This is a genomic window from Methylosinus sp. sav-2, assembly GCF_004366495.1.
Taxonomy (GTDB): domain Bacteria; phylum Pseudomonadota; class Alphaproteobacteria; order Rhizobiales; family Beijerinckiaceae; genus Methylosinus.
Genome location: NZ_SOEJ01000012.1, coordinates 1 through 53,533 on the forward strand (window position 1 = coordinate 1; position 53,533 = coordinate 53,533).

Below are 53,533 nucleotides of genomic sequence, written 5' to 3' on the forward strand. Positions count from 1 at the left end.
CTTGTAATAGAAGCGGACACGATCATCGCGCCACCTGTCAGGCAGCTATCTCAAAAACCGCAATCAACGCCAGGCGGCCGCCGCCGGAGGGATACGAAAATCCGTGGAATTCGTTCGCTTCGTGTGCTGGCGCGCGCCGGCGTGCTGCTTAACTACGCCAACGCTCTGCGATCAATCGCTGCAGACTAGCGTTGTCCATCCGGCCGAACTCACCGCCAATCCAATGGCCCGCTCCCCGCAGAGCTTCCAAACAGTCGCTTTCAGCGGCAAATGCTGCGGCAGATGTCTCAAATCGGCGTTGGCGTACCACAGCCCAGCCAATTGCAGCGCCGGGCGGGAAACCAGCGTTCAACTCCACGAGTCGCCGTATTGGGTCATTAGAAATGCCGACCTTAATTAAGTTCTCGTCCTCGGCGAGTTCCGGAAAGAACACTCGAGCATCACCATCGATCCGCATGAGATAGAGCGTCGTCTCGCCCTCGTGCGTCTCGAAAGACCGCGCACCGGGCACGGGCGGCGGACCTCTCCGGAATACCGGCGGCGGAGCGGGCGGTTCCTTGAGTGCATGCGCAAGCATTCTGTCGGCGTCAAAGGCCCAGACTATTAGGACCGGCGTTTCGGCATAGATCACGACGGGTCTTGCCTGACCGGCGTAGGTGAAGGGTGTGGAGTTTTTGCCTCGCCAAAAGATATGCACAGGAACCGCGGCCGAGGTGAGTTCCCGAATCACGGGCTGGTCGGCCCGGCTCGGGCCTTTCCCGAACCAGACGAGTTCCTTGCCTTCCCATCTGTTCGCATAGTTATGGCCTGATCGCCCGGCTACACCGACATTGCAAAAGATGAAGTACTCATCATTCCATTTGTCGTAGCCGGTCATCCAGCTTCCGCCCTGTCGATCGGCTGGCATAGCTATAAGCTCGGCGACCTTCTCGCGCGTGTATGCGCCCCCAACATTGAAGTGCGTCGGCATTTTTGTTTCACTTTTTAAGTATCTATGTAATTATAGGTCAAATCCAGGTAGTTTCGTAACGTCTGTAAGAGGACTAGGAACTCGCGTGCATCATCCACCGTAGCATTTTCAATAAAAAATTGCTTCAGTTTCCGCTTTGCTTTTTTTTCGAACTCTCGATGAACTCGTCCATTCTTTGTCTCCCGAGCTAGGACAGCCCCCGGAGTTGCTTGCTCGAATGCTATCAATATTCGCTCGGAGCATAGATCTTCGATCTCCCAGTCCATCCGTGCGAAGGGCCGGTTGATCCGAGCCATCTCCATGCGGCGATCCGCAATATTCGCGCCAAAGTGTGGCATGATGGGGTGGAGTAGGAAAATATCGACATATGGTTCGATGCGCCGATCAAAACTGCAAGCGACGTTGAACGCGCTTCGTCCTGCTTGATCATTGTCGAGCAGTCCAACAAAGCGATGACGCAGCGCGCCTGAGAGGTCACGATCAGCGTCCGCGAGCTGTCGCATCGTGTTCAAACGTCGGTTCACTCCGTCCACGCCACCGTCATCTTCTTTGCCTGCTGCCACGATAGAGAAATCCGCGTCAAGGATACTTCGACCGTGAGCTTGTGCATGAAGGTCAGCAGCATGGGTAAGGAATGCTACGTCCGATGTGCCCTCGACCACAACATTGTTGCGTGCGAGATGCCACTCTATCTGCGCGGCGAATAATTCGACGAGGCCGATCATCGTCTAGCTGCTGTAAGTGGTCGCAGCAGTGGCCCGTTGTGTCCGAAAGAGACGTAACCGGTGAGCCTGGAACTTGGACGCGCCCGTTCTTGCCCAAATTCGGCTTCTCGGAATGGAACCTCAACGTTTTGAAACTCGGAAATTCGCGCAAAAGCGCGGCCATCAGTATTAGTTGCGACTCTTGCATGCACTTGGCGGCGGTCAGTACGCTTTGCATCAAGAAGCCAATGCAGTCTCCGCGGGACTTCGACGAAGTGCTCACCGCGCCGCCATTTGCCTCTAAGACCTTTAAATAGGCGCTCTCCTTCATGCGAGCGGTCCTTCTGGAACAGCAGCACGGCGAGTTCCAATTCCATTTGCGGCGTGAACGCGGGTCCGCTACCTTGAAGTGATTGAAGAAGTTCGAGCTGAAGGTCGAAGTTTAGGGGCTGATCGAGTACGGCGAGCATGTAGCGTAGTTTTACCGCCTGCACGTTTCCAGCAATAGGAGGTGCCGCCAGCAGAGTAGCAGCGGCATCACGATTCTCTCGCGGTAGCTCGCTAAGCTGCATAGTTCGAAAGCGATTAATGTTATTTCCTAGGCTAGCCAGGGCAATGGCTATCGCGCCAGCTTCTGAATCAGGATCTACATTTGAGGCACCGCCCCCTTCCAGAAGCAGCTCAAAAGCACTTTCTGCCAGACGGCATAGCGCGTTGCGTCGAGATTCGGAACCGTGCCGCTCCAATAGGCCATAGACCAGGGTAAGAACCTCAAGTGCCTTCCCCGCCGCGATCCGTTCATCAGCATTGCCTTCGCTCAGCAGATTGCGTGCGTAGGTTTCAATGACGAATGAATTATCGGGGCTGAGCGAGTAGGCTCGCCGCGTCGCGTTGCGGGCTGCCGCTCTTGATTCCGCAACGACCGACGGAGCGAGCCCCGCTTTGTCCTCGGCTTCTGCGAGGTCATGAAATGCTAGTGCGAGTGAATTATACAGGTTGAGGTCCGTCTCTCCCCCGGGAGGAGCCTCTAGTCGCAACGCTGCCTGCAGATCATCGACCGCACGGCGCAGGAGTTTTACACGGTCAGTCTTCGACATCGGGAACATGTCTACATCGGATGCTATTCGCCTACGGGAGATTGCTCCGTGATGGAGGAAGGTCCGACTAGTAGCGCGGATCGCGCGCGGCATCTCGTCGAGAGCATCGAGGACCTCACGCCAGAACGGGACAAGAGTCGCGTAGCCATGTTCCGGGTCGATCTTGAATATCGAGACCGCGAACGCGTCTGCAACGTCGCGCAAGTCCGCCCGCTGGAGACACGGTAGTGCAGATATCTGTCTGAGGATCAGGAAACGAAGATGTTCCGGGTTAGCCGCCTGTTCGAAGCCGAGCGATCGCCGAACTTCGTGGTCATAGAACAGAGCGGTGAGAAGATAACGGCCTAACAAGTCGTGGGCCATTGCCCAGTAGCGTTTGAGCTCCGTGCGGCCTCGCAGCAAGCCTAGCATGCCCAATTCTTTACGTGCATCTTCGATTCGGTCCGAGACCGGCCAACCCGTTGTCTCTGGAAGAAGTGCGTCGGGGAGAGGCGCACGAACGGTGCTGAATGCAGCAATTCTGAGGACCGCAACTTTCATGTCTTTGTCTGCGATCGTCTCTTTGAATTGCCGATAAACCCTCGACTGTACGGTTTCGCCCAGATCAATTTGATGCTGCAGCCAATAGGAGAGGACAATCCAGAAAGCCGCGATCCCTTGGCGCGCATCGACGGATGATGAATGAAAGAAAGCGCGCCATTCTTCATTACTCCGTTCCGTCCCATGGGGAGCGAGAAAGCGATTGATGTGTTTGCCAAGCGCGAGCGCCTGATCAGCAGACACTCGGTGTGTCAGTGCTGCTAAATTTATGAATCTCCGATCGGTTAACGCTGCTGGGCTACTGAAGGGGCTGATCACCAGCACAATGCACACTCGCCGTCCGCTGCGTTCAATTTCCCTTGCGAAGCTTAATAGCTCACTATCCTGACCAGCCCAATGGTTCTGGTCGAAAACAAGTATACAAGGGGTTTCGTAGAGGCGCTCAGCCTCGAAAGTCTCACGGCCCGCGTTAACCAGCCTCGTCAAAAAGCCAGACATCTCCAACCCACTTATCGTAGCCAAGCCGCGTCGCGCTACCAAGGTCGGATAGCCCGCGGCTGCCGCTCGCCAGGACAGGTCGCGGAGAAATGTCGTCGCGCCGGCCCCGGATTCGGCCGTAACGTAAAGTATTCGGTTTTCGTCAGTACCTTTCCGGTCGAGGAGATTAAGACGTGACCTAAGTGTGTCCCACGCCGCTGCCTCGCGCTCCCAAGGCATGCTGGCGGCGTACGGACGCCACGAGCTACCTGGATCGGCGAAGAATTCGTTCACCTCAGACGCGCTCAGGTCCTGCGGGAGGAGTGGAGTCAGTGTCTCGATGCCTAACAATTCGTAACTTCCGAAAACAGGATGTTCTGGATCATCAAGGTTAGTAGCATCCACTGTCCGGAGGAGGCCGCGTTCGTCTCGCATCCGGACGATTAACCTGCCATCCCTACCGAGCAGATATTCTTGTACAAGATTCTGGCCGAACTCAGAGGGCGAGAGACTTACGAGATCAACGTATGGTGCCGGGAATTGCTGGCGCCACCGCCCAATAAATTCGCCGGCCTGCGGATCAGCTGAGACAAAGGTCACCGACGTTCGATAACCATCGGCCCACATCTCTCCAAGGTCGTCGGGGACAACAAACGCCCCTGCAACGACAACGACCAATTGCCGGACCGATTGTCTTCGCAGGTACTGCAGCATGGAAAGCCGACGCGTCATTGCCGACAAGCCTGTGCGGCGTTGTTCTGCTCTGCCATGCATGAGCAGAACTGCTAGATGGCGAGGGGGGAGGATTGTTTCAGTGGGTTCGCTGTCCACAACGTGAATGAGACCGCGGCGTCGCACTAATGGGTCGTCCAAGGTTTCAGGCGTTTCGAGCTGCGCGAGCAGCTGTTGATCTGAGCACTCGGAGAGGACGACGCTCCAGGGCAAGCGATAGAGATTCGCCACCTGCGCCAAATCTTGGTCGCCAACTTCCGAGCTGCTAAACCAAAGTGCCACGTCGCGATTGTCGAGCAACCCGATGAGATGGCGAAGGGAGGCGTTGGCGTCGTTGGACTTCTTCATATTTTTACCGTTAACCAACTTGGTCATTCTGTCCAGCGGGGGAATTGTAGGGGCAATGTCGGGCCGCGTTCCCGACCTGCATTGCGGTTGCCCCAGATTATGGGGCGCTTGTCCACTGGATAAATCTCACGAGACGAATAGAACTTCTCATAACACGAATGTCCGAGCTCCTGAACAGGGAATCCATCTCAAGCCAAATTCCATTTCGGGCGGACAGTGTTGAGAAACTCGGCTGTTGCCGGGTAACACTCGGTTTCGAGCAACGACTGGGACCCCGCCCGGATCAAAGATGGCACGTGCCGCGCGGCGCGCGAACATCCTGCAACGCTCGATGATGCCGCGTTCGGCGTGGCTTCGAAGGTGAAGCCGAAGTTCATGCGTCCCGGCGACGACAGCGCAGCGCAAATCTCGAAAAATGCTTCCGGAGGACGCTGTCGACGCTAAATCGAGGATATTTCAAGGAAATCTGTACGAAGTAGACGTCCGAACTGCGTGATTTCATTCGGTACAGGGGGGGTAATATTTGACCCGGCCATTACCAGAGCGAAAGATCGCTTATCGGAGCGCCGCATCGATCAATCTCGCCAGCCTCGCCCCCGCGAGCGCCACCTGCTGTTGAGCTATGCGCTTGGCGTCTGCCTGATAGGCGTCGGTCAGCGCGAACGGCCCGGCACCGTCGCCGATTGGCCCGATATAGACTGCCTGCTCCGCCAACTGCTCGCTCTCTTTCACCCAGGTCGCCGGATCCTCGACCGCCGCCGCAGTAGCATCGGGCGAGGGCAGGGTGGCCGCGAGCGCCTCAGCGTCCGACGGGCCGCCGCGGTCGCCGAGCAGGCCATCCCAGTAGGCATGCAGTTTCGCCCCGCAGGTGAACGCGAGGCACACGGTCTCCTTGTTGCCGCCCTGATCGCCCTTCGGCATGCCGCGCGAGAACCGCGATGTCGCATGCAGCGGCTGGTGAACATCGCCGACCAAATGAAGCAGCCACACCAGATCGTAGGACTTCACGTCGTCACTCGCCGAATTAGAGGCGAGGGCGCGCCGAAACGCCTCGATCTGCGTCAGCGCGTTCGGCGCCCGAGGCGATTCGCCGGGCGTGCCGTCGGATGAGAACGGCAGGTCGACATAGTGCCAGTAGTCGTGGACAAGGTGGTCGGAATAGCCGGCGTTCGCCGTTGCGTCGGCGCCGTCCTGCGCGATGGAGCCCCGCTGGTAGTTGTTGCTCCGCTTGATGTCGTCAGCCCACGTCGCCGCATGGACGAAGGCGGCGCGGTCCTGCTCCGCCGCCGGCACACCGCGCACCCATTTGTCGAAATTCGGATTGAGCCGCAGGAGCGCCGCAGCGCGCGCTCGCGCGGCGGGCGTGAGGCGCTCATAGGCGACTGCCGCGACGGCCATATGGCCCATGTCCCACCAGGCGCGGACAGTGGTCGTCGAAAGAGCGAGGAGCGCGACGGCTGAGGCGGTGCGAAGCAATGTCTTCATCATGATCATTTCCTACTGAAACGTAAGCTCCGCCACCGATGCCGGCATTCCGCGACAGGCGGATGACCGCGGAGCGTGCCTGCCCTTCGGAGCGCCATGGGCTTCCTTCCGGCTGTCTCCTAGCGTAAGAACAAAAAAAGAACAACGGAGATGCCGCATGGTCCGCCGGACTTCCCGATCTGACGCCTTCGTCGACAAGTCGCGCCTCCTCGAGGAGCTACGAGCATGCCGCGAGGCGGTCGTTCGGGAACAGACCCGGATGCGGGTCAGCGGCCCGCTCTATTATGCGGGGGCGACGGTCATTGCGGCGATAGACGCCCTAGCGCTGATGCTCACGGGGAATGGCCAATATTTTTGGGAGCCGACGCGAACGGGTCAATCCGACAAGCCGTCAGAAAGCGGCAACTGATCCACGATCAATTGCGGCCTTCAACGTCGGCGCGGGCCTGTTCCTCTTCCAGCAGCGACAGTCGGGCCATTCGCAGAAAATATTCGACCATTGGATCTGATTGCTGGGCCTCGGCAATCAGATAGTCGATCAGGCTCAACATGGCCGATACGCGATTGAATTCGGCGACCGGCGACTGCGTCGACGATTCCGTGGGATTTTTTCGAATCATGTGTCTCCGCCTGGCACTGATCCCGTATTTTCACGGAGCGGACCAGGGTTCGCAGGAGGCTGCAACGAAAAATTCAATGATTGCGAAAAATTCCCCATCAATGACCATGCTTGCGCCGCCACTCTGCAAATTGCTTCTCGATCCAGTCGCTGTGCTGTGGGTAGCGAATGGCGAGGTCGGCAACAACCTTCTCGACGCCCTTCCTGGCGACGTCCCAGGGGGTTTTTTCGTCCTCGAGAAGCCGATCGGTGTTCTCAATTGTTCGCGCGACGAGGCGCGCGAGGTCTGGATCGACCGACATGTCGATACCTCGTTAAACGCCAATCATTGGCGCGCCGGTCACGTAGCAACGAACGGTTGCCGGCCGCCTAAATCGATCGCTCAAATTTCGTTAATGCAGAAAAAGCCCCGCCTGCGATTACGTGCTGGGCTCTTGGTTCATTGGACATGGTCCAGGTCGCGAGCGAGGATCGCCGTCCGCCGTCCGCCGTCCGCCGGCGGCGGCCGCGGCAAGGCGATAGCTCGGTCTCAGGCCGGCGGCAGTCTCTCGCATGGCCCGACCATTTGCAGCAAGGCAGACGACAGCGGCGGCTCGCGCTGGAGGAGGGCGTAGCGCCGCCCGTTCCCAGCGCCAGCTATGCAGCGATCGAAGGTCGGGACGTCGCTCATTTGCCGATATGCTTCGAGATGTCGGGCCAGAACACGGCCAAGGCCGACGTCCCGAGAATGCCGACCGCCCACCAGAATATTTTCTCGCCGCCCTTGCGCGCGCCGGCGCGGAGCGCCCGCACGAATTTTCGATCCTCGGCGATCTCATCGCCCTCTCGCAGATCCTCGAGCCGAGCGTTGCGCAGAAACTCCATATCCTTGCGCGTCTCCACCCTTTCTTCCGGCGAGCGGCAATCAATGCCGAGCGTCATCTCGAATTTTTCCGCGATCACCTCGCGCACGGCCGCCTTCACATCCTCTTTCGTAAGCTCGCTCATTTGCGTTCCCCGGCCAGCCCCAAATCCAGACGCTCACGCCACCGAACATTCGCCGCGTGCCGATCGCCGCAGCTCACCAGAGCCACGCGGTCGCGCCCCCAGAGGCGTTCGACCTCGCCGGCGGCGAGCGCGCGCGGCGGCAGCCTGGTCGGGCGCTCGCACGGCTTATCGAGATCGCCGGGCGCGTCGGCTTCCTTCGCAGCCAGCTCGCGCACGGGCTCGGTCCGGCTGCTATCGGGCGAGACGGTCGAGGCGCATGACGCCAGCAGCATCGAGGCAAGGGCGGCGGTCATGAGCGGCGGACGCATCGGCGGATTCCTTCAGTCGGATTTCGAGATCGAGATTTTTGCGGGCGAGGGCCTCCGATTCGACGCGGCCGGCGGCGCGGGCCTCGGCGATCACCGATTCGCGCCTCGCATGTTCGGCGTCCGCTGCGCGCTGGAGCTCCACGCGGAACGTCTCGAGGCGCGCTTCGCAGGCGGCGTGCTCACGACGGCCGGCGATGAGCCATGCGAGGCCAAAGGCGAGCGCTGCGGCGCCGATCGGCGTGCGGACCGCCGAGACGACGAGGCCGAGGGCGGCGCGCGCGGCGGGGAGGAGAAGAGCGAGAAAGGGCATAGTGGGTCCTCAGCGTGGGCGCCGAGCGGCGCACGCCCTCTCGACGATGCAGAATCCGGCGGCGATGATGACGACCAGAACAACGAAAGGGAGCGCCGCGATGCTGCCGAACATGTCGCGCATGTCAGCATGACTCCCAAACGCCAGCGCGAAGCCAGCCGTGGAAATGCGTTTGATCGCCGATGATGTGATGGACAGAGGGATTGAGCGTCGCGCGTTCTTTGTCGCCGTTCCATTCCCAGGGTGGCGATGCATTTCGGGCGAAACTCGAGAGCGCCGAATAGGTCGAGTAGTCTTGGTTAGCGAGGAAGGTGACGGCCGTCGCCGTCAGCGTCACCGGCGTCGCCACCATCCAAAGGCACGCCGTGCTGAGATCGATCGCGCCGCTCACCGTCTGGCCGTTGGTGATGGCCGCCGTGGTGGTGATCTTCTGCGCGTTGCCGACTTGCGTGACGATTGAATTCGCGACGACTGGCGTCTTACCCGGCTGCGCGGCTCGCGACCAGAGATGGGTGGAGCTGGGGATCTCCACCCATCCTTGCGTATTGAGAAATCCGCCGACGATAGAGTCCGCCGAAGGGTGCGAGGCGGCGTCCTGCACATAGCGGCCAACCGGCTATTGTTGATCGCCATAGCCGGGCAGGCGCCGATGTCGGTCTACGCATCGACCGACAGCACATAGATTTACTCGGCGCGCCGGAACAGCGGCGCAGAGCCGCATTCCAGCAAGCGCCGCGGTCAGCATGAGCCGCCGGTTAGCACGCCTTTCGTGAAAATCATCGTGCAGTCGGACGCGCCGCCACTCGCGCGAACCGTCTTCGTCCCAGTGAAGCCAGCGACAGTCGCCACATTACCGGAAGCGTCATTCGTAAGCGTTCCCGCCGTCGTATACGCTGGGAAAGTAACAGTCCCGTCTGCCGCGACGCAGAACCGGCTCACGGGCGACGCTGCCGCGCCGGCTCCGCCGGCGTTGTTTGGCGCAGCATAGAGGCAAGCCCCTCCGACCGAATTATTGAACGCGAACTGACTCCCGAAGCCGTTCGCGGCATATTTCCAGCCGCCGGAATAGTAGAGGTTGCCTTGGATGCTGCCGCTAGCGCCCATGAGCAGCACGCCGGAAAGCGTCATATCGGCGGCAAAAGTCTGCGTCGCCGACCATGTGTGCGGTTGCCCGAACTGAGCGACGAAAAACGCCGTCGTCGCAACCCGCGTCGAGTTGTCGCTTGCGGCCGGGGTCGGGGCGGTCGTCGGGGCGTTGAGCGCAATTCCGGTCGGCGCATATCCGCTGCGCGTGATGGTAATCGCGTCCGTCCCGGCCGAGCCCGCATCATTGAGCGCGGCCAAATGCCATGTGCCGGTCGCGTCGTTGACGGTGTTCCACTGTTTGAGGTCGGAGCCGGCTGCCGAGTTGACCGCCAGCCAAGCCGGATTGGTGCTCAGAGTCGTGAAATTATACGCAGTTACGTTGCCTTGGAAATCCTGTCCGCTACGCTTCCAGACAAGAGAACCACTGCCACCGAGAATGGTCGCCGTGTCAGTCACATTATCGACGGTGATATCCCACGCCTGCACAGTCGCTTGAGGCGATGGCGTCGAGATTGCTGGCGAACTCGGGGACCAACTTCCCGTGTTCGGCTGCATGATACGGAAGCCATTCAGCTTGATAAGCTGCGGGAAGAGCGGCGTGCCGGGCGGATCAAATGCGAAGAGGATCGCGGGCGAGCCCGGCTTCAGACATTCACCACCATTGATGATGAGCTGGAGATTTCCGTAGTTGGCGCCAGGATTGTAAATCCCTTCACTTCGAATGCATTCACTCGGTGACACAGCCGAATTAGGCATGGCCCGGAAATTCGAGATCATAATTTCCGGGTTGTCCTCCAACGCCAGTCCTATGCCGACGTTATCGAGGTCGATATTCGCGATCTTCACGCCAGTGGCAATGCCATTGTAACCCGGCTCAGCGTGACTGTTATCATAGAACGTTCTAAACCCTCGGTGTGCGCCCCAGACGAATATATTCGACATCATAGGGGTATCGACACGGCCGAGCGTGATGCCGTCCATGTGGTTTAATTGATAGGCTAAGACATTGGCGTCACCAGACCAAAACGTCCAGCCGAGCTGCAAATTTCGCCATGTTGACGTGTCGCCGTCGCCAGTTACTTTGATGCCGGCTTTGAAAGGCTGGCCGTAGATATCGGTAAATTCGCCACCGCGTGCGCGGTCGGTGAGAATTCCATAGGTCACATTCCGCAACATCACGTTGCGCACGGTGAGGCGATGGCCGCCCGCCTCCGAATATGCAGCGGGGTTGCTGTAGATCGCCCACGGGTTTTCGTTCGGCGTCCACCCAACTCCCGGCGTGGGCTGCGGCTGGCGAATTTCGAGATTTTCGACCGTGCAATGCGGGCCGGTCGCCTCGATGCCTTTCGGATCGGCGGCGGCGAGATAATCTTGGACAAAGACAGTTCCGACGTTCGGCTCGCTCGGTGTTGTTCCCGCAAGCTCGGCCCAACCGACGCCTTCGATCGTCGTTCCGGCCGGGCAGGAAAGATGCGAAGCGAAGCGCCACTTGCCAGCCGGTAGAATGACAGTTTTCCCCGCGTTGTTGGCGAGTATCTGGTTTACAGTCGCCGTGAGATCGAGCGAGCCGGTGTAGGACTCCACATTCGTCACCTGCGCCGCACTCATGTAATTCGTCGCGATGACGATATTTTCGAGAACGCTGGCAAGCGAATTCGGCTGCGCGCCGCTCGACTGCGATTGATAAGTGATGAGCGGTGCCGACATTTGCCCGTTCACGTCAAGGATCGGGAAGCTGCCCGCGCCGTTCGCCGGTAGCCCGAGCGCCGCCGCTATGCCCGAGCCGAGGCCACTTCCGGGCTGGCTCATCACGTTCATGAGGGGCGTATCTGTCGGCGAGCTAGGAGTGCTCGTGCCGTTGCCGAGGACATGACCAGAGCCGATCGTCTGGGCGCGTCCAGCGGACAGCGCAAGCGACATCGCGAACGCCAGCGCAAGCGCCGACGCCAAGAGGCATTTGAGCATCTCTATTCTCCTAATTGTCAGAGAGTGTAGTAAGGGCTAGTCAGCAGCGGATAGAATGTGCAGCTCCTATAATCGATATCGATAACTGCCATTCGCAGCGGCGGTGAGGTCGCGCCTCGGAGCGTGGTGTCGTTGGATCGAGGCGGACCCCAGGATTTTCGGCTTGGGCCGGAATGGTCAGGCAGTCACGGCGGACAGCCTGACGATGGGATCATCGCTCAAAGGCGCGATGCTTTCCAGCGTCATTGAGTGGCGGCGAGCGCCGCCGCGCCGATCAGCGTGCGGATCGCCGCCGAGAGGGCGTCGAGCGCGCCTTTGAGCAGCATGGGGAGGAGGGCGAGAAATGGCATGGACGCGCCCTCAGCCGATCCGCTTGCGGGTCAGGGCGAGCCAGCCGACATAGAGCAGCGGACCTCCTATGCCGACGACGACGCCGATCGCAACCGATTCTCCGATGATTTCGGCCGTGGTTTTGACGATTTCGACCATGGCGCTCACCTCCCGACGTTGACGCCGGCGACGGCATCGTCGACGCGCGCGGCGATGATCTTGTCCGCAGCACGCATCGCTCGCCACGCGACATAGGCGACGATGACAGTCACCACGAGTCCGACGATCAGAGGCCAATAGCTCTTCAGCAGGTCGACGATGTCGGCGCCATGCGCGAAGCCGACATAGGCCTCCTGAGCTTTCTGCAAAGCGTCTCCGGCCTGCGCAGCCATGCTCACCATGTCGCCGCCGAGCACCGTTCCCGCAGCCTTCTTGATTAGATCGCCGCCCGCGATCGTCCGCGAGCCGGCGGCGCGCAGATAATCAGCGGAGATCGACTCGTCTTCCTGCAGATCGACCGGTGCGGCGAGCACGCGCGGGGCAACCTCTGTGGACTGGACGATCTTCGCCGCGTCGGGGCCGACGCCGCCCGTCGCAGCGAGGAACTGCCGACGCTCGCTATCGCGCCGCCCCTTGATCTCGGGCGGCTTGGTCCACATCATCAGCGCCGCCGCCGCGCCCTCATAGTCTCCGGCATTGAGGCGCTTGACGACGGTCGACCGCTCGAATTTGCGATCTTTGTTGCCGATATTGAAGACGAACGAAACGAGCGCGTCGAACTGCCCCTGTGTGAGCGGGACCTTCACGGCGCTGCGCACGATCGCTTCATATTCTACGAGATCGCGCGAGAGGATTTCGTCGACCTCCGCCTTGCTGATCGTCATTCCGGCGTGCGGGACGGGCGCGCCGGCAGCCGCTGTATGGCCGACGCCAATCGTCCAGACGCCGACGCTGTCGCGGTAGGCCCGTGTCTTGGCGCCCTCGCGACGGATCAATTGCGCGCGGCCGGCCGCGCTCATTCTCATAGTCATGTTTCACCTCTGGGAGCGCGCGCGTAGGCGCGCGAAAGCGCCGCGAGAATCGCGGTCGCGATGCTGGAATGTCAGGAAAGCGCTGGCTTTTACGCCGCTTAGCCGAGCGAGATCGCCAACGACGTGGTCAGCCGCTACGCCGCGGCAGTGACGCCGGCCTTCGCGCGGGGGCGCCACCGCTGGGCGAGACGTCGGCCTTTGGCGATCATCGGTCGTTCGATGGCGTGATAGGTGACGGAGGCGAGCGCCGCCGCGGCTGCTACGACCACGCAGAACATGAGCGCGAACGATATATTATCGTCCATAAGCTTATCGCCGCAGGCCGCGCCCCTGATCTTGCAAATCGCGTTGTTGATTTTGATCATCGCCTCGACCGCGGCGAAGTGCCAAAGATAGACGCCATAGGAAATCTTGCCGAGCCATGCGGCAGGCCGATTGGAGACCACGCCAAATGCGCCACTGGCGAGGCTGATCGCCAGCGCTCCAAAAGAGCCCGCGAAGAGCATATCGCGGCCCGGGAAATCCGCCGTCATCGCCATGGCGAGAAGGAAGCCGACGGCGCCGAGCGCGCATGCGGCACCTGTGATTTTCGAGACGGCGACGTCTCGGCCGATACGATAGGCCAGCATGCCGACGAAAAACGCCGGCAATTGGCTCGGAAGGGCGAAATAGCTAAATGCCTCCAAGAGATAGATCGGAGCGCCCTCGAAGATGCCGACGCTCCTATCCGTAACGGAGGCGCGAAACGCGATTGCGATCGCAATCGCCGCCACGAGGCCCAGTCCCGCGGATGCGAGCGATTTCACGCGCGATGCGAGGAGCGGAAAGATCGCATAGAAGGTCATCTCCGCGGCGATCGACCATCCGCCTGGCACGACGCTATTGATCGTCCAGGGGCTCGCCCCGTGCGCGAAGGCGGTCGTTGCCAAAACGTCGGCCCACGACACCCCGTCGGGCGCCCAGTATCTCGGGCGCAAGCCATAGATCGCCAGATAGGCGACTATGGCGAGCCAAAACATTGGCGCAACGCGAGAAATTCTACGGATATAGAACGCGAGAGCCCCGTCGCGCCGCGCCTCCCAAGAGGCCATCAAAGTGAGCCCGGAAACGACGAAGAAGAGCTGGACGCCATATCTGCCACTGCTCGCGAGCGCTTGCAGAGGGCCGTCGAAGCCGATGACGGCTTGGCTCGTATGGACGGCGATAACGCCCAAAACAGCATATCCGCGCAGTGCGTCGATATATTCCAGGCGCTCCGCCGCGCCGCTCGGCCCGCTCATGAACTTCCTTCGAAGAAATGTGAAGTCGAGTCGAAGCTACGCGATTTTTGCGCTGCGCGGCAAGGCGCATTCAGCCTGGGGCGACGCAGTTGAGGTTGCCGTCGAGGTGCCACACCATGCCGAGACCGAGCTCCGTGCCGACGAGAGGCACCGTGCGCGGTGTGAAGGTGGTGGTGTAATGGTCATCGAACCAGATCGCGACCTCATCGATGACGCCAGGGAAGATATTGCCAGATGATCCGTTTAAGCTGCCGACGCAGAAGGGCGTGTCCCCCGCGATTCCGCTCGCCTCGCTCGTTTCAGCGCCGATCAGCGCGCCATCGAGATAGAGCTTGGTCTGATTCTGCGTCACGACGAGCGCGACGTGATGCATCGCTCCATCCGTGATCGTAGGATTCGAGCCGCCGCCAGTCGGGCCGGTGCCGTTGACATAGGCGTCCCCTCCGCCGGACACCGTGTAATTGGCGATGAGCCTTCCGTCCGGCGCGAGCCCGATCCATCCTTTCTGCCCTTGACCGCAAATGACCTTTACCGACGCCGGCGTGGTGGAAGTCGAGAATCGCGCCTCCATCGTCCATGTCGCGCCTGGAGGGAGATTGTCATTCGCCGAGGCCGTGAGCCCGTAGCCATCCATGCGCGCCTGTCCGAAGGCCGTTGGCGAGGCCGTCGCATAGGCGAGACCCGTTCCGGTGAGCGCCGGAAGTGAGTAGGTCGTCCCGTGAAGCGCGGCGGAAAAGCGCTGCCCGAGCGTGACAGAGCCTGCCTGAGATTGATGCACACCATCAATGAGGTCGATATTCATCGGTTGCGAATAGATCGCGCCATGCGTTTTGGCGTATTCGAGCTGCGCCTGCCGAATGACGTCACGCTGCAACTCGTTACCCCACCAGGGGCTATCGATATTCGGTATCGCGCAGAGCAGGATCTGGAACTGCGAGCCGCGCACGACATTATGCGCCTGCAGATCCGCGATGACCTCGGCTAGGTATCCCTGATAGAACGAGAACAGCATGCCGTTGCCGGCGTCGGTGTGGCCTTGAAACCAGATAAACGCCTCGAAGCCGCCCACTGCGTCCAGCACGGCGCGTAGAGGCGCGACATTGTTGGCTACCGCGCTCGGCACCCATGTCTCGATCCAAGAGCCCCCGACCGCGTGGCCGACCAGCGCGCAATTGACGCCTGACGCCGCGACCTCGCGTCGCAGAAACTCCGCCGCGAACGTGCTGTCGTAATTGGAGGCGTCATCAGGCTGCGCCCACGCCGGCGTGGTTACGGTTCGCGAGAGATCCTCATAGGTGGCATAAACCGAAGAGTTGGAGCTGATCGAAACGCCGAGCGAGGCGTTGGTCGCGGTGTCGGCGACACGCCCGAGCATTCGCACGGCGAGGGACTGGCCTGCGACCCCGACGACCCGACCCATCCCGATCTTCTTCGTTCCCAGCTGCCAAGTGGTCCCGTCGCCGGAGAGGTCGAGATAGAACCATCCGAGCCGTGCATCGACGCCCTGAATATTCAGCGTCTGCGCGCCAGTGACGCGCGTCAGAGCTGCGCGCCAAGGCGCCTGAAGGATCGTCGAACCATCGGCCGCCGAACGGCAACGCGCCCAAATTTGGCCCGGCACCGAGACGCTCGCGCCGACCGCCATCTGGCCGAAGCCGAGGCCGCCGCCGCCGCCGGAAGCCGTTTGACGTTGATAGACCCTATTCTCGGCGGCGAGCTGATCCATCGCGAATGTCGCCGGACTGAGAAAGGCGAGATCGACATTGGTTGCGATCCCCATATCCGCGCCGATGATCTCCGCCATTTTGCGGAAAAGATATTTGTTGGGATGCAGGCCATCCATAAACCAGACGCCGCGATTGTTCAGCGTGTCCGTCGGGGCCGTCCAATAGGGCTCGACGCTCATGTCGAGCGATGTCGCGCGCATCAGATCGACGCAGTGCACTTCGTAGCGGTCGCAGCACTCGATGACCGCGCGTCGCTTCCGCTCCCAATTCTCGGCCTGCGAATAAGCGCTCGCGGAATCGACCCGCTTTTGCGGGAGCGCGGTCGCAAAGATCAGCACCGGCTTCAGCAACGGCGCGATCTTCGCGTCACGTTCCGCCTCCGTCTCCGAGCCGGTGAGATTGGCGCGCACGCGGATGTTATCGTAGCGAGCCTTGAACTTGCGGATGATGTGGCTGATTGCTTGGATGAGCGTCGAGCCGGCGTAATCAGCGCCGATGTCTGTCTCCGGGACGATCGACTCGCCACTGATGGCGCCGAAGGTGCCAACCGTCCCGGCGGCGCCGGTGTCGTTGCCGCCGATTAGAACCACGACAAGCCTGGCGCCGTAATCCCAGATGCGTTGCAGCTGAGCGTTTGCGGCGAGCTGCGCTGTCGTGTAGCCCGAGAAACCGCCAGCATAGACGCTGACGCCCGTGAGATCGGCCATCGCGCTCGCATATCCCGCATAGTCGGTCGACGAAATGCTGTCGCCATAGAGCAGGATTCTATCGGTCGCCTGGAGCTGCAATTGCCGCGGTGCCTTGAACGGCGCGAGCGCGAATTTGGCGTTGGCCGTGGCGTTGACTTCGCCCCAGACTCTTCCGACAGTTACGGGCAAGCGCGCCGATTGTGTCGGCGTCGGATGAAAGGTGGCCGATGCGGTCGAGATGCGCACGTAGGCCGTATCGACCGGCGCAACCGCCACGCCCTCGAACAGATAGGCCAACAGACTGCCAACGACGCCGCCCACGACCGAGGAAAGAAACGTCCCAGTCGCATCGAAGAAGCAAATGCTTCCGACGAGCGCATGGCCCCAAAGCTTAAAGGTGATGGCGTCTCCGGCCTCCGCAGGAAGGAGGCTCGTGCAGACCCAATTGCCGTCGGACGTGAATACGCCAGTCGGACCGAAATAGCCGACGTTGGTAGCGTAATCGATCAGCTCGACGGATTGCCCGCTATCGACGCGATCGGCGAGCGCTCGCAACGCCTCCCAAATCGCCGCCGCCGTCGTGAGCAGCTTGACGGTCTGCGCGAGCGTCGGCTGGAAGGCCGCGGACGCCGTGGCGATTCGCAGATAGGCGGAGCCCGCAGGCGCACGAATGGAGCCGTCGACTACATCGGCGAGTGGCGCCACCGAGGAGCCGATCTTGGCGGAAATGAACTGCTTGTCTGCGTCGTAAAAACAGATGTTGCCGACGGCAGAGTTGCCGTAGAGCGTGAAAATGATGGTGTCGTCCGGCGCTACCGGCAGGAAACCGCTATTGATCCAGTTGGTGTCCGAGCTCGCGAGTACGCCGGTCGTTCCCAGATAGCCGGAGCCGGTGGCATGGCCGATCAGCTCGACAGCTTGGCCGCGTGTCGCGAGATAGAGCGGGGCTCCGCTGATCGAGCCTCTGAACGACGAGGGAACTGCGCCGAGCGTGCCGTAGCAGAACCGGACGAAAGCCGTGGAGGCCGGCGCGGTGAAGGAGCCGCTATAGACCGCCGAATTCGAGGCGCTCACATGCGTTTCGAGCGCCACCGACGACGCATCATAGAAGGTGACGGAGGAGACGCCCGTGTTACCGAGGCCGGAGAAGACATAGACCTCTCCGGGTGCCGCTTGCAGCATCGGCGAGGAGCGCCAGTTCGCATCAGTGGCGGAAAGAGCGCCCGTCGTTGTGACGTATTGGGTAAGCGTCGCCAGCGAGGAGATATCGGCGACGATCGTTTCGGCCTTTCCGAGCTGCGCGGCGATTGCTGGGTCGAGGAGCGGATCACCGTTCCACGTCCAGCCGCCGGCGCCGTTCGAGACATAGGTTCCGTTGCGGTCCACTTGACCGGCGGTATCGGCCGTCGCCGATTCATTGCCGCCCGAATTCGCATAGGTGAACGTCGCGTAGTCCACCACAGTGACTGCGACCTGGTCCGCGTTGTAGCTGGAGGCGCCGAGGTTGCGGATGTTGACTTTGGCGCCAGGCGTAAGCCCGTGCGGAGTCTCAGTGACGATGGTCGCGATGTTCGATGAGCGCCCGCGATACGCCGTTCTCGCGACGATATCGCTCTCGACGATCGCGCGAATATTCGCTGCCGCGGTCGTTACGAGCGCCATGGCCGCGACGGTCGGGAAGCCAAGCGATGCGCCAGTTAGGATTTTCCAGGCCGTGCCGTCATAGCCATAGAGCTGCGCTTCGTCGAGCACATAGGCGGAGAAAACCGCATTGGGGGCGGTAAAAGCCCAAGCCGATCCCAACCATTCGGCGACCTTCCCGGCCTGCCCAGACCAGGAGCCTGTCGCGCCGGCCGGCACAATCCATCGCTGGCCAGCAGACGGGCTGCCCGGAGGCGTCGCGTCCGTGCGCGACTGGACACCCGTCACCGGCGCTTGGTAGCGCGAAAGGATCTCCGATGCGATGGCGGAGCCGAGAGCGCGAAGCTCGGGTTTCGCCGGTCGATTGATGGGCGAATCTGCGACTCCGGGAGTCACACGGTCGCGAAACGCCGATGCGAACAGCGCCGCTAGATCAGCCATTTTAGCCTCTGATTTTTCGGGATTTCGTCAGGAGACGACGATCGTCGCCATATCCGAGAAGGGGCTGACCTCGCCGTAGGGCGACGTGAGCCATGCTTCGACCTGATAGGTTCCGAGCACGAGAGCGTCCGTCTCGCGCGCCCAGCGGCCGAGAACCGTGTCGGCGATCGACCAATCGCTCTCCGGTGCGGTCATGGGGCGGTAGCGGAAATGCGGGATCAGAACATCGTTGCCGGGATCGGCGATCGACATCTGGATGAACTTCTGGCCGGCCACTGTGACCACCGAAAGGGTCGGCGTCGCCGGCTTATCGATCGCCGGCCCGGCAGGCACGGGAACGGCGACGGTCGGATTGACGGGATCGTTCGGCGGCGTGACGTCATCGAATGCGTCATTCGCCAGCTTGATGACCTTGATCGTTACGCGATTGAGCTGCGGCGTCACCTCGATAGGGCCGTCGATCCAAAACTTGCCGGAAAGGCCGATCTCAGGACAGTCGAAGCGTACGGCACGCTTGCGCCTGGCGCGGAGCAGAGACCATCCGCCTATGATCGTTCGCCGCTCCTTGCAGTTCACGCGGCGCATCGAGCGATGTGCGAGGCGATAGCTCTGCGAGAAGCTCTGTATGGCCTCGTGCTGGAGCTGCGCGACCTGCTCTCCGATCGCGTCATAGGCGGCGTCGTCGATCACTGCCGGGCCGTCGTTGTTCTGAAAATTCATCCGCGGCTCGACATAAATGCCGACGAACTTCGACGAGGCGGAATAAGCGCCGCCGACCGGGTCACGCGTGACGGCCGAGACGTCGCGCAGGGTGAAAGTCACATCGGGCTCGAGATCGTCATAGATCCAGTAGGCCCATTTCCCGAACTCGTTTTGATAGAAGAATCCGTCGCATGAGATATCGATGCGGTCCTCGACCGCGCGACGCTCCTCCGCCGTGTTGAACTGCATATCGCAGCGCGCCCAAGGCTCATTATCGCCGTAGAAATTCGGCGTCGGCTCATCGCAGCGATCAGCGGCTGCCGCGAAGCTGTCCCAATCGATTTCGTCTTCGGTGTTACGAAACCCGGCCTCATGGGTGCGGTGCCAAGCGCGGCAGATCGCTGCGTTGCGCGAATATTTCCAGGTGGATTTATCCCCGAAGCTCTGCGTCGGGTCTCGCGGATCGTAAGCGAGCGCCGCGCGCCGAACGAAGCGCCATTTCGGAAAGCCCTCGGGATAGACCTTGAAGCGATCAATCGTCTGATATTTCGTTGCCACCATATAGGCCATGGAGAGGCCGCAGCACTTGTGGTCGGCGCCCCAATTGATGACGGTCGAGGCGTAATCGGGACGCACGCCGAGCGGATGATCGCCAAAAAACTCGCGCAAGAGCGTGGACGGCCGCCCGGCGTCGGTCGCGTTGCGGAACTCGACAAACACGCTCGGAGCCGTTCCGATCGGCAATTGCTGAATTTGGCCTTGCCAATAGATATAAGAAAAGCGCTGCGTATATTTGATCCCGGCGTTCGGCCATTGGACGCCGTCGCCGAAATCTACGCTGCCGATCGAGGTTATCGGCGCGCCATAGGCATAGGCCGCCGGGCCAGAAGAAAGCGGCAACAACTCGTTATCGCAATACCAGGCCTCTACCCCGTCGATCGGCCCACAATCTACGACGGCGGCCATGCCGAGCCATCCGTTTTCGAGCTCATAGAAAGTAAAGTCGCCACCGTCCGAGACGAGCCCGAAGCCATAGAAGCGATTGGCCACCGGCGATGCGCGCGTCATCATCGTTTGCGACGGCGGCAATTGCGGCAGCTGCCCTTGCTGGCGATGGCGCGGCGCGAGCGCCAATGCGGCGCCGGCGAGCGCGCCAGTGACGATGACCGTGGCGGCGATCGTCGAGAATGTGACCGCGCCGAAGGCGGTGGCCGCGGCGGCGGGTACAGCGACCTCGACGGCCGCAGCGATCAGCGGAACGAGCAGCTGCGGCATGTCAGCCGATTCGCCACGCTGCGAGCACGACGGGGTCGCAGATGATGAGCAGCCGGCCGAACGACGCGGCGACGCAGGCGTGACGGGCGCGCATGGCGAGGGCGGGAGGCGCCTCTTCCTGAGCAATCAAGACGACGTCTCCCTCGCGGGCGTCCCATGGCGCGATTTCGTGCGCGCCGATCGCTTCGGCGGCTGCATGCACGCCGAGCAGCATTCCGCGGCGCCAGAGCGAGAGCTGTCGCCGCCGCGAGAAGGGCACAGCGACGCCTCGCGCACGCAAGCAATCAGCTACCGGCTCGCTGCATAGAGAGTCCGCCTGTAGGGGGTAGGACTCGAAAAAGGCGAGCACGTCGCCGGCGGCGTCAGGAGAAATCGAGTGGTCGCGAATATTGCACCAACCCCACGCGCTCGAGGCCGCGGTCTCCCGTATGGCGCGCGCGCTGATCGATATCGGTGATGAGGCCATGCACGGGCCGCCAGCGCATAGAGCCCAGCGGTTGCATGGTGAGTGTTATCGTCGAGGTTCCATCGTCGTGGTCGAGCGACGAGGTGAGCTTGTCCATCTCGCGCGTCGCCTCGAGGCTGACCGCCGCGAGCTTCCATTCCTCGCCGATCACGCCCGTACCGAAGGCGAGGATGAATATCTCGGCTTTGCGTCCTCTCACCTCTTCGTCCTGGTTGTCGGCGAGCGCGAAGTAGCGCGCATCGAGCCCCGAGAGAACGATCGTCGTGGTCTCTTTCGGGCGCCCATAGCCGAATTCGAGATTGCTGATCGTCCCGACGCCATTCGCGCCGAGAAAGATGCGGTCTCCGACGTCGAGCGAATAGCGACCGGGCCAAACATGCATTGTCTGGCTCTTGAAATAGAAGGTGAAGCCGAGCGTCATATGCGGCGTCGCATGCTTATCCTGCATGGCGAGCCAGTCATCGAAATCCATCATCACCACGTATCCTCGATAAAATCGAGCGAGACCACGCCGTGAATTCCGAGATGGAGCGATCCGAGAGTCGTGCGCGCCTGCGTGATGTCGACGCGCATGCGAATTACCGGGTCATAGAGCTCGACCTCGTCCCCGGCGACGAGCGCCTCGCGCAGCGGCGGCCAAACGGAAATCATCTTGTCGCCGCTATCATCGATTTCCTCGAGGTCGAAAATGCCGTAGCCGCGCTCCCCGAGGCCGATGAATTGACCGGCCGAGAGCAAAGCGCCGTCTGGCGGCGTCATGCGAAAGCGTGTGGTCATTTGCTCGGCCGTAGCGGCGACGACTCCGGGTGTCGATACGCCAGCGAAGAGGGACGAATCCGAGAACGTCGTTCCGTCAGAGAACGGCGTCGGATCAGATGGTGAGAGCGGAGCCCGCCGCCAGTCCCACATCGGCATATAGAGCGCGCCGCTCGTCGCGATGACGCGCAACAGGATCGCGCGATATGCGAATATTTTCCAATCATGGATCGGGATATCGACGAGGCGCATCACCCATAGGCCGGCGTCGTTCCGCACGCGCTGCGGAGCGCCGATGGCCGGGCGGGGGCCTTGAACGAAGGGCGCCTCGACCATCGGCTCGATCTCCACCGGCGCCAATTGTCGCGGCCACCGCGGTAGAGCTGGATCGACGAAGTTCATGCTCGGTTTTGCCGATCCTGAACGATGTCGAGAATGTTGCGGCTATAGTTTTGCAGTGCGCCGGAAACCTTGTGGTCGATGAGGATGCTTATTTCCCCATCGCTCAGGCGCTTCGCGGAGACATCGGTATCCCGCCCGCGCATATTCGTGATCTTGATGGAGGTGCCGCGATCGGACGCGCGGGCCGCGGCCGCCCCGCTGCTCGCCATATCGCTGGCCATCTCGACGCCGCGCTCGCCGGCAATCCCCCATTTTCCTTCAGGGATCATGCCGCCGTCGGCGAACATCCCCGCGAACTTGTGCATCGGCGTGATGCGCGCGGGGCCGGAAATGATCTCAGGCCCGCGCTCGCCGACGATCCCCCACTTGCCAGAGGGAAGGCTTCCTCCTTCCGCGAACATGCCGCCGAACAGGCTGCCGATGCCGGAGAGGAGGCCGCCACCGCTGCCGCCGGCGCCGCCGGAAAACAGCCCTCCGATCGAATTCACGAGCCCAGAGAGGAGATCGCCGATCTTCGAGAACAGTTGATCGAACACGCTCGTCAGTTTCGAGAACAGGCCGCTGAGGCGCGCGCTGAGGCCATCGAAGAGGCCGCCGCCCTGCGGGGCGCTGGCGTCCGCCGTCGCGCCATTCTCTGACGTCCCCGATTTCGAGAGGAGAGAGCCGATCCCACCGCCGGCGGCGCCAGAGACCGTGACGCTGGCGGCGGTGACGTTCATTGCGCCGACCGATTGACCTGCGCCGCCAAGTCCCAGGATAGAGCCAACGGCGCCGACGACGCCATTCTGCGCCGGGGTCGTCGCGAGAGGCGCGCTGGTTTGCGCCGGCTGCGCCGCCCAGTTTCCTCCGAGGCCGAAGAGCCCGGAAAGCCCGCTGAACGCCTGCCCGAACAAGCCGCCCGGCGCGCCGTTCTTGCCGGCAAGCCCGAACGCCTGTCCGAACATCCCCTCGCCGGTGAGCAGCCCGCGCAGCGCCGAGCTTTCGAGGCTCTTCAGGAGGCTGGAGAGCGTGTCCTTGAGGTTCTTGCCCTGGACGACGACCTGATCGAGCGAGCTGGCGAGCATATCGCCGAACTCGCGCGCGACGGCGTTCACTTCCTGCTGTTTCTGCTTCAGCTCGTCGAGGCGGTCCTTGTAGCGCTGCGTCGCGCCGGCGGCAGCTTCGATCTGCGCGCGCTGCGCATCGGATAGCGTCAGGCCCTCGCGGTCGGCTGTTTCTTTCGCGCGCGCGAGCGCCACGGCCTGCGCGCGCTCGACATTGCCCTTGCCCCAATTCTCGACCTCGGCGCGCGCGAGCGCCTCGGATTGTCGGAGGCTGTCCAAATAGCGCTCGATGGCGCTTTGCCGCTCGCTCGCCGCTGCGCGGTGGCTGCCGCCGCCGCCTTTCGCCTCTTCGTCGAGGGCGGACCGAAGCTCGCTCTCCTTGCCGATATATTCGGCCGAGTTCGGCGAGACGCCTTGTGTCTCCAGCTCGAATTTCTGGCGCGCGAGCTGCTTTTTGCGTTCCGAACCCTGCGCCTCTTTCGCGATCTCTGCGTCGATGCGCGCGATCTGGACTTTCAGCCGCTCCTCGGCGAGCTTCGCCTCTTCGTCGCGCAGTCCCTGATTGATCTCGCGGATTTTGGCGACGCCGTCCTCGGTCGAGGCGACATTCGCGCGCTCGAGGTCAGCACGCTGGGCTTCGAGGGCGGCGATCGTCTCGCGGTGGCGCGCGACCTCGTCCTTATCGGCGTCATGCGTCGTGTCGATGTTCTTCTTCGCGCGATCGTAGCTTGCGCCGCCTTCGATGGCCTCGCTGGCCTTCTGTGCGGCCATGCCGTAGGCCGCGGCGTTGGCGCGCGCCTTGACGAGCTGGTCATTGAGCTGGGCGATATCGGCAGCGCCTGTCGCGAATTCCTTCGTTCCTGCTTCACCAGCCTGCTTCAGGCGGTTGAGGTTCGCGGTCGCATTGCCGAGGCGCGATTCCAGGTCTTTGACCTGCCCGGTCGCGTCCGCGAATTGCGCCGACGCCGCGCGAGCGGCCGTGTGCAGGGGATAGAGCTTGTCGTTCGCGTTCTGAAGCGCGTTGGAGAGGGCTTCTCCGCTCAACCCCTTCGCCATCTCGGCGCGGATGGAGCGAATAGCCGAGACGGCGCCGAGGAGCTTCTGCGCGGCAGAGCTGCCGGCGAGCGCCAGCTGTTGTAGCGCGCCTTCGAAATCGCCGCTTGCGCGCGCTGCGGCAAGCGCCTCGTCGGCGAGCGTTCGGGTCGTGCTGCTCAACGAATTGTGCGCGGCGTCGAGCAGGACTGCCTCTGACTTTTGCCGCACGAAATCATCCGTGACGAGCTGGAAATAGGTCGAGGCCTGCCGCTGCGCGTTGCCGCTGTCGAGCGCGCCCTGCGCCGCCTGGCGCTGGGCTGTCGTGAGGCTGAGGTTCGTCGAGATGAGCGTTTGCAGCGCTTGGTCTGGCTGCTTCAGCGCGCCGACGAGCCCCTGCACCATATCGACGCCCTCGGCGCCGAAGGCGTAGCGCTCGGAGCGCGCGAGATCGGCGAATCCGGCCGCTATGTCCGTCGTGACGGCGGGAAGCTTCGCGAGCTCGGAACCGAATTTGCGAGCCTCATCGGCGGAGAGCGCGGCGCCCTCGCCGACCACATCCCAGACGCTGGACATGCGCGTGAGCTGCTCGGCCAAATGCCCGACGGCCTCGGTAGCGCCGCCGAACGCATTGACCTGGCCGCCGAGCGATAGATCGTCGGCGAGCTGTTGCGCGGCAATATGGACTTCGCGGGCGCGCAGCTCGAGCATCGCGAATGCCGCAGCGGCCGCGCCGACGGCAGCGACCGCGATCGTCGGGAGCACGCCGATTGCCGCGGTGAGCCCCTGGAGCGGATTGATGACTCGATCGATCTCGTCGCCGGAAAATCCGGTGTTGTTCCATGCGAAATCGCGAACGCGGTCGAGCCCGGCGTTGAACTTCTCGACGCTGCCGCTGGCGCGCTGAAAGCCGGCCGATGCGCTATCCGCGCCCGTCGCGATTTCCTTGAGCGGGTTCCCGCGCGCGACGCCGGCGATGTCTTTTTGGAGCTTCGCGACGGATTCGCTCGCGCGGGCGAAGCGCTGGCCGGCCTGCTCGAACGCCGCCCCGGCTTGCTGCCCGGCGGCGGCAGCCTGCTTGCCAGCCTCGGCCGCGCCGGCGCCCATGCTGCGGAGCTGCGTCTGCGCCTCGGCGAAGCCGGCCTTGAGGCCGGACGTGTCCGCCTGGAAGCGATAGACGATCGCGCCGACTTCGGCTTCAGCCATTGCTCTTCAGCCTCCCCTGATCGTCGAGCTGCGCGAACAGCGCGTCGACCTCCGCGCGCGTCGGCGCGGCGACGCGTCCGGCTTTCCGAACGCCGCGGCTTTCGAGATAGCCGTCGCAGGCTGCGAAGAATTCCGGCAGCGTCATGCGCCAGAAGTCATCCGGGCGCATGTGAAGATGGCCGAGGCCAATTCTCATCCAGGCTCGCCATCGTTCGGCGCCGGCAAAGGGGCCTCACCGCCAGTCTCCTTCGGGGGCTCTTTCGTGGCATTCAGCCCAGAGGCCTCGAAGAGCGATTGAACCAGGTCGAGAACGTCGGTCGGGGCGAGCGCCAAGAGCGCGGCGCGGCGCGCCGGCGTCGGCTCGAATCCGTTGCCCTTGAGAAGCGCCTCCAGCCATTTGATCGCGAGCCGCGCGCTCACGCCGCGGCCGGAGAATAGCGGAGCCTGCTCGAAGCTCTCGACCTCGAACGCATCCTCGATCTCTGCGAGAGCGCCGAGGCCGAGGGTGACGTCGAGCCTCTCTTCGCCGAGCTGCAGCGAGACGGCGCCACGGACCTTATTCGCCATGGTTCACCTTTCAGAGCGAGGCGGCGGGCAGCGCGATCGCCGCGAGCGTGAGATTGGTGATTGTGCCGCCGTTCGAGATCGTCACGGTTCCGGTGGCGTCGATGTAGGCCGGCGGGATGGGGCCGATCATCTTGTCACCGGTAGTTGCCGGGATGGTAACCTGGATCGTGGGGACGTTTACTTGGCCGACGCCCGGAATCTTGGCGCTCGTCGGCGAAACCGGATTGATCGTGACGGTCGCCGTGGACGCGTTGGTGTTCTTGGCGTGCAGGAATAGACGCTCGTTTCCGTTCGCGCCGGGGATCGTGTCGCTCGCGGTCGCGGCCTGATAGCTCGGCGTGATACCGGCGGCGACGATGTTCTGGATCGTGAGGACGGACATGGTTCGCGGTCCTTTCTTTGGTCAGGATCAGGAATAAGTGAAGGTCGGCTGGCCGCTCGACATGAGTTTGACCGTGAAGTCGGTCGCGTCGTCGAAGGGGCCGGACGATTCGTAGCTGTCGACGAGAAATGTCGCGTCGATTTGAATGCCCGGCGAGGCGAGACGCATCGTCTGAAGGGTCGAGGTCGCTGCGGCCTGAAACAGCAATTTGGCGGTCGCGTCCTGCTGATATCGCCCAGACGCATCGATCTCGAGGGATTGTACACCCGCGCCGCCGAGCAGTTCCTGCCAGCGGCCTTGAGAGTCGGCGGTCGTCACGTCGACGTTGGTGTTGTTCACTTTGAAGCTTCGCGTCTTCAGTCCGGCGACGGGCACATAGCTGCCGCCGGACAGGATCGAGAGCGCCCAAAGGCGTCCTGCCTGAGCCGTCATTTCGTGATGCTCCTACATTGAAGCCGCGCGTGACCCGGCCGGCGCGGGAATTCTCAAGTGTGGTCGACGAGCGCGCGAATGGTCACAACGCCGTGGAGCGTTACGCCATCAGGATCGCGATAGGGGCCGATCTCATTGGTCACGCGGATCAACGTGCATTTGAACGGCGAGGCGAGCGAGAGGCTTGCAGTGTGGAGCGTCTGCCGACAGAGCCCCATGATCGTGCGCGCTGTGCCGGCTTCTGGGGTCTGCGAATCCGGCTGGTGATAGATGTTGAGATCGAGAACGACCTCCTGTCCGTCCTCCGTCGCCGTCGACCAGTCATTGGAACGATGCGCGATTTGGACGTAGGGCGTCGGGCAGCTCGACGGCGCCCAGGTCATAACCCTGTTGCCGACGAGCATGCCAGCGAGCGTGCTATTCGCGAGCAGGGCCGATCGGACCGCTGCGATGAGTGAACGTCCCGCGTCGAGCGGCTGTGACGCTGCCATCGGCGTGAACTATGCGCCAATGGCCCGAGCGACGGAATCGCTCGAAGGTGAACTCGGAAGAGACCTGCCTGGTCTCGCCCCATGTGCCGACGACGACAGACTCGCGGGTCGCCTCGACGAGATAGCAGTCGAGGACTTCCACGCCGAAGATCGGCTCGCGATCATTTGAGGGCGGCCTTGACATACGCGTCGATGACCTCCGGTCCCTGGCGCCGCGCCTTGTCGCCGGCTGGTCCGAGATAGGGGCGGGCGGCCATGTCGTAGGTGCCGAATTCGAGAGCCATGGCGTAGGGCGCATCCGCCTTGAGATCAACCGTATTCGCGTCTGTTTCTTCCGCCTTGATGCTGGCGACGAGAAAGCTGAGATCATTCGCGGGCGCCTCTCCATCCGCCGAGGCTCGGTGCATCGTGTCGCCGCGCTTATAGAGCTTGCCGGTCTTTGGACCCTTGAGGATGCTGCGCTGCGCGTCGGCCTGCGCGTTGAGCGCGAGAGCCATGAGCCCGTCGCTCGTGCCCTTCTGGATGGCCGCCATGATGTCGTTTTCGACGCCTTTGGCGATATCGTCGAGAATATCGACCTCGATCATGCGTTGATCTCCGCCAGATAGACCGTCAGGAATTGGCGCTGCTCGGTTTCGTCCGTCACGCCCTGCACATCGAATCGTCGCCCGCTCCACATGACGCGGCTGTTGGTCGCGATGTCGGTGCGATAGCGGATCGTCATCTCGTAACGGCGAATCGCATCGTCGCGGCCGGCGCGCTCCACCTGGGCGGCGCTCAGCGGCCGCATCCGCGCCCAGCAGGTCGCGACCTGTGTCCATGTCGTCGTGATATCGCCGACGCCATCGACGGTTTGCGTCTGGGCGTGGATCGTGACGCGCTCGCGCATCGCGCCGACATTCGACGCTTTCACTATAGCCTTACCGCCCGATACGAGCCGAGGATCGCATCGACATGGGCCGGGAGCTTGCCGACCTTGCCTTCTGCGACGGGCTCGCGGTTGTCGTACCAGTGCTTGACGAGCATCTTGATCGCCAGGAGCAAATCGTCTGGCGCGTTGGAGTAGGGGGCGGCGTCGAACCCGGCCGTGAAACTGATCTCGATCGCGCTCCTCGGCGCCATGACGATCACAGGCCAGATTTTGCCGAGCACGCGGAGGATGCGCCCGCGCATGTCGGAGACCTCGGTGTAATAGATCGAGGGGTCGACCGCGACGAAGGAGCCGTAGGCGTCGCGCAGCATGATTTGCGTGACCGCCTGGAACGGCCGCTTCGAGATTTCGATGACGCCCGATGGCGAGACCATAGAGAGCGGCGCCTCGCGGACACCATCCCACCACGGAGACGAGAGACCGCCGCCGCTCGTCGAATCCGGCCAGCGATCGAAGACCGAGACCCAGCTCTGCGTGAGAAGGGCGAGCCCGGTCTCCTTTTCGACGCGCCGGCGCGCGGCGGCGATCAGCGCCGTGATCAGCGTATCGTCGTCGCCGAGGTCGACGCGGGCGTAGGCCTTCGCTTCAGCCAGCGTCACAGGCTCGCTCGCCGCATCGGTGACGAGGCGAAGGCGCGCCGTTTGCGAGATCATTACGACTGCGGCGCGGCGGGGTTGATGGTCGAGACCGCAGCGGGAGCCGCAGTCGGGTCGCTGGTCGCGGGAATGGCCGCCGGAATCTGCGCAGCGCCTTCGAGCGCGGTCGTGGAGGCGTCGAGATATTCGGCCGTCCTTTCGAGCAACACATTGTAGTCGGCCTGCGCCTTGGCGAGATCGGCCGTCAACTGTGCCTTATCTGCTTCCAGGGCGACGAAGCTCGTGGCGCGGGTGATGGCGCGCTGGAGGGCGTCGCTATGCCGCTGCGCGGCGGCGTCGTATCGGTCCTGAGCTTGGGTCATGATCGTGTCCTTTCGTCTATTCCGAGATCAAGCCTTCGGCGGCTTCGGGGCGCCGCCGGATTGCGCCGCCTTCACGGCGTCGAGCGCGGCTTTCTCCGCAGCCTCCTGGAGGGCTTGCGCCGCCGCGGCTTCCTTGGCGCGGCGCTCGGCCTCGGCGAGAGCGTCTTCCTCGGCCTCGGCGTCGGTCTTCTTGTTCCCCGTCACCTCGATGGCGGCGAGCGTTTGAGAGTGGGTCAAATCGTCGGCGAGCGCGTCGGGGACGTTGCGCTTCACCTCGTTTTGACGCCACATTTCCGTGTCGTAGCCGTTGGGACTGACGAGCTTGTCGATCAGCATTTTGATCGTCTTGGGCATGAGAGCCTCGAAGCTTGGAAAGCGAGGCGCGCCAGACAGCCGGCGCGCGATGATGAGCCGCCGTCAGATGACCGGCATGATGTTCGGGTAGCCCAGCACAGCCCAGAGCCCGACGAGCGTGCCGGCGCCGTGGGTTCCGCCGAAGGTGATGGTCGCCTCGAGGTAACGTTTCGAGCCGACGTAATCGACGCGGAACGGATCGGTGTCGGCGGCCGCTTTGGCGGCGTTGATGAGGCGCACGAAGCCGTTCGTGTCCGGCACCTGGGCGAACGCCGTGCCAGCGGGGTTCTCGGCGCCGAAGAGGATCGTGTTGGCGCCGACGACGTTGAAGGTCGAATTATCGTCGGATTCGCGCAGCTTCAGCGCCAGATAGTTCGTGCCGCTGAAGGTGATGCCGCCGGCGCCGACATGGAAGGCGAGCTGAATCGCCTCCCAAATGCGCGAGTTCGTATTGCCGCGATCGATGACGACGGCGCTTGCCGACGAGGTGAGCGTTGCCTCCGCGACCAAGCGCTTCGGCTTGATGATGGAGGAGAGGTTGCGCATCATGGCGATGAGCCTTTCGAAAGAGCGTTGCGAGGGGCCGCCGGCTCGGCCGGCGACTGTTCCGGCGATCTCAGGAAACGGCGAACTTCAGCAGCTTGCCGGCCTCGAAATTGTTGATGCCGCCGCCGACACGCTTTGTCATGTAGAACATCACGAAGGGCTTGTTCGTGAAGGGATCACGCAGCGTGCGGATGCCGACGCGATCGACGATCCGATAGAACTGCTTGAAATCCGCGAAGGCGACCGAATAGGACGAGGCCGCGATATCCGGCATGTCCTCGAACTCGACGAGCGGATAGCCATAGAAGCTCGCAGGTTGCCCATTCTGAAGGCCCGGCACCCATAGATAATCGGCGTAGAGCGTCTTCAGCTTGCGCATCGCAGCGACGGAGCGGCGGTTCGCGGCGAAGCGGGCGTTCGGGCGATAGATATATTTGAGCGCCGCCACGAGATCCGCGAACACGTCGGCACCCTGAACGATCGGCGGGCCGGCGGCGGGCGAGGTGAAACCACCCGAGGTGCCGGTCGCGACATAGCCGACATTGCCCCATGACCAGGAGCCGTCGGCGACGATCGGATAGGCCAGGAAGCCGGTCGGCTTCTTGCTGCCGTCGCCCTTGATGAACGCCGCTCCCTCACCTTGCGCGAAAGCGAGAGAGGCCTCTGAGGCGATCCAATTTTCGGCGTCGATATAGGTGTCGTCGAGGAAGGACTGCGAAGCGCCCGGCATCGCGAACATTTCATGGACCGGGATTTCCGACTCGGCGAGCTGTGAATTCGCGGTCGCGGTGCGGGGATCGGTCTCGCCGCTCCAGCCGAATGTCGTGCCGCGCTTATTGACCGGAAAGCGCACGCGGTCGGTGCTGATCTGCGTGACGTTCGCGACGGACCGCACTGGGGAGACCAGGACCGCGATCTCCGTCATGGTCTGTTCGATCGTCGGCAGGACGGTGAAGCCGCCATCCGCGTCCGAGCCGACGGAAAGCGCCTTGGCCTCATAGGCGGCCCTGTTCGCCTCCATCAGGTCGCGCGGCTTGTCGTCGCTGCCGTAGCGGCCACGAAGGTAATCGTCGAACTTCTTGGTGTAGGCTTCGAGCTCGGGCGGCGCCGGCTTCTTCGTGTCCTTCTGGCCCTCGAAGATCGCCTTGCGCTTGATGTCGAGCAGCTCGTCCGTGAGCTTCTTCTCGACCTTGTCGATCGCGTCATTGATGCGGTCGACATGCTCCTTCAGAACGACGTCGTCGATTTTCTTCTTGCGAAGCTCATCGAGCGATTCGTCGTTCTTCTGCCGAAATACCGCCACCGTGTTCATCAGCTCATCGGCGAGCTTCTTGAACTCGGGATTCGTCGGCGCCTCTTCCTTGCGCTCCAGCGGGTTGTAGGGCCCGCGGAGTCGGACGTGTGCCGTCATGTCATCGATCCTGTGAGATCAGCGGAAGGCGGATTGCAGCTTCCGCATGGCGTCGACCACATCGGTCGACAAGGCCGCCGCCTCCGCCTCACGCGGATCGATCGCGACATTCTCGCCTGCATCGCGCAGGCGCTCTCGGAAAAATGCGACAGCCTTCACGGCGTCGCCGCGCGAGAGGCCGGCGTCACGCAGGCCCCTTTCCCATTCGCGCGGGTTGAACTCTTTCACGGTCGTCACCATTGCCTGATCGTTCATCGGGAAGGTGACCATCGAGATTTCGAATAGGCCGACTTCCTTGAGCTGGCGCACGCCGCTCTGCGTGAAATCGGCCTCCATCGTCTTGTAGCCGATCGACATGGAGTCGATGACGTCGGCTTTCATGAGCGCGTGGCATTCCACGGCCTGCTTGATGGCCTGGATGAGCAGTGCGCCTTTGACGAAGAGGCCCTTGCTGTCTTCCGATGCGTCTGTCCAAACGCCGATCGGCTGGGTCCGGTCATGCTGCCAGAGCATCTTGATGCGCGCGGCCGGGCGTTCGAGCAGGCTCCTGGTGAACGCGCCCGGCATGACGCAATCATAGCCGCTGTCGACGTTGCCGAAGGTGGAGGCGTAGCCTTCGAAGGTGCCGTCGTCCTTCACAGCCTTGGCGTCGAACTCGATCGGCAAATGCTTGAGGCCGAGCGCGTGCTTACGTTCGTTCATCACGCTTTCCTTTCGACGATCACCTTGACGCCACGCGAGACGATGCGCTCGACGATCGCCCCATAGTCGAGGTGAATTCCGATCCGCGCCATGAACGCGAGAGCGAGAACCGCGGGGCGCACCCAGGCCGATACCTCGCATATGAGTTTGACTTCGGTAGTCATTTCGGAATCCTCGGAACCCAGAGCGCCACACATCGGCAGTTGATGATGTTCCCGGCGCTCCCACGCGGATCGCCGGGGAAGCGCAAACGCTCACCGCCGACGGTGAAATCGGCGTTCTTGTCGACTGTCTGCCCGTCTGCCTCGGCGTGTGCCGGTCTCGTGCGGGCGTCCTCGGTCGCACCCCACTCTTTGTCGAGCGCGAGCCCAGTCGCCTGGGCCGCAGCCTCAGAGCCAACCTGCGTCGCGGTGTGCGTTTCCGTCCTGGCGATGACGATTGCGCGCTTCTGCCCGATTTCGCCGCCGGTCTCGTCGCGCATTCGGCGCGCCAGCACGCGTGGCGGCTCGTTCGCTTCCTTGCCCCGTTTCAGGGATCCGCGGATCAGGCGCTTCAGCGATTGCGACACCCGCTGCACCATTTCGGCCGCATGATGCGACAGCCAGTCGAGGACGGTGCGCTCGGCCACATCGAAGAGCGAGAGCAGCTTCTGTTCGAACACCGGTGCGGTGGCTTCGAACAATTCGCCGAGCGCCTTGCCTCCCGTCAGCTCCTCGAGGACGAGTTCCGCGCTCGCCATGGCCGCGACATGCAACCGCGCGCGAAGCGCTTTGGCGATGGCAGGTTCGAAGCCAGCCACAACCGCGACGGCGAGATGATCTTGTCCGGCCGCGACATGCGCGGCGGCGACGCGCCCGGCGCGGGCGAAAATCTTGCGAAGATCGTGCGCAAGAGCGCGTTCATGAGACGCCGCCAGACGGACATGGCGCGCGATACGGCGCTCACGCCGCAGGTTCCTCGTCGCCATCGTCGCCGGTGGTGTCCTCTGTCGCACTATCCTCGGGTGCAGCGCCGCCCTGCGGTGTCTCGCCAGCCGCCTCGAGCGGGATCAGCGCCGACGAGACGAGGATTACATCGCCGCCGGCGACGGGTGCGCGGCCTTGGAGTTCGCGCTTCTCGTTGATCGTCAGCGACGTCGATTTCTCGATCCGGTCCCACTCGGCCGCGCGCTCGTCGGCGAACACCTCGAGATCATCGGTGTCCGGCTCGATCCGGATGTCCTTTCCGAACGCAGGGGCGATCCACCAGGACATCGCCCGGCACCACTGCCAGAGCAGCGGCAAAATCGTCTCGCGATACCAAGCCTTGTTCGCCTCGGCGTAGTTGGCAAAGGTGTTGTCGCCAGGGATTCCGAGGATCAGCGGCGGCACGCCGAACGCCAGCGCGATCAGGCGCGCCGAGCTGTTCAAGCCTTCCGCGAAATTCATATCCTTGGGCGAGAAGCCCATCTCCTTCCAGTCGAGACCGCCGTCGAGCAGGAGCGGCCTACCGGCGTTCTTCGCGCCCGAGAATGATTCTTCGAGCTCCGCTTTCAGACGCCCCCACTGCTCGTCCGAGAGCTTGTCGCTGCCCTCCTTCGGATCATAGACGAGCGCGCCCGAGGGCTGCGCGCCGTTGCGCAGGAGCGCCACATTCCAACGCAGCGCGCCGGTGTGCGCGTCGATCGAGAATGCCGCCGGATCGATCGACGGGAGTCCGCGCCAATCGTCGGTCGGGTTGTAGTCGCGGACATGCAGGACCGGGACGTTTCCTTTGGAGAGGTCGACCTCGACCGTGCGTTCCTTGTCGCCGACCTTGAAGGTGTAGGCGGCCGCGAACCCATCGGCGCCGGGCCTCACGGCCGTCTTCGCGGGCGACCAGCGATAGAGTTCCTTCGGCTGCTTGCCGAAATCGACCCGCTCGGCGAAGAACTCCCCCGCGAGCATGAGGTCCGAGAGCGTCGCCTGGACGAAGGCCGGGCCGTCCTGCGCGGGGTTCGGGCGGCGGAGCAGGGTGCGCAGCTCCGGGATGTCGACCTCCTCGTCGCCGCGCATGATCGCGAGCGGCACCGCGGCGGCGGCGCGCGTCGTCTTCCAGATGCAGGCGTTGACGACGGGGTTTTGCTGATAGCCCTCTGTGGCGGACTTCTCGAACGATCGGCGCGGCCACTGCGGCAGGTTGAGCACGCGGGCAGATATCAGCGCGCCGACGGCGGAGGCCTTCTGTTCGACGTAGGGCGTGGCGCGCGCGACGAACGGAGGCGGTTCGATCTTTTCCGTCAGCGGAGCGTCCGCCCGGCGGCGCGTGAACGGCCACATCAGAGGCGGCGAATCCGCGGTTCCGACCGATGCCCGGTCATGAGGTCGGTCAGCGCCCACACGAGAGCGTCGAGCCGATCGGGGCTATAGCCGGCTTTGTCCGCGTCGAAGTCGGGCGTCATGGCGCACATTTGGTCCTCGAGCTTCGGGAATGAGCCGACGTGGTGCACGCGGCCCTGCGCGTAGAGCATCGAGATCGGCTCGGCGCGGACATATTTGCCGCGCGTCGCGTGGACGGCGCGGAATGGAATTGTCGGGTCGACCTGACGCATGATCTCCTCGACCATCTCGCCACCCTGGTTGACTTCGGCCACGATGCAGTCCGCGTTGAACATCTGATAGGCCAGCACCGCGCGCCGAGCCCATTCCGCCGGCCGGTCGCCGTGCGACGAGTGGTCGGCCAGCACATAGCCATGTCCGTCGGCGCAACGGCCCGCGACGACGATTCCGCATTCGTCCGCCTTCTCTCCCGATGTCGTCGGCGGATCGATCGCGACGACGACGCGCGCGAGGTCCGGATAGGAGCGGACCCGCGTGTCGTCGATGAGCTTGCGCATCCACAGTGCTCCAGGGATGTCCTCGAGGATTTCGGCGTTCAGTTCCTGTCGGCCGAGACGCGTTCCCTCGTAACGGCTGATGATCTGCCGAAAGAAGCCTTCCGCGAGATTGGCGCGGTTGTCATAGGTCGAGCCCCGCGTGACGACGGTCGCGGGGTTGGCGAGCAGGTCTTTCAAGACCTGGATCGGCTTTGGCGTCGTGGTGACGACGCATTGCGGATTGCGGCCAAGGCGCAGGCCGAACTGCAGCATGTCCCAGGTGTCTTGCGCATACTGCCAGGCGCACAGCTCGTCGGCCCAGCCGGCGCCGAATTGCGGGCCGCGCAGCGCCTCGGGGTCCTCGCCCGAATAGAGCGTCGCGATGGCGCCGTTCTTCCAGGTCAGGCGGCGTTTCGACGGCTCGTAATGCGGCCTGTCCCACGACGGCGAGCAGGCGAGAATCCCCGACTCGCCCTCGACCATGACGTCGCGCGCGTCGCCGGCGGTGGGCGCGACAAGCGCGAGTCGCCCGCATGTCTCCTTCTTTGCTCGGACCCACTCGGCGCCGGTTTTCGTCTTGCCGAAGCCCCGCCCGGCGAGCACGAGCCAATAGGACCAATCGCCGGGAGGGGCGAGCTGCTCGGGCCGCGCCCAGGCGCGCCAGTCGAAGAGGAGCGCCCGCGCCTCACTCGGGCTGAGGCTCGCCAGAACCTTCGCGCGCTGCGCTTGCGGCAGCGAGACGAGCGAGGCGATCAGCGAGCTTGGATCGTGCGTCGTCGACTTCGATCGGGCCGCCGTTCTCCCCCGTGAACTCATGCACGTCGCGTTCTTTCCAGCCCATGCGCGCCTTGGCCCAGAAGATGCCGGCGGAGACGACGGGCGTCTGCTCGGCGCGGATCAGCTTGCCGTTGGCGTCGTATTGCGCGGCCGCGCCGACAGCCTGGCGGAACAGGGACTCGGCCACCTTCGCGTTTGCCCGAACCATGCCGGTGTCGAGCTCTACGCGGAAATGCTTGTGCAGCGTCTTGAGGTCGATCGGCTTTCCGGTGCGCGGATTGAGGAGCAGCTTGCACATGTCCTCTTGCGGAATGCCGTAGGCGGCGAATGCCTCGACCTGCCGGCGCTGGTCCTCTGACGGCTCGAACGGCTTTCTTCCGGCCATGGCCCTTGACGTTCTCGGGATTTATTCTAGGATTACGAAGAAATCGGAAACGGAGGTGATTCCTTGGCGAAATCCACCGATTTGACCCTGGTCGAGCAGCAGATGTTGCTCGCCATCATGCGACTGCACCCAAACGCCTATGGCGTGTCGATCCGCGACGAGATCAAGGCGCGGACGGGGAAGGAATATTCGTTCGGGTCCGTCTATGCGGTGCTCGAGCGGCTCGAGGATGGTGGGTTGATCACGTCCCGAGAAGGTGAGGCGACTGCCGCGCGTGGCGGGCGGAAGAAGCTGTATTTCACGATTACAGGAGTTGGGCAGACGGCGCTGCAGAGATCGCTAACAGCTGTCGACGCGATGCGGGCTGGTCTCTTGATCGAGGGAGCATTGTCGTGATCACACTGAGGACACATGTTGACGCGGTGAGGAATTTTATGTGTGCGCTCTCTTCGGAGTCATGGCGGTATCATCAGCGTGTAATTGTCGCAAACCGTATACGAGGGTTGACTACGCGACCGACTCTATATCGGGCGTCGTCGTCAGGAGCGGACTTAGAGCCGCCACGCGTTCCCGAGTTCCTGGTTGGGGTATTGACGTTGCCACGGTACCGTCAATCAATACTCGACGATCTTGATGAATCGTTTCGCCGTGATCTTGCGACTGGAAAGAGTCTTGCTCGCGCTCGATCGAGATATTGGGCGTCTGCAATCAGCTCATGTCGCGCGTTAATATGGGCGACGCTGCGGCGAGCTGAATTTATCGGGTTTCTCGTGGATACCGCTCGTCGCCTCCTTCACTGACCTGGAGCGTGCGGGTCCGCGCTGCCCGGCCGCTGCGCCGAATGGTGTTCGGCCATCGCCTGCTTCGCACGCATGTTCGGGAGGAAATCAGCGTCGCTGAGGACTAGGAGCCGTGCCCGGGCTCCCCTCGGGTCTCCGCCCGAATCTGGTTTCGTTTCGGATAGGTCGTCGCGAGCGGCGCGACCGCCGCCCGCATTTTTTCATCGAGCGGCATGAGATACTTGTGCCGCACGAGCCCACGCACGGCCTTGGCTTCAGGGTCGACGTTCTCCCGTAACCACGCGAGATCGTGCCGGCCGTATTTCGCGCCGATGCTGCGACCGTGGCGATGTTCGCCGCGCACCTCCATCGTGTAGGTGTCCTTCGGCCCTTCGTAAATCCAGCCGCCGGCCTGATAGACGCCGCCGTGATGTCCCTGCTCGCCGGCCGCATATGAGATCACGAGCCGCATGCCTGGGCAGCGCTTGCGCAACATGCGCAGCGCAATCGCAACGATCCTGCTCACTGGCGCCTCGTGCTCGCGAAGCGCGATTCGTGTCAGCTCGCAGACCTCCAACTGCGTTAGCCCGTAGGGTGAGCCGATCCTCGGCGTCGCGCCGCGGCTGAAGATCACGACGCCTTTGAAGGCGTCGCGCTCCCACACGCCGATGACGATCAGCCGGCCGGCAGGGACCGCGCGCGAATAGTGCCAATGCCGACAGGCATAGGTCGCCGCGTCATAGCCGGCCCAGTCGAGACGCAGCGTCATGACGGCTGGAAGCGGTGCCCGCAGTTCGGACAGGCGACCGCCTTCTTCTCGTCGAGCGGCTTCACCGCGTCGAAGCTGACCGTCTCGAACTGCGGCGGCTCGCCGGGCAGCTCGACAGGATCGAAGCCGGCGAGCTTGAGGTCGAATCCGACGGCGCCGAGTTCGCGGAGCTCGAAGTCGAGCGCGTCCGGGTTCCACCGGCTCTCTTCGCCCGTCCGATTGTCGGCGAGGCGATAGGCGCGCGCCTGCTCGGGCGTCAGGTCCGCCGCGACATGGACCGGCACATGCGTGAGGCCCAGCCTCTTTGCCGCGAGCAGGCGCGCATGGCCGACGACGAGCACGCCCTCCTTGTCGACGACGAGCGGCTGACGCCAGCCGTAGGTTTCGATCGACGCCGCAACCTTCTTGATCGCGGCCTCGGGGATGATGCGCGGATTGCCCTCATAGGGGCGTACGCGCTCGATCGGCCAAGCCTCCACGGCCAGGTCGGTAACGGAATTTTGCATGACGATGAGCCAAGTTGCCCCGCCGTCGCGCGCGGTGGCGGGGTGACCGGATGTCCGGCCGGCTTTCGGTCATGCGAGGTCAAGACTCGCGGCTTGGGGCGTTGGCGCGCCCCGGCTCCCGCCCCTTTTCAGGGCTGGAGAATTGGGAATTTCGGGGGCTTTAGAGGTTAGAAACGACAACGCCCGGCCGCTGTCTCCAGCTCCGGGCGCGCGTCTTCTCAATAATCATAGATAGCCGTTTTGCCCCCCTGTGTCAAAAAGCTTTATCGAGGTGCCGATACCTGGAACTTTCCATGGCACTGAGTTTCATATGGACTGAAGCTAATGAAGACCGGGACGGTCTCTCCATCATCCCCAATGATAGGCGCTTTTCCGCCGTCTCGAATAGGCGTCTGAATACTACCAGATTTGACAACAGCTGGACAATTTAGCCCAATAGCCTCTACTATCGCACCGGCAGGAGCTTCGAAACGCCAATCTGGATCATTTTTATAAAGATATTTTCCACCTATTACCGTAATAATACCACGTAAATCACCAGTAATTGGCTTTCTAAATTCTTTCAGAGCCCTTATTTTTTCGATTGCGCCAATAGATTTATCGTGAACGACAATTATGCAAAACAAATAGTATAAATATCTATCTTTTTGTTCGGCAATCGCAAGGTCGGATGTTTGATAAATATTCTTCCTGGCCGTTTTAACAGTTCCACCAAGTTCTACTTTTCCGACTAATTTTGATAGTAGATCGGCCTGGCCCTCTAGGTTTTTAATCGTTGTTTCTGTCTTTTCTGCCAATCCAGACAGCTCTGGCGGGGCGCCACAATCTATTTCCGCTGCGATAGCGGCTTCCATGCCACCCAAAATTATTATCGTGCTAAAGATTGACCACATACGCATCTGCCCCTCCCCTTCCGAGCGACCAAAAGAGCGTGGTTGATCATCGAGGGCTAAAATCAAAGTGTCAAACCGCCGCATTGCCCCTCGAGGTGTTTAGCAAGTGCGATTAGCGCTTCTCGAAACTCGCACGCGATTTTGCTTGGTCCTCGCTTGACACCAAGGGCCTCAGCCGCCGCGATCTGTGCAAAACTCTGCCCGTCGCCTAGAATTGCGCGCAGGATCAGCGCGCCATGTTGGCCGCATGCCGATCGCACATGAGCCTCGAATTCGACGGCGGCCTCGGCCCGATCCATCGCCTTTGCCACCATGGCCTCGTGATCGCCGGCGCCCCCCGACCGTTCGAGCGACGCCGAACCTGCGCCGATCTGCGCCGCCTCGAGGATGCGCTCGAAGGTCCGCCCAGCCTGATAGGCAGCGGTCGAGATGCGGTGGTAGGCGTATTCCCGCTCAAGCGTATCGCGCGCAACGTTCACCGCGACACGCTGGCGCCGCAGCTTCTCGCCACCAAGCGGGTTCGGATCATCGACGGCAGCAACGACGATCTCGACCTTCTCCTTCATCCGCTTCGGCGCACGCGGCAGCGCCGGCCCCGGATGCACAGCCTCCTCGACGCGATCGTATCGCCCGTAATTTTTTCGTTGCGCCACCATCACGCCGCCTCCCGAACCATCTCTGTCCATTCCGCGCTCGAAATCGAGACCGCAGACCGATCGCCGCCTCGTCGCCACACGACGACGTCACGCCAGAACTTCGGACCAGGCAGCACGCGGCCGTCGGGGCCGGGGATTGCTCGCCGCATCTCGAGCCGGACGCGTTCGATGGACCAGCGCCGAACCGGGATTTCACGTTGCGGGGCGCTCATGCCGCATCCCCAATTTTCGTCAGCTCGATTCCTCGCTCCGCAGCGAATTTCCGAATGGTCCTGTTCTCATCGGGGGGAGGACCCCAGACATTCCGCATCCACGACGCCGGGGCGCGCCGCCAGCGTTCGATCGCAGCGGCGAGATTCGCCTCGGGCATTTCGACGCCGCCGAAGCCGAGCGAGATCAGGCGCTCTGCCGGTCCTGCTGGAGACGCGCTGGAGCCGATCGATTCGACGACGATCCGCGCCCAGATTTTCCAGGTCCGAATCGGTTTCTCGCGGGGTCTCCGGGCTTCCGAGGCAAGGCACAGCGAGACGCGCTCTTGCCCGAATTTCCGAACGATTTCGACCATCGGACCGATGACGAGGTCCTGCGGTTGCGCTGAGCCGAGCGCAGCGCGACAGGCGTCCTCGACGCGATCGAGTTCGGATTTTGCTGGCGCAGCGCCGGGGTCGGGCGGCCGTTCAGATTCAGGACGATCAGATTCCGCGGGTGCGCGGGGGACAGGGCGCTGTGCTGGGAGATTATCTATTTCTCCCTGTCCCTTGTACTGTCCCTGTCCCTTGGAGCTTGTAACAATCTCTGTCACATCGTCAGCGTGGGTCTGTGACAGTCGCTCGTTGCGCGCTTTCCTCTCTGTTACAGAGTTTGTCACTGGCTCGTTCGGTGGCTGTGACGATCGCGCCGCGCGTGGCACTTGTTCAGTCACATCGATTGTCACTGGCGAGGATGGCCTCTGCGACAATCTCGCAGCGCGCGCTGCCTCTGTTCTGTCACGTTGGCGCTTTTTCGCCTGCCACGACTCGACCGCCTTCTCTGCGACAACGGGGTGATAGAGCCGCCCATCGCTGCATTTGATCCATTTCCAGAGCGCGCCGTCGCGGTGCTTCTTCCATTCGCCGACCGCGCGCCCGAAGCCGGCGAGATTGGACAAGATCGCGTCGTCGTCCGGCAGGCTCCCCGCGGGCACCTGATGCCAGGAGGCGCACCAGAGCAGCACCGCGCAGCGGAACTCTTCGGCTGTCGCCTTGGCCGAGATATCGCTGTCGCGCAGGCGCACAACGTCGAGCGGCATGAAGGCGAAGTCGCGGAGATCGACGTCCGGCGGCACGAGAGGGGCAGGGGGGACGTTCACCATTTCCGCTCTCCATTGTCGACGAAATTCCGTCCGACATCGCAATAGAGAGTGTCGGTCCCGGTCGGACCCAGGCGGTTCTTGTCCCAGACGATCTCGAGATCGTTGGCGCGAGCCAGGGCCTGCGCGATGAATTCGGAGTCGCCGCGTGCCATTCGAGGATCCTTGGCGTCGTAATAGGCTGGTCGGTAGAGGAGCCCGACAGCGTCGGCGTGCTCCTCGATGTTTCCCGAGTCGCGAAGGTCGGACATGATCGGACGCTTATTGTCGCGACTCTCGACCGCTCGGCTCAGCTGGGCGAACAGCACGACGTTGACATCGAGCCGCTTCGCCATGTTCTTTGCGCCGAGCGCCACATCGCCGAGTTCGGCGACCTTGTTGCCGCGATAACGGTCCTCGACCTGGATCAGGCCGAGATAGTCGATCAGCACGAGATCGAGACGACGGCCTTCGCGCTCGAACTGCATTGCCGTTCGCTTTGTGCGCGCCTCAACCTGCGCGATTTTCAAGCCTGGCGTCGCGTCGATCGCGAGCGGCATGGCGGCGAATCGCTGGCGCAACTCTCGTAGGCGGGGAACGTCGCCGGGCTCGATCTTGCCGCTCAGAATGTCTCGGTAGTCGAGTGGGACGGTCGAGCTGCCGAGCGCATTGGCGAGCATGCGGGCGGTGATCTCGTCGCGATCGATCTCGAGCGAGAAAAGCATCGCGCCAAAGCCCTTGCGCGCGGTCCGGCGCGCCATGGCGACGTTCAGGATCGTCTTTCCCATGCCGGGGCGACCGGCGATCACGATCAGCCGTCCGCGGCGCAGGCCTCCGCCGAGCCGTCGATCGATGTCGAGGAAGCCCGACGTCGGCACGGGCAAAGCGTCGCCGCGCTGGATCGCCTCTATATTGTCGAGGATGGCGTCGACGCCGCCGACAAGGTCGCCGTTGCGCGCGATCGGCGGAGCGGCGTCGTTTCGCAGGGTCACGAGCCGTGCGTCCATTTCGTCGAGCGTCGCCTGCAGTCGTCCGACGCCCGGCAAGCGCGCTGCGTCCGCCGCGGCGCCGGCGAGCGCGATCAGCTCGCGCCGCGCCCATGCGTCGACGGTCATCTCGGCGTAGCTTGGCGCGTCCGCGATCGTGGTCGCTTCTCGGGCGAGGGTCGCGAGATAGGCGCGGATCGGCGGCGCCCCCTCGGGCAGTTGGAGGTCGGCCAGCTGCGCCCCGACGGTGATGAGCGAGACCTTCCGCCCGGCGCCCGCCAGCTCGAGCATGCTCGAGTAGACGCGCGCGTGAAGGTCCTCGCCGAAGTGACGGGCTTCGAGGAAGCCGACATTGGCGAGCGCGTGCTCGTTCAGGAGTAGGGCGCCGAGGAGGGCTTGCTCGGCTTCGATGCAGATCGGGAGTGCGGCGTCTTGAGAGGGCGCGTGGGCGTTCATAGGCCGCCCCCCGCTTCGCAGATATCGAGTTCAATCTGCCGATCAGGCGGCGTCCATAACGGCCGGCATTGCGACGGATCCCAGCGGTCCATCATCCGGCGCGCCGAATTATGGGGGCAGTTATGATTTCGCGCGACGTCAGTGCTGTCGACCGAGGCGAACGGCCAGCGTCGCCCGCTGCATTGCATCCCGCGCAGCATGTGGATCACAGGCGTACGACGGTGCCGCGCGCTCATAGCCTCCCAGGCGCTGTCCATGCGTCGTGTCCATCGATCCGATAGAACGACGGCATAGACGCCCGATGATCCGATGCAGACGCGAGGCCATGTGTCTGTCAATTTCACGAGCCGATCGATGGGTTCGTCCATGTGCCAGACGGGCGCGCCTTTCTCTCCAAAGGGCCATTCGCGTAGCAACGCGTCCTGTTCCTCGGCTCCGGTTCCAATGACGTCCGGAATCACAGCCCAGGTTGTCGGATAGTCGAGCCAACTGTCAGCCCATGCGTAATACTCAGGCCACTTCGTCGCGCGTCCAGATCGCCACAAGGAATAAGCACCGTTGTCCAACATGACGCTTTGACCGATGCGATGGACACGCTCAACGTCGCGCGGATTGGCAAACGACACGCAAAAGTGTCGTCCACCCAATTCGGCATAAACGCGAGACGGCGTGATCGGTGTGCCGTGGTAGTGAATAGTCATGCGGTCTTCCTCCGCATCGTCAGCATGACGGTGTTGACCATCGTGCCGGACTCCTTGAAGGACCCCGCCGGCAAGTCGACGAACCGACCGCCGTTCGTCTCGACCAACTCCCGGAAGGCGACGGCCCGCCTAGTCGTCGAAAGCTCGACGCCAGCCGACATGATCGCGACGAGGACTCCGCCGGGCTTCACGAAGCTCCAGGCGTGGATGACGTGGTCGATGTCGCGCTGGCCGTCGAAGGGCGGGTTCATGAGCACGGCGTCGAAAAGGCCGAGCGTCGCTGGCGTCTCGTCGAAGAAGTCTCGGCAATAGACCCGGCACTTCCTGCCTGCCGCCAGTTCGCGCGCTCTCTGAGCATTGAGTTCGATCGCCGTCACGTCTGCCCCGAGCGCCGCCGCGGCATAGGCGATGCGCCCCAGCCCGGCCTCTGGTTCGAGCACGCGCAGCTCCGAGCAATCACGACCGGCCCACATTCCGGCTTCCTCGAGCACGCGCTCGACCAGCGGAGTTGGCGTCTCGAAAAACCCGCCGTCGTTCTTCGCTGGAGTCCGGTTCGGTTCGTGTGTCTCACGCTGGCGTGCGTCGCCGAGCGCGGCGCCGTAATATTCGGAGAGCAGACGATTCACCTCTTCGACGAGGTCGTCTCTCAGGAAATAAAGGTGCGCGTTCCCATTCTTGAAGATGCGAATTCTGAAATATTCGTCTTCGAAGACTGCCGGCTTCGGAACGTTGCGCGTCGCATCGCTTGCGCGACGAATGAACGAGTCGGCCCATTCTGGATTGCGCTTCCCGCCCAATACGCAGAACGTCCTCTCGACATCCCGGAGCGTCTCGCTATGGCGCCCGGAGGTCAGAGACGACCATTCCGGAGACGCACCTGTGAGCACGATCCGCGATCCCACCTTGAAGCCGTCATGCGATCGGAACCGCCGATCGAGCGCCGAGAAGACGTTCGCGATTCCGCGCTTGAAGATATCGTCGGCCTGTCCGAGGAAGGACTGAATTGTCGCGAAGCAGTTCTCGGGCGTCGCCTCCGGGGGATCGGCGTCGAGTTGCTTACGGAACTCGTCGTGCGCCTGGCGATCCATGAGCTTTTCCAGCTCGGTCAGCTTCGCAAGATGCGTCCAGACAGACCGGTCGACGGCTTTCCGCATGAGGACAGCCCACTCGTCGCGGCCGGCGCGGATATCGAACAGCGCATGGCCGCGATAGCCGGTCTCTGGGATCTGAAAAAGCCCGGTCGGCGAGGCGCGATCGACTGCCCGGCCAGCTTCGACCAGAACGTCATAAGCCTGCGCGTAGAGCTCGAGCGCGCGCGCCCGGTGGCCGCAAAGCTCTTCGATCGACTCCTTGCGAACGAGAGATGTTGCGCTCATGTTGCGCTCTCCCGCCCTTTGCTGGCTGCGGCCGACTTCCGCAGCCATCCCGTCTGCGCAAAGGAGACACACGGGGCCGTCAAATCCCAGACGAGCCAGACCCAATCATCCGTCCCGCCGCCGGCCTTGTTCCCTTCTGCGAGCCATTCACCTGGAGGACAAGAAACGCGCGGCGTCACATGCCAGATCCGATGCGGCGTGTGCTCGGTATAGAGGCCGCTTGCCCGAGCATCCCCGGCGAGAAAGCCAATACTAGCGAAGACGGCGACCTTGCCGCGCGCGAGCGCCAACGCCTTGCGGATGAACGCCTCTGTTCCTTTTCCCCGGAAAAATGGCGGATTTACCACGATGTTCGGGGCGAGCGGCGCGCTGGCGTCCGTCAAAAAGTCCCGCGTACCGGTACGCGACCACCAGACCTTGTTCTCGACGCGCCGGGCGATGTCGGAACCGACGACGATATAGCCGCGCCGAGCGGCCTCGTCGCAAATGTTGCCGCCGCCGCATGCAGGATCCCAGATCGCCCCGACGAAGCGCTCGACCTCGAACAGCGCGGCGCTCGCCCGGGTCTCTTCTACGTACCAGTCGAGCGCGTCGCGTTTCCAGACGTGGCTCTTGCGCGTGCGGGCGGACGCTTCGGTCATGGCCGCGCCGCCTTCCGAGGCTCTTCGGCCTCTCGTAAACGGGTCAACGTGTTGAGAATGGCCTCCTGGACGACGAGCCGCTGGGCGCGGCGCTCAATCGCCTCGGGCGAGCGTTTAAAGTTCCTGCTCTGCGCACGCTCGAGCCAGTCTTCACCGCCGATGATGATGAGCTGGATTTCCTCGATTTGCTGGGTGAGAGTCGCACTCATGCCGCCCTCGCGCGCTTCGCTTGGCGGGTGCCAGAATTGCGCGCATCTTCGATCCGCGCCTTCAGGCAGACGCTTGGCCGCGTGCCCCAAGGGAAATTAGCCATTGGCGGCCTCCCCGAAGAAAACAAGATCGCGCGGCGGCACGCGCGCGTAGGTGGCTGCTGCGTAGTCGAAGAGGGCGCAGGCATCCGCCCTGTTATCGTCGCCGCAATCGCGCGGGACGTAGCCGAGCGCCTTGGCCCGATTGAGCACGGCCGCCTTGGTCTCCTTGCGCTCGCCCATGTTCGCGCGCCCGAGAAAATGCTTTCGAACAGTCGATGGATAGGGCGCCTCGATCCGAATTCCGCGCGCCATGCCCTCGGCGACGGCAACGCCGAAGCACATGATCTGCAGGATCACCGCGTCGGCGGATTTTTGTGCGGCCGGATTGAGGAAGTGCTCGATCGCGAGGATGTCGAAGCGCTCGAGCGTGAAGCGGTCGCGCAGAAATGCGCGCATGTTGAATGCGGCGATCTCGGGAGGCTCGCCAGGGCGCTTCAGGCGAACGCTGCCGGATTGCGGGATCGCACCGGCGTCGCCAAAGGCGAATCCGCAAACCGTCGCGATGTCGAGCGCTGCGATCCGCACTTGAAGACCTCACTGATATCGGTAGCTGCCGGGAATTTCCTCGGCGGCTGGCTCGGGAGCCGGCTCCGACTTCTGCCGCCGCCGAGACGGCTTCGTGGCGGTCGAATCGTCGAACGCCTTGTCCGCCTCGGACAGCGGCTTGATCCCTTCCATGATCGCTTTGCCGTTCGCTTCCAGCTGCGCCGTCTCGGCGTCGCGCTCGTCCTGCTCGGCCTTGCGCGCGAGCTCCTCGATGTCGCCGACGTGCTGCTCGCCGAAGAGGCCGTTCTTTTCGAACTCTTCGTGATAGAGGATCAGGCTGCGCCAAAATTCACGCGCTTTGAGGTCGTCCTTTTCGAACATCCGCGCGAGGGCGCAGTTGAATTTGAACGCCTTGGCGTGCAGATTTCCGTTCTCGACCGCTTTGGCGATGCGTTCGCCGATTTCACCGTTGATCGACGCCACCTTGGTTTTCGATTGGTTGAATGCCTTCGCGAGAGCGATCATCTGTTTCGTGTTCGCGACCTTCGTCGCCGCCTCTTCGGTCATTTTTTCAGCCCTTCGTTAGAGAAACGAGCTTCGCCCGCAGCGCCATGAGCGCGCGCAACTCGCTGTCCACCTGCTTCAAAAGTTCTCGCGCTTCGTCCGGGGTGACCTTGCCGTCGCCCAGGGCCACGAAAAGCTGTGTCGTGACGCGACCGTGTTCGTGGGCTTTGTCGGCGGCGATGCGCGAGAGGTCGCCGTCGTCGATCGTGATCGGCATAAAGGCGCCGCCGGCGAGGGCCGCCAGGTCTTCGGCCGCGGCGGTCGAGCCGCAGAACTCCGAGAGCTTGCGCACGAAGTCGTAGGACATCTGGTCGGGGCAAGCCGGGTCGCACAACTCGTAGACACGCGACACCGCGCGCTCGAGCAGGAAGGCCGCGCGCTTCACGCCGCCAGCCTCGTCGACCAGGCGCGTCACGATGTCCTTCGTCGTTCCGTAGTCGCGCTGTTTTGTCATGCCCCGTATTTCCCGCGCTGCATTCTGGGTTGCCCTCCGTCCGTGCGCGTGACCTGAATCGGACGGAACGCGGGCGCTACACGCTTGCGAAAAGAGCCCCGGCGCCGGAGCGCCGGGGAAGTTTGGGAGGAAACGCCCAAGGAGGGCTACGGAACGAGAGGTCATCTCGCTGCGTCTGCCGCACTAAGCGCTGCGGCGCGCGCCATCCGGGAGCACCCGGAACTCAGGTCCGCTCGATGAGCGGCTCGTATTCTGTCGCGGCGGCGTCGCGGATCGCCTCGCCGAGGAAGGAAATGATTGCCGTGAGCATTTCAGGCCGCCTCTTGCTCGGCGCCGAACCGGCGTTCGTGCTCGGCGCGCAACGCTGTCTCGAGGTCTTCTCCAGTGAATGCGCGAACGGCCTCTTGTTCCGACCCTACGTCGAGCTTCATGCAGATGATGCCGATCGCTGCGAGCACATCGTTGATGGTGAGCCCCTCGGCGCTGGCGATATCGCCGTAGGTCGCGCCGCTGGCGCGCAGTTCGAGCACGCGGCGTTCGTTGGGCGCGAGAGGAATGACACGGATCATCGGAGCGCTCCCGCAATCAGTGATGCGAGGTAGGTGACGACTGCAGCGTCGAACGCGAGAACGATTGTGAGGACTATGGAGCGGTTCGTCATGCAGCCTCCATTGGCTGAGGAGGCGGGTAGATGTCCGGGCGTAGCTCATGGCGCGGGACGCCAGTCTCGCGCTCGATTGGCAAAACATATTCGGCCGCGATGCCGGCCTTCGTTTTCTTGAGCCAATTCGAAATCGTCTGCTGCGACACGCCGATGCTCTCCGCGAGGGCGGCCTGGGATCCTTTGATCTCGATGGCTTTGAGGAGTCCGCTTGTGTCCATGGTGCGGATATAACAAGAATGATTGTTACTTGTCAACAAGCAGAATTGTCGAGCGACGCTACAAGCACCCTTGTATCGTCACGAGCTATGGACACGCTCGCGAACCGGTTGAAACATCGTCGGAAACAGCTTCGCCTCAGCCAGGCTGCCGTGGCGCGCGCAGTAGCCAAACTGCGCGGGCGTGCTTTTTCGCAGCAGGCATACGGAGCCCTTGAATCAGGCGACTCGCACAGCTCGGCGGAAATCGCCGCTATCGCGGAGGTGCTGAAGGCGCCACTTGCATGGCTACGCGATGGGAAAGGGCCTGCCCCCGAGGCGGTCGAACCGCCGCGTTTCGAGTCGGCGGTGGACGCCGATCTCGGCTTTAACAAGGACGAAGGGGCTATTCTGGAGGCGGAGGTACGAGCCGGTGCCGGCGGCGGCGGGGTGTCGACGGGCGCCTATTATGTCAGCGACGGCGATGGGAATTCATATCAAGCCGAAGGCGTCCGAGATCGATGGGTCATTCCGCAAGCAGTCGTCCGCGAAATGCTTCACGCTTCGCCTTCGCATATTCGGATTTTCGAGGTCATCGGCGATTCGATGCTCAACCCCGACAGCCGGGCCTTTTCGCTCTTTCCGGGGGATAGAGTTTTCGCTGATCTCCGCGACACGACGCCGAGCCCAGAGGGTATTTTCGTTTTGTGGGACGGTCTGAGCGTTGTCGTGAAGCGGGTCGAAGTGGTGCGCGGAAGTGATCCAATGCGCATTCGTCTCATTTCGGCGAATCCTCAATATTCTCCGTATGAGGCGACGATCGACGAGGTTCGGATTATCGGCAGATACGTGGGGCGTTTCACGGTGTTTTGATGCACAGGGCAGATATGTGGCCACTTCTTTGTTTAGTCGGCGCGACCACTGTTTTGGTGGCGTTTTTGAATATGACTTCGGTCGCAAACGCTTGTAGCGGTTGCGGCTGCCGAGGTGGGCCGGGTTATCGAGGCCCCAATGGTCGCTGCGTAGGATGGGCAGACATTGGCCGGACCTGCGGAAGCCCGCCGACAGCGCGATGTACGGCGGAAGGGCCGAATGACGGCGCGGAGCAGGCCGCTGAACTTGAGGTCAGAGCGCTCGGTGCACGCAGACCTCGTACCAAGTCCCCGTAGTCGGCGATCTCGAGGAACATTTTAATGTTCGGATGGTGGAGGCGCAGGCGCGAGTATCGCACGCTCGTTCTTCGAGACGCTGATGACCTGATCGCCCGATTCGGCATTCGAGCTTATTCCGCCGCAAGCATGCGGTGGCGGATCCACGGCGACATCCTCGATGGGAATCGGCCTGACGGACATTGGGAGCTGGTGCAGGAGGAAATCGCGAAAAGAAGCGGAAAAGTCATCGGCTTAACCGGGCATGAGCAGCGCCGCGACGGAAAATAACAATTATAATTGTTGACTAGTAACAAGTATGCTTGTAACTATGGCTCACCAACCGAGGTGAGCCATGCGTGAGATCGAGTTTCCCTTCGAAGAGCTGCCACTCGGCAGCGTCAAGACCGTCGACGGTCTCCTCTGCCAGTTCGAGGCCTGCGCCTGGGGGCGCGCCACCATTTCCTACGGCTCTGACGATTGGGCCGTCCTCCGCATCGAAATCGACGCCTCTGCGAAGGTCGATGGCCGCTGGGTCACGCGCTCGGCGCTGCTCGACCGCCGCAATCCGCTATGGCGGCTGATCGCCGACGCGCTGCGCCAGCGCGAGAACGATCGCATCCACGAGCGCATCATCGATGACATGCGCGAGGCCGGCGTCGTGCCGTGGAACCCGGCGGTCGAGCACAGCACTCTCAATCACGCTCAGACGGGAGTCGCGCGATGACATTCCCCGTCAGCACTTCGCCGTCTACGCGGGCCTCGGATCGCGAGTTGTTCGAGAGCCTTATCCCTGGCTTCAATGCGACGATCGACGGCTTCGCGAGCAAGCTTGAGGAGATCGGGTGCAATCTCTTTTCGGACGCGATCCGTTTCCGTCGCGAGATAGCCGGAAGTCCCTATGAGCGTCTCGTGCTCGCCGGCCGACTGCTCGACATGTGCGAGGCTGACGCCGCCGAACTGCTCAATCGCGAAATCGATCCGCTGACGTTCGATGATGTGCTCGCCACACTCGACGGGCTCACCGAAAAAGTGCGCTTGCTCAAGGCGCGCGCTGAGTTGCCGAAGGCGGCGGAGTGACGGCCGTGCCGATGTGCGCCGATTGCAAGCACTGGGACAATAGCGAGACGGCGCGCGGATACGATTTCGCCGCCACCGGCCTATGCCGGCGCGCCGCGCCTCTCGTCGACTTCCGCACTCGACTGGCGGCGTGGCCGTTCTCCTTCGCGGACGATTGCTGCGGCGAGCATTCGCCGATCGTGCGTTGGCCGTTCGATCTTACCGGCCTGCGCGATCGATTCGACGAACTTCCATTTTGAGGACGCGGACAATGCAAGAACCGAAATTCACGAGGGAGACGCTGCACGTTGTCGACCAAGGCGAGGGGAAATTCCCGATCGTCTGCGGCGAAGGCGGAACAGACGCCTGGGTCGCATTGGTCAATTGCGGCCCGAACGCGATGGCAAATGCGCAGCTCTTCGCACGGGCGGCAGCCGTCTATGACGCGCTCGCGGATATGGTCGCTGCGTTCAAACCGTTCACGGCCAAGAACATCGGCTTCCCTGGAAGCGAGGCGCGTCTCGAGCAGGACGCGCAGATTGCGGCGCACGGGAAAGCAATCGCTGCCCTCGCCGAAGCCCGAGGGGAGGTGTGACGATGTCCGGCCTCTCTCAACCCCAACGCGCCGCTGTCGAAGCGGCCGAAGCGGAGATCGCGCGCATCATCACCGCGCTCTGCGCCGAGCACGATCTCCTCGTCGAGAGCGTCGAGGCGCGTGCGGATACGATCGAAATCGTGGCGTTCAACGTGCGGGAGATCGGCGAATGACGATCGCGACCTTCCCCCAAACCTCGCTCGGCGCCGCGGCGACCATTGTGGTCGATCAGGTGGCACCAAGCGGCGTTCAGCGTATCTCGTGCCCAGACGACGAGACGTGGCACGCGTTGCGCCGCCAAGACATCACGGCCAGCGTTGCGGCGGCGCTGCTCGGCGCGGGCGACCCGGAAGACCAGCACGCCTACGTGACGCCTTACCAGCTCTACATGCTCGCGATCGGAGCGATCGAGCCGGAGCCGATCGACGATGAGGGGCCGATCCTTCGCGGCTGGCTCATGGAAGAGCCGGCCGTGCGACTGCTCCGCCGGCGGAATCCGAACTGGATGCTTCGGCACAACGCTGGTGATGCGCGTGTCTATTACCGCGATCCTGCGGCGCGAATCGGCTGTACGCCTGACGCAATCGTAAATGATCCGCAGCGCGGGCTCGGGATCGTTCAGATCAAGAGCGTCGAGGCGTCCATCTTTCGCAAGAAATGGAAAAACGACGACGGCGACATAGAGCCGCCGCTGTGGATCGCAGTGCAGGCGATCGTCGAAGCGACACTCGTCGGCGCGCGGTGGGCGGCTGTGGCGCCGATCGTCGTCGGGCACGGCGTCGAAATGCCGCTGATCGATATCCCGATCAAAGCGGGGATCATGGCGCGGCTCCGCGCCGCTGTCGCCGAGTTCTGGCGACGGGTCGAGGCAGGCGAGCCCTACGATCCGGATTTCGGCCGAGACGGGAAGCTGATCGCGAACCTCTACCGTGACGACGATGGGTCGGAAACCGATATCGCTGCGACCGACGACCTATTCCAGAAGCTTGAATTGCGCGAGCACTTTCTTGCCGTTGAGAAGGCGGCTCGCGCGGCCGAAGAGGCTCGAGCGACGATCGACGCCGAGCTGCGATTCCTCCTCAAGAATGCAGTGCGCGGCCGTCTGCCAGACGGGCGGATCATCGAGGCGAAAACGACGCGCGTGAAGGCGAAGACGATCGAGCCCTATTCATTCAGAGCTGTGAAAATCAAAGAGGCGAAAGCATCATGAGCACACAAGTCGCGCGCCGAGATCAGGTCGCGGATTTCAAGTCGCAGGTCATGAACCGCGAAAGCGAGTTCCGCATGGCGCTCCCGGCGCACATTCCGGTCGAGAGGTTCATGCGAGTGATCAATACGGCCGTCACCGGAAACCCGGACTTGCTCGGCGCCGATCGCGTTTCGCTGTTCCAATCGGCAATGAAGGCGGCGCAGGACGGGCTTTTGCCGGACGGGCGCGACGGCGCGCTGGTGATCTTCAAGAACAAGGTCCAGTGGATGCCGATGATTGGCGGCATTCTGAAGAAGGTCCGCAACAGCGGCGAGCTGCTATCGATCAGCGCCTACGTCGCCTACTCGAACGACGAGTTCGAATATTCGCTCGGCGACGAGGAGAAGATCACCCACCGCCCGGCGCTCGACGATCGCGGCAGGCCGAGGCTCGTCTACGCCATCGCGAAGACGAAGGATGGCGGGATCTATCGCGAGGTGATGACCGTCACCGAAGTCGAGAGGGTGCGCTCAGTGTCGCGCGCCGGGGGCTCTGGGCCGTGGAAAGACTGGTGGGACGAAATGGCCCGGAAGACCGTCCTGCGCCGGCTTTCGAAGCGTCTACCAATGTCCAGCGATCTCGACGACCTCGTTCGGCGTGACGACGAGCTCTATGAGTTCGATGCCGCGAAAGCGAGCACCAAGGCTGACGGGACCGCGCCGCGCGGACTCTCGGCGCGCCTCGACGCGCTCGCCGGCCCAGCCGACACGATCACCCACGACCAGGAAACCGGCGAAGTCACGCAAGAGCATTCCGAGACCGGCGCCGAAGATGACACGGCGTCGCAGGCCGCGGGAGTGGTGGATGGAGGGCTGGACTCCTCCGCTACTTCCGCGGTCGAGCCGGCTGCCGACGAGCCCGACAACCGATCCGAGGACGAAAAGCTCCTCGACGCAGCGCGTGCGAAGTCGCTCGAAGGCCGCCGCGCATTCGATGCTTGGTTCAATCGGCTGCGCCCTGAGCAGATCGACGCCCTCAACCCGCATATGAAGGGACTGATGGCTGCGGCGAAGCAGGCGGACGGGAGAGCGTGAGAAATGGCCAGCGATCTCGACAATGACCCGCGCGTCGCGGCGGCCGAAGAGGCCATCCAGAAAATACTGCTCGATCTCGAGGAGGAGGTCGGCGTCAGCGTCGAGCTCGTCGACGTCGATACCCACAATTTCTGCCAGTTGCGCACGAGCATCTTTCTGACGACTGAGAGAACGAGGATTTGATGGCGCTCTCGATTCCTCCCCGGCATGTGGTTGATCCGGGCGCGTTGACGCCAGCGGAGGCCGAATTTGTGCGGACGCTTCAGA

Annotated in this window: 65 protein-coding genes and 1 pseudogene (1 of these 66 cut by a window edge); 13 read left to right on the top strand and 53 right to left on the bottom strand. The window is 62.8% G+C overall.

Translation table 11 applies throughout. The features are described 5' to 3' along the window. Window positions 1-148 precede the first annotated feature (148 nt). The 25 genes and pseudogenes from EDE12_RS16935 to EDE12_RS17055 all read right to left on the bottom strand — a co-directional run. Window positions 149-973 (bottom strand): annotated as a pseudogene (locus EDE12_RS16935) (DUF3427 domain-containing protein); the annotation flags it as partial. 11 nt (window positions 974-984) lie between these two features. Then, on the bottom strand, window positions 985-1,695 hold the full coding sequence (locus EDE12_RS16940) for a hypothetical protein (RefSeq protein ID WP_026599317.1): 711 nt from the start codon (window positions 1,693-1,695) through the stop codon (window positions 985-987). Beyond that, a complete protein-coding gene (locus EDE12_RS16945) occupies window positions 1,692-4,895 on the bottom strand; it encodes a hypothetical protein (protein ID WP_134188184.1) in 3,204 nt (1,067 codons plus the stop codon). The genes EDE12_RS16940 and EDE12_RS16945 overlap by 4 nt, the downstream gene beginning before the upstream one ends. 528 nt (window positions 4,896-5,423) lie before the next feature. Beyond that, on the bottom strand, window positions 5,424-6,356 hold the full coding sequence (locus tag EDE12_RS16950; RefSeq protein WP_245275804.1) for a S1/P1 nuclease: 933 nt from the start codon (window positions 6,354-6,356) through the stop codon (window positions 5,424-5,426). Between the two features lie 413 nt (window positions 6,357-6,769). Next, on the bottom strand, window positions 6,770-6,973 hold the full coding sequence (locus tag EDE12_RS16960; RefSeq protein WP_026599314.1) for a hypothetical protein: 204 nt from the start codon (window positions 6,971-6,973) through the stop codon (window positions 6,770-6,772). A gap of 97 nt (window positions 6,974-7,070) precedes the next feature. Further along, a complete protein-coding gene (locus tag EDE12_RS16965; protein WP_026599313.1) occupies window positions 7,071-7,274 on the bottom strand; it encodes a hypothetical protein in 204 nt (67 codons plus the stop codon). Window positions 7,275-7,638: 364 nt separating this feature from the next. After that, the gene (locus EDE12_RS16970; protein WP_026599312.1) at window positions 7,639-7,959 is read right to left on the bottom strand and encodes a hypothetical protein; all 321 of its coding nucleotides are present in this window, start codon (window positions 7,957-7,959) and stop codon (window positions 7,639-7,641) included. Continuing rightward, window positions 7,956-8,252 carry a hypothetical protein gene (locus EDE12_RS16975; RefSeq protein ID WP_166671879.1) on the bottom strand — a complete coding sequence of 99 codons (297 nt, stop codon included), beginning with the start codon at window positions 8,250-8,252 and terminating at the stop codon, window positions 7,956-7,958. Before EDE12_RS16975 ends, EDE12_RS16970 begins: the two co-directional genes overlap by 4 nt. After that, window positions 8,191-8,577: a hypothetical protein gene (locus tag EDE12_RS16980; protein ID WP_026599311.1), complete on the bottom strand. Its 387-nt coding sequence runs from the start codon at window positions 8,575-8,577 to the stop codon at window positions 8,191-8,193. The genes EDE12_RS16975 and EDE12_RS16980 overlap by 62 nt, the downstream gene beginning before the upstream one ends. A gap of 124 nt (window positions 8,578-8,701) precedes the next feature. Beyond that, on the bottom strand, window positions 8,702-9,178 hold the full coding sequence (locus EDE12_RS16985) for a DUF6527 family protein (protein WP_036291137.1): 477 nt from the start codon (window positions 9,176-9,178) through the stop codon (window positions 8,702-8,704). Between the two features lie 137 nt (window positions 9,179-9,315). Further along, a complete protein-coding gene (locus EDE12_RS16990) occupies window positions 9,316-11,628 on the bottom strand; it encodes a hypothetical protein (protein ID WP_026599310.1) in 2,313 nt (770 codons plus the stop codon). Between the two features lie 360 nt (window positions 11,629-11,988). Then, entirely contained in the window at window positions 11,989-12,117 is a 129-nt protein-coding gene (locus EDE12_RS22495) for a hypothetical protein (protein ID WP_280949686.1), read from the bottom strand. A gap of 5 nt (window positions 12,118-12,122) precedes the next feature. After that, window positions 12,123-12,989 carry a lysozyme gene (locus tag EDE12_RS16995; RefSeq protein ID WP_084768578.1) on the bottom strand — a complete coding sequence of 289 codons (867 nt, stop codon included), beginning with the start codon at window positions 12,987-12,989 and terminating at the stop codon, window positions 12,123-12,125. Between the two features lie 134 nt (window positions 12,990-13,123). After that, entirely contained in the window at window positions 13,124-14,269 is a 1,146-nt protein-coding gene (locus EDE12_RS17000; RefSeq protein ID WP_026599309.1) for an acyltransferase, read from the bottom strand. A gap of 70 nt (window positions 14,270-14,339) precedes the next feature. Continuing rightward, entirely contained in the window at window positions 14,340-18,767 is a 4,428-nt protein-coding gene (locus EDE12_RS17005) for a DUF2793 domain-containing protein (RefSeq protein WP_051592557.1), read from the bottom strand. Window positions 18,768-18,794: 27 nt separating this feature from the next. Next, on the bottom strand, window positions 18,795-20,744 hold the full coding sequence (locus EDE12_RS17010) for a hypothetical protein (protein ID WP_026599308.1): 1,950 nt from the start codon (window positions 20,742-20,744) through the stop codon (window positions 18,795-18,797). A gap of 1 nt (window position 20,745) precedes the next feature. Continuing rightward, complete coding sequence (locus tag EDE12_RS17015) at window positions 20,746-20,958, bottom strand: hypothetical protein (protein ID WP_134188186.1); 213 nt, start codon at window positions 20,956-20,958, stop codon at window positions 20,746-20,748. Window positions 20,959-21,106: 148 nt separating this feature from the next. Then, complete coding sequence (locus EDE12_RS17020; protein WP_026599306.1) at window positions 21,107-21,685, bottom strand: hypothetical protein; 579 nt, start codon at window positions 21,683-21,685, stop codon at window positions 21,107-21,109. Next, window positions 21,685-22,302 carry a hypothetical protein gene (locus EDE12_RS17025; RefSeq protein WP_134188187.1) on the bottom strand — a complete coding sequence of 206 codons (618 nt, stop codon included), beginning with the start codon at window positions 22,300-22,302 and terminating at the stop codon, window positions 21,685-21,687. The genes EDE12_RS17020 and EDE12_RS17025 overlap by 1 nt, the downstream gene beginning before the upstream one ends. A gap of 62 nt (window positions 22,303-22,364) precedes the next feature. Next, the gene (locus tag EDE12_RS17030) at window positions 22,365-25,649 is read right to left on the bottom strand and encodes a hypothetical protein (RefSeq protein ID WP_026599304.1); all 3,285 of its coding nucleotides are present in this window, start codon (window positions 25,647-25,649) and stop codon (window positions 22,365-22,367) included. Then, window positions 25,642-25,845, bottom strand: a complete 204-nt coding sequence (locus EDE12_RS17035; RefSeq protein ID WP_036291132.1) for a phage tail assembly chaperone — start codon at window positions 25,843-25,845, stop codon at window positions 25,642-25,644. The genes EDE12_RS17030 and EDE12_RS17035 overlap by 8 nt, the downstream gene beginning before the upstream one ends. Further along, on the bottom strand, window positions 25,842-26,216 hold the full coding sequence (locus EDE12_RS17040; RefSeq protein ID WP_051592556.1) for a GTA-gp10 family protein: 375 nt from the start codon (window positions 26,214-26,216) through the stop codon (window positions 25,842-25,844). The genes EDE12_RS17035 and EDE12_RS17040 overlap by 4 nt, the downstream gene beginning before the upstream one ends. A gap of 10 nt (window positions 26,217-26,226) precedes the next feature. Beyond that, on the bottom strand, window positions 26,227-26,598 hold the full coding sequence (locus EDE12_RS17045) for a hypothetical protein (protein ID WP_026599303.1): 372 nt from the start codon (window positions 26,596-26,598) through the stop codon (window positions 26,227-26,229). Between the two features lie 27 nt (window positions 26,599-26,625). Further along, complete coding sequence (locus tag EDE12_RS17050; RefSeq protein WP_051592555.1) at window positions 26,626-27,030, bottom strand: phage tail tube protein; 405 nt, start codon at window positions 27,028-27,030, stop codon at window positions 26,626-26,628. Between the two features lie 53 nt (window positions 27,031-27,083). Beyond that, window positions 27,084-27,521, bottom strand: a complete 438-nt coding sequence (locus EDE12_RS17055; RefSeq protein ID WP_084768577.1) for a DUF3168 domain-containing protein — start codon at window positions 27,519-27,521, stop codon at window positions 27,084-27,086. Between EDE12_RS17055 and EDE12_RS21915 the strand changes: the two genes are divergently transcribed. Continuing rightward, window positions 27,481-27,690: a hypothetical protein gene (locus EDE12_RS21915; RefSeq protein WP_166671880.1), complete on the top strand. Its 210-nt coding sequence runs from the start codon at window positions 27,481-27,483 to the stop codon at window positions 27,688-27,690. The genes EDE12_RS17055 and EDE12_RS21915 overlap by 41 nt on opposite strands. Here the strand turns inward: EDE12_RS21915 and EDE12_RS17060 are convergent. The 13 genes from EDE12_RS17060 to EDE12_RS17115 form a co-directional block, all read right to left on the bottom strand. Further along, a complete protein-coding gene (locus tag EDE12_RS17060) occupies window positions 27,683-28,108 on the bottom strand; it encodes a hypothetical protein (protein WP_036291129.1) in 426 nt (141 codons plus the stop codon). The genes EDE12_RS21915 and EDE12_RS17060 overlap by 8 nt on opposite strands. After that, window positions 28,105-28,434: a phage head closure protein gene (locus EDE12_RS17065; protein ID WP_026599300.1), complete on the bottom strand. Its 330-nt coding sequence runs from the start codon at window positions 28,432-28,434 to the stop codon at window positions 28,105-28,107. The genes EDE12_RS17060 and EDE12_RS17065 overlap by 4 nt, the downstream gene beginning before the upstream one ends. Next, on the bottom strand, window positions 28,434-29,105 hold the full coding sequence (locus EDE12_RS17070; protein ID WP_026599299.1) for a head-tail connector protein: 672 nt from the start codon (window positions 29,103-29,105) through the stop codon (window positions 28,434-28,436). Before EDE12_RS17070 ends, EDE12_RS17065 begins: the two co-directional genes overlap by 1 nt. Next, window positions 29,105-29,410, bottom strand: coding sequence for a hypothetical protein (locus tag EDE12_RS17075; protein WP_026599298.1), 306 nt, complete (start codon window positions 29,408-29,410; stop codon window positions 29,105-29,107). The genes EDE12_RS17070 and EDE12_RS17075 overlap by 1 nt, the downstream gene beginning before the upstream one ends. Before the next feature lie 27 nt (window positions 29,411-29,437). Further along, the gene (locus EDE12_RS17080) at window positions 29,438-29,764 is read right to left on the bottom strand and encodes a hypothetical protein (protein WP_026599297.1); all 327 of its coding nucleotides are present in this window, start codon (window positions 29,762-29,764) and stop codon (window positions 29,438-29,440) included. Between the two features lie 63 nt (window positions 29,765-29,827). Continuing rightward, a complete protein-coding gene (locus tag EDE12_RS17085; RefSeq protein WP_026599296.1) occupies window positions 29,828-30,313 on the bottom strand; it encodes a hypothetical protein in 486 nt (161 codons plus the stop codon). A gap of 67 nt (window positions 30,314-30,380) precedes the next feature. Next, on the bottom strand, window positions 30,381-31,721 hold the full coding sequence (locus EDE12_RS17090) for a phage major capsid protein (RefSeq protein WP_051592554.1): 1,341 nt from the start codon (window positions 31,719-31,721) through the stop codon (window positions 30,381-30,383). 18 nt (window positions 31,722-31,739) lie between these two features. After that, window positions 31,740-32,423: an HK97 family phage prohead protease gene (locus EDE12_RS17095; protein WP_051592553.1), complete on the bottom strand. Its 684-nt coding sequence runs from the start codon at window positions 32,421-32,423 to the stop codon at window positions 31,740-31,742. After that, window positions 32,423-32,587 (bottom strand): hypothetical protein, encoded by a 165-nt coding sequence (locus tag EDE12_RS21920; RefSeq protein WP_166671881.1) that lies wholly within the window; start codon window positions 32,585-32,587, stop codon window positions 32,423-32,425. The genes EDE12_RS17095 and EDE12_RS21920 overlap by 1 nt, the downstream gene beginning before the upstream one ends. After that, window positions 32,584-33,390 (bottom strand): phage minor head protein, encoded by an 807-nt coding sequence (locus EDE12_RS17100; RefSeq protein WP_026599294.1) that lies wholly within the window; start codon window positions 33,388-33,390, stop codon window positions 32,584-32,586. The genes EDE12_RS21920 and EDE12_RS17100 overlap by 4 nt, the downstream gene beginning before the upstream one ends. After that, entirely contained in the window at window positions 33,365-34,720 is a 1,356-nt protein-coding gene (locus EDE12_RS17105; RefSeq protein ID WP_051592552.1) for a phage portal protein, read from the bottom strand. Before EDE12_RS17105 ends, EDE12_RS17100 begins: the two co-directional genes overlap by 26 nt. Continuing rightward, window positions 34,720-35,859, bottom strand: a complete 1,140-nt coding sequence (locus EDE12_RS17110; RefSeq protein WP_134188189.1) for a terminase family protein — start codon at window positions 35,857-35,859, stop codon at window positions 34,720-34,722. Before EDE12_RS17110 ends, EDE12_RS17105 begins: the two co-directional genes overlap by 1 nt. Window positions 35,860-35,941: 82 nt before the next feature. After that, window positions 35,942-36,418 (bottom strand): hypothetical protein, encoded by a 477-nt coding sequence (locus EDE12_RS17115; protein WP_051592551.1) that lies wholly within the window; start codon window positions 36,416-36,418, stop codon window positions 35,942-35,944. Window positions 36,419-36,481: 63 nt separating this feature from the next. On the opposite strand from EDE12_RS17115, the gene EDE12_RS17120 reads away from it, so the two are divergent. Then, window positions 36,482-36,814, top strand: coding sequence for a helix-turn-helix transcriptional regulator (locus EDE12_RS17120; RefSeq protein WP_026599293.1), 333 nt, complete (start codon window positions 36,482-36,484; stop codon window positions 36,812-36,814). A gap of 507 nt (window positions 36,815-37,321) precedes the next feature. On the opposite strand, the gene EDE12_RS17125 is transcribed toward EDE12_RS17120, so the two are convergent. The 15 genes from EDE12_RS17125 to EDE12_RS17195 all read right to left on the bottom strand — a co-directional run bounded on the left by EDE12_RS17125 (window position 37,322) and on the right by EDE12_RS17195 (window position 48,205). Then, window positions 37,322-37,966, bottom strand: a complete 645-nt coding sequence (locus EDE12_RS17125; RefSeq protein ID WP_051592550.1) for a hypothetical protein — start codon at window positions 37,964-37,966, stop codon at window positions 37,322-37,324. Next, on the bottom strand, window positions 37,963-38,472 hold the full coding sequence (locus EDE12_RS17130; protein WP_026599292.1) for a ParB N-terminal domain-containing protein: 510 nt from the start codon (window positions 38,470-38,472) through the stop codon (window positions 37,963-37,965). The genes EDE12_RS17125 and EDE12_RS17130 overlap by 4 nt, the downstream gene beginning before the upstream one ends. A 263-nt stretch (window positions 38,473-38,735) precedes the next feature. Beyond that, window positions 38,736-39,449 carry a hypothetical protein gene (locus tag EDE12_RS17135; RefSeq protein WP_134188190.1) on the bottom strand — a complete coding sequence of 238 codons (714 nt, stop codon included), beginning with the start codon at window positions 39,447-39,449 and terminating at the stop codon, window positions 38,736-38,738. Next, window positions 39,428-40,051 carry a hypothetical protein gene (locus EDE12_RS17140; RefSeq protein WP_026599291.1) on the bottom strand — a complete coding sequence of 208 codons (624 nt, stop codon included), beginning with the start codon at window positions 40,049-40,051 and terminating at the stop codon, window positions 39,428-39,430. Before EDE12_RS17140 ends, EDE12_RS17135 begins: the two co-directional genes overlap by 22 nt. A 178-nt stretch (window positions 40,052-40,229) precedes the next feature. Next, a complete protein-coding gene (locus EDE12_RS17145) occupies window positions 40,230-41,372 on the bottom strand; it encodes a DUF1376 domain-containing protein (RefSeq protein WP_051592549.1) in 1,143 nt (380 codons plus the stop codon). Beyond that, window positions 41,366-42,790: a DnaB-like helicase C-terminal domain-containing protein gene (locus EDE12_RS17150; protein WP_026599290.1), complete on the bottom strand. Its 1,425-nt coding sequence runs from the start codon at window positions 42,788-42,790 to the stop codon at window positions 41,366-41,368. The genes EDE12_RS17145 and EDE12_RS17150 overlap by 7 nt, the downstream gene beginning before the upstream one ends. Beyond that, window positions 42,787-43,491 carry a hypothetical protein gene (locus EDE12_RS17155; protein WP_134188191.1) on the bottom strand — a complete coding sequence of 235 codons (705 nt, stop codon included), beginning with the start codon at window positions 43,489-43,491 and terminating at the stop codon, window positions 42,787-42,789. The genes EDE12_RS17150 and EDE12_RS17155 overlap by 4 nt, the downstream gene beginning before the upstream one ends. Then, window positions 43,488-44,867 carry a DUF4942 domain-containing protein gene (locus EDE12_RS17160; RefSeq protein WP_051592548.1) on the bottom strand — a complete coding sequence of 460 codons (1,380 nt, stop codon included), beginning with the start codon at window positions 44,865-44,867 and terminating at the stop codon, window positions 43,488-43,490. Before EDE12_RS17160 ends, EDE12_RS17155 begins: the two co-directional genes overlap by 4 nt. Continuing rightward, on the bottom strand, window positions 44,864-45,508 hold the full coding sequence (locus EDE12_RS17165; protein ID WP_026599289.1) for an SAM-dependent methyltransferase: 645 nt from the start codon (window positions 45,506-45,508) through the stop codon (window positions 44,864-44,866). Before EDE12_RS17165 ends, EDE12_RS17160 begins: the two co-directional genes overlap by 4 nt. After that, a complete protein-coding gene (locus tag EDE12_RS17170; protein WP_026599288.1) occupies window positions 45,505-45,717 on the bottom strand; it encodes a hypothetical protein in 213 nt (70 codons plus the stop codon). The genes EDE12_RS17165 and EDE12_RS17170 overlap by 4 nt, the downstream gene beginning before the upstream one ends. 96 nt (window positions 45,718-45,813) lie before the next feature. Further along, window positions 45,814-46,344 (bottom strand): hypothetical protein, encoded by a 531-nt coding sequence (locus EDE12_RS17175; RefSeq protein ID WP_026599287.1) that lies wholly within the window; start codon window positions 46,342-46,344, stop codon window positions 45,814-45,816. 9 nt (window positions 46,345-46,353) lie between these two features. Next, on the bottom strand, window positions 46,354-46,872 hold the full coding sequence (locus EDE12_RS17180; RefSeq protein ID WP_026599286.1) for a hypothetical protein: 519 nt from the start codon (window positions 46,870-46,872) through the stop codon (window positions 46,354-46,356). A 4-nt stretch (window positions 46,873-46,876) separates the two neighbouring features. Further along, the gene (locus tag EDE12_RS17185) at window positions 46,877-47,323 is read right to left on the bottom strand and encodes a phage regulatory CII family protein (RefSeq protein ID WP_026599285.1); all 447 of its coding nucleotides are present in this window, start codon (window positions 47,321-47,323) and stop codon (window positions 46,877-46,879) included. Between the two features lie 311 nt (window positions 47,324-47,634). Continuing rightward, a complete protein-coding gene (locus tag EDE12_RS21925) occupies window positions 47,635-47,892 on the bottom strand; it encodes a LuxR C-terminal-related transcriptional regulator (protein WP_026599284.1) in 258 nt (85 codons plus the stop codon). Window positions 47,893-47,980: 88 nt separating this feature from the next. Next, window positions 47,981-48,205 carry a YdaS family helix-turn-helix protein gene (locus tag EDE12_RS17195; protein WP_026599283.1) on the bottom strand — a complete coding sequence of 75 codons (225 nt, stop codon included), beginning with the start codon at window positions 48,203-48,205 and terminating at the stop codon, window positions 47,981-47,983. A gap of 87 nt (window positions 48,206-48,292) precedes the next feature. Between EDE12_RS17195 and EDE12_RS17200 the strand changes: the two genes are divergently transcribed. From EDE12_RS17200 to EDE12_RS17245, 11 genes are all read left to right on the top strand, one after another. Beyond that, a complete protein-coding gene (locus tag EDE12_RS17200) occupies window positions 48,293-49,054 on the top strand; it encodes a LexA family transcriptional regulator (RefSeq protein ID WP_166671882.1) in 762 nt (253 codons plus the stop codon). Window positions 49,055-49,374: 320 nt separating this feature from the next. Next, entirely contained in the window at window positions 49,375-49,620 is a 246-nt protein-coding gene (locus tag EDE12_RS17205; RefSeq protein ID WP_134188193.1) for a hypothetical protein, read from the top strand. 64 nt (window positions 49,621-49,684) lie between these two features. Then, entirely contained in the window at window positions 49,685-50,056 is a 372-nt protein-coding gene (locus tag EDE12_RS17210; RefSeq protein ID WP_026599282.1) for a hypothetical protein, read from the top strand. After that, the gene (locus tag EDE12_RS17215; RefSeq protein WP_134188194.1) at window positions 49,996-50,409 is read left to right on the top strand and encodes a hypothetical protein; all 414 of its coding nucleotides are present in this window, start codon (window positions 49,996-49,998) and stop codon (window positions 50,407-50,409) included. The genes EDE12_RS17210 and EDE12_RS17215 overlap by 61 nt, the downstream gene beginning before the upstream one ends. Next, window positions 50,406-50,648 carry a hypothetical protein gene (locus tag EDE12_RS17220; RefSeq protein ID WP_026599280.1) on the top strand — a complete coding sequence of 81 codons (243 nt, stop codon included), beginning with the start codon at window positions 50,406-50,408 and terminating at the stop codon, window positions 50,646-50,648. Before EDE12_RS17215 ends, EDE12_RS17220 begins: the two co-directional genes overlap by 4 nt. 11 nt (window positions 50,649-50,659) lie before the next feature. Next, window positions 50,660-50,983: a hypothetical protein gene (locus EDE12_RS17225; protein ID WP_026599279.1), complete on the top strand. Its 324-nt coding sequence runs from the start codon at window positions 50,660-50,662 to the stop codon at window positions 50,981-50,983. A 2-nt stretch (window positions 50,984-50,985) separates the two neighbouring features. Beyond that, on the top strand, window positions 50,986-51,156 hold the full coding sequence (locus EDE12_RS21930; RefSeq protein WP_157198950.1) for a hypothetical protein: 171 nt from the start codon (window positions 50,986-50,988) through the stop codon (window positions 51,154-51,156). Then, window positions 51,153-52,193, top strand: coding sequence for a YqaJ viral recombinase family protein (locus EDE12_RS17230; protein WP_026599278.1), 1,041 nt, complete (start codon window positions 51,153-51,155; stop codon window positions 52,191-52,193). The genes EDE12_RS21930 and EDE12_RS17230 overlap by 4 nt, the downstream gene beginning before the upstream one ends. Then, window positions 52,190-53,266, top strand: a complete 1,077-nt coding sequence (locus EDE12_RS17235) for a recombinase RecT (RefSeq protein ID WP_051592546.1) — start codon at window positions 52,190-52,192, stop codon at window positions 53,264-53,266. The genes EDE12_RS17230 and EDE12_RS17235 overlap by 4 nt, the downstream gene beginning before the upstream one ends. 3 nt (window positions 53,267-53,269) lie before the next feature. Next, window positions 53,270-53,449 (top strand): hypothetical protein, encoded by a 180-nt coding sequence (locus EDE12_RS17240; protein ID WP_026599277.1) that lies wholly within the window; start codon window positions 53,270-53,272, stop codon window positions 53,447-53,449. Then, window positions 53,449-53,533, top strand: partial view of a hypothetical protein gene (locus tag EDE12_RS17245; RefSeq protein WP_026599276.1) — the beginning only. It continues 146 nt past the right edge of the window; 85 of the gene's 231 nt are visible here — the first part of the coding sequence; it begins with the start codon at window positions 53,449-53,451; its stop codon lies beyond the right edge, outside the window. The genes EDE12_RS17240 and EDE12_RS17245 overlap by 1 nt, the downstream gene beginning before the upstream one ends.

Bases quoted from the DNA above. Each gene is read 5' to 3' on its own strand.
- EDE12_RS16940 (WP_026599317.1), bottom strand. From the start codon at position 1,695: ATGATCGGCCTCGTCGAATTATTCGCCGCGCAGATAGAGTGGCATCTC.
- EDE12_RS16945 (WP_134188184.1), bottom strand. From the start codon at position 4,895: ATGACCAAGTTGGTTAACGGTAAAAATATGAAGAAGTCCAACGACGCC.
- EDE12_RS16950 (WP_245275804.1), bottom strand. From the start codon at position 6,356: ATGATGAAGACATTGCTTCGCACCGCCTCAGCCGTCGCGCTCCTCGCT.
- EDE12_RS16960 (WP_026599314.1), bottom strand. From the start codon at position 6,973: ATGATTCGAAAAAATCCCACGGAATCGTCGACGCAGTCGCCGGTCGCC.
- EDE12_RS16965 (WP_026599313.1), bottom strand. From the start codon at position 7,274: ATGTCGGTCGATCCAGACCTCGCGCGCCTCGTCGCGCGAACAATTGAG.
- EDE12_RS16970 (WP_026599312.1), bottom strand. From the start codon at position 7,959: ATGAGCGAGCTTACGAAAGAGGATGTGAAGGCGGCCGTGCGCGAGGTG.
- EDE12_RS16975 (WP_166671879.1), bottom strand. From the start codon at position 8,252: ATGACCGCCGCCCTTGCCTCGATGCTGCTGGCGTCATGCGCCTCGACC.
- EDE12_RS16980 (WP_026599311.1), bottom strand. From the start codon at position 8,577: ATGCCCTTTCTCGCTCTTCTCCTCCCCGCCGCGCGCGCCGCCCTCGGC.
- EDE12_RS16990 (WP_026599310.1), bottom strand. From the start codon at position 11,628: ATGCTCAAATGCCTCTTGGCGTCGGCGCTTGCGCTGGCGTTCGCGATG.
- EDE12_RS22495 (WP_280949686.1), bottom strand. From the start codon at position 12,117: ATGGTCGAAATCGTCAAAACCACGGCCGAAATCATCGGAGAATCGGTT.
- EDE12_RS16995 (WP_084768578.1), bottom strand. From the start codon at position 12,989: ATGACTATGAGAATGAGCGCGGCCGGCCGCGCGCAATTGATCCGTCGC.
- EDE12_RS17000 (WP_026599309.1), bottom strand. From the start codon at position 14,269: ATGAGCGGGCCGAGCGGCGCGGCGGAGCGCCTGGAATATATCGACGCA.
- EDE12_RS17005 (WP_051592557.1), bottom strand. From the start codon at position 18,767: ATGGCTGATCTAGCGGCGCTGTTCGCATCGGCGTTTCGCGACCGTGTG.
- EDE12_RS17010 (WP_026599308.1), bottom strand. From the start codon at position 20,744: ATGCCGCAGCTGCTCGTTCCGCTGATCGCTGCGGCCGTCGAGGTCGCT.
- EDE12_RS17015 (WP_134188186.1), bottom strand. From the start codon at position 20,958: ATGCTGCTCGGCGTGCATGCAGCCGCCGAAGCGATCGGCGCGCACGAA.
- EDE12_RS17020 (WP_026599306.1), bottom strand. From the start codon at position 21,685: ATGATGGATTTCGATGACTGGCTCGCCATGCAGGATAAGCATGCGACG.
- EDE12_RS17025 (WP_134188187.1), bottom strand. From the start codon at position 22,302: ATGGTCGAGGCGCCCTTCGTTCAAGGCCCCCGCCCGGCCATCGGCGCT.
- EDE12_RS17030 (WP_026599304.1), bottom strand. From the start codon at position 25,649: ATGGCTGAAGCCGAAGTCGGCGCGATCGTCTATCGCTTCCAGGCGGAC.
- EDE12_RS17035 (WP_036291132.1), bottom strand. From the start codon at position 25,845: ATGAGAATTGGCCTCGGCCATCTTCACATGCGCCCGGATGACTTCTGG.
- EDE12_RS17040 (WP_051592556.1), bottom strand. From the start codon at position 26,216: ATGGCGAATAAGGTCCGTGGCGCCGTCTCGCTGCAGCTCGGCGAAGAG.
- EDE12_RS17045 (WP_026599303.1), bottom strand. From the start codon at position 26,598: ATGTCCGTCCTCACGATCCAGAACATCGTCGCCGCCGGTATCACGCCG.
- EDE12_RS17050 (WP_051592555.1), bottom strand. From the start codon at position 27,030: ATGACGGCTCAGGCAGGACGCCTTTGGGCGCTCTCGATCCTGTCCGGC.
- EDE12_RS21915 (WP_166671880.1), top strand. From the start codon at position 27,481: ATGAGTGAACGTCCCGCGTCGAGCGGCTGTGACGCTGCCATCGGCGTG.
- EDE12_RS17055 (WP_084768577.1), bottom strand. From the start codon at position 27,521: ATGGCAGCGTCACAGCCGCTCGACGCGGGACGTTCACTCATCGCAGCG.
- EDE12_RS17060 (WP_036291129.1), bottom strand. From the start codon at position 28,108: ATGATCGAGGTCGATATTCTCGACGATATCGCCAAAGGCGTCGAAAAC.
- EDE12_RS17070 (WP_026599299.1), bottom strand. From the start codon at position 29,105: ATGATCTCGCAAACGGCGCGCCTTCGCCTCGTCACCGATGCGGCGAGC.
- EDE12_RS17075 (WP_026599298.1), bottom strand. From the start codon at position 29,410: ATGACCCAAGCTCAGGACCGATACGACGCCGCCGCGCAGCGGCATAGC.
- EDE12_RS17080 (WP_026599297.1), bottom strand. From the start codon at position 29,764: ATGCCCAAGACGATCAAAATGCTGATCGACAAGCTCGTCAGTCCCAAC.
- EDE12_RS17085 (WP_026599296.1), bottom strand. From the start codon at position 30,313: ATGATGCGCAACCTCTCCTCCATCATCAAGCCGAAGCGCTTGGTCGCG.
- EDE12_RS17090 (WP_051592554.1), bottom strand. From the start codon at position 31,721: ATGACGGCACACGTCCGACTCCGCGGGCCCTACAACCCGCTGGAGCGC.
- EDE12_RS17095 (WP_051592553.1), bottom strand. From the start codon at position 32,423: ATGAACGAACGTAAGCACGCGCTCGGCCTCAAGCATTTGCCGATCGAG.
- EDE12_RS21920 (WP_166671881.1), bottom strand. From the start codon at position 32,587: ATGACTACCGAAGTCAAACTCATATGCGAGGTATCGGCCTGGGTGCGC.
- EDE12_RS17100 (WP_026599294.1), bottom strand. From the start codon at position 33,390: ATGGCGACGAGGAACCTGCGGCGTGAGCGCCGTATCGCGCGCCATGTC.
- EDE12_RS17105 (WP_051592552.1), bottom strand. From the start codon at position 34,720: ATGTGGCCGTTCACGCGCCGCCGGGCGGACGCTCCGCTGACGGAAAAG.
- EDE12_RS17115 (WP_051592551.1), bottom strand. From the start codon at position 36,418: ATGGCCGGAAGAAAGCCGTTCGAGCCGTCAGAGGACCAGCGCCGGCAG.
- EDE12_RS17125 (WP_051592550.1), bottom strand. From the start codon at position 37,966: ATGACGCTGCGTCTCGACTGGGCCGGCTATGACGCGGCGACCTATGCC.
- EDE12_RS17130 (WP_026599292.1), bottom strand. From the start codon at position 38,472: ATGCAAAATTCCGTTACCGACCTGGCCGTGGAGGCTTGGCCGATCGAG.
- EDE12_RS17135 (WP_134188190.1), bottom strand. From the start codon at position 39,449: ATGCGGCGGTTTGACACTTTGATTTTAGCCCTCGATGATCAACCACGC.
- EDE12_RS17140 (WP_026599291.1), bottom strand. From the start codon at position 40,051: ATGGACAGAGATGGTTCGGGAGGCGGCGTGATGGTGGCGCAACGAAAA.
- EDE12_RS17145 (WP_051592549.1), bottom strand. From the start codon at position 41,372: ATGGTGAACGTCCCCCCTGCCCCTCTCGTGCCGCCGGACGTCGATCTC.
- EDE12_RS17150 (WP_026599290.1), bottom strand. From the start codon at position 42,790: ATGAACGCCCACGCGCCCTCTCAAGACGCCGCACTCCCGATCTGCATC.
- EDE12_RS17155 (WP_134188191.1), bottom strand. From the start codon at position 43,491: ATGACTATTCACTACCACGGCACACCGATCACGCCGTCTCGCGTTTAT.
- EDE12_RS17160 (WP_051592548.1), bottom strand. From the start codon at position 44,867: ATGAGCGCAACATCTCTCGTTCGCAAGGAGTCGATCGAAGAGCTTTGC.
- EDE12_RS17165 (WP_026599289.1), bottom strand. From the start codon at position 45,508: ATGACCGAAGCGTCCGCCCGCACGCGCAAGAGCCACGTCTGGAAACGC.
- EDE12_RS17170 (WP_026599288.1), bottom strand. From the start codon at position 45,717: ATGAGTGCGACTCTCACCCAGCAAATCGAGGAAATCCAGCTCATCATC.
- EDE12_RS17180 (WP_026599286.1), bottom strand. From the start codon at position 46,872: ATGACCGAAGAGGCGGCGACGAAGGTCGCGAACACGAAACAGATGATC.
- EDE12_RS17185 (WP_026599285.1), bottom strand. From the start codon at position 47,323: ATGACAAAACAGCGCGACTACGGAACGACGAAGGACATCGTGACGCGC.
- EDE12_RS21925 (WP_026599284.1), bottom strand. From the start codon at position 47,892: ATGATCCGTGTCATTCCTCTCGCGCCCAACGAACGCCGCGTGCTCGAA.
- EDE12_RS17195 (WP_026599283.1), bottom strand. From the start codon at position 48,205: ATGGACACAAGCGGACTCCTCAAAGCCATCGAGATCAAAGGATCCCAG.
- EDE12_RS17200 (WP_166671882.1), top strand. From the start codon at position 48,293: ATGGACACGCTCGCGAACCGGTTGAAACATCGTCGGAAACAGCTTCGC.
- EDE12_RS17205 (WP_134188193.1), top strand. From the start codon at position 49,375: ATGTTCGGATGGTGGAGGCGCAGGCGCGAGTATCGCACGCTCGTTCTT.
- EDE12_RS17210 (WP_026599282.1), top strand. From the start codon at position 49,685: ATGCGTGAGATCGAGTTTCCCTTCGAAGAGCTGCCACTCGGCAGCGTC.
- EDE12_RS17225 (WP_026599279.1), top strand. From the start codon at position 50,660: ATGCAAGAACCGAAATTCACGAGGGAGACGCTGCACGTTGTCGACCAA.
- EDE12_RS21930 (WP_157198950.1), top strand. From the start codon at position 50,986: ATGTCCGGCCTCTCTCAACCCCAACGCGCCGCTGTCGAAGCGGCCGAA.
- EDE12_RS17230 (WP_026599278.1), top strand. From the start codon at position 51,153: ATGACGATCGCGACCTTCCCCCAAACCTCGCTCGGCGCCGCGGCGACC.
- EDE12_RS17235 (WP_051592546.1), top strand. From the start codon at position 52,190: ATGAGCACACAAGTCGCGCGCCGAGATCAGGTCGCGGATTTCAAGTCG.
- EDE12_RS17240 (WP_026599277.1), top strand. From the start codon at position 53,270: ATGGCCAGCGATCTCGACAATGACCCGCGCGTCGCGGCGGCCGAAGAG.